The sequence below is a fragment of the Rhizobium redzepovicii genome (genome assembly GCF_019793435.1).
Classification (GTDB): domain Bacteria; phylum Pseudomonadota; class Alphaproteobacteria; order Rhizobiales; family Rhizobiaceae; genus Rhizobium; species Rhizobium redzepovicii.
Genome location: NZ_JAILYH010000026.1, coordinates 1 through 55,012, shown reverse-complemented (window position 1 = coordinate 55,012; position 55,012 = coordinate 1). Strand labels below are relative to the sequence as shown.

The window sequence follows — 55,012 nt, the reverse complement described above, 5'->3', positions numbered from 1 at the left end:
CGATCTCGTCGTCGACATTCTGATATCTGATGTCGGTGGAAAGGCGCAGCCGCCGGCTGCTGTTCTGGTTGGTGGTTGAGGCGTGGATCATGTAGGGCGAGTGCAGCACAACGTCGCCGGCCTCATAATCGGCGGCGAGCCAGCGGGTGTCGAAGCGCTTCGCCATATCGGGAAGATCTTTCGAGACCCAGCCGCCTTCCGTCATGTGGCTGTTATAGGCGCTGATCCGCTCTTCCGGAGAAAGATCGCCGCTTGCGGCCTGGAACTTCGCCTCCATCTTGACTCCAAGCGCGTGCGAACCTTCGAGGTAGACGAGGCCGCCCATCTCGGCAGGGATGTCGCCGATCGGGATCCATACCGTCACCAGGCGACTGGTGCCGCCGCGGAGATAAACGAGATCGTAGTGAGCGGGTGTGGCCGTCGGCGTTCCCGGCTGGGTGAAACGCATGATCTTGCGCTTGTGCAGATAGGAGATGCCCTGCAGAAATTCGTCCATGAAGCGGGTAAGCGGCGGCTGCGCGCAAAAACCTTCATAGGCGGCGGAGCGGACAAGCGACATCAGGCGCCGGTCCGCCAGGCTCCAGTCGACGCTGGCGGCCGACGCAATCCCTTGCGAAAAATCGCTGCCGGGCTCGACCAATCCTGTCACCGCGAGGCGCTCGAACGCCCAGCCACGGAAATCGATGACATCGGCCCGCGGCAGGAGGCCCTTCAGCCAAACATAGCCGTCGTTCTGGTAGCGGCGGCGGATGGCGTCGACGCCGATGGCGGGATCGGTCGGCGTGAGCCAGCCGATCCGCTCCGCAGTCAAGGTTTTGCCGTGGGCGGTCAGGGGAAATTCCGGTGTTCGGGCCTGCACGGCTTCGGCGGCAATCGACATTTCAGCCTTCCCCAGCTTGAATTGAGTTGCGCTTAATTATCTGATCTGCAGGAATAACCGACATAGAGGAAACTGGTAGCTGGACTTTTCGCTCATCATGAAACAGGCCGAGGCCATTTACAGAACGCCGCTTGGCGCGGCCGGCGGACTGGCGGTCACCGGAAGCGGCAGGCAGCATGCCCGCCATGCGGTGACCGACCGGAAACTTCCGAGTTTCGCCGTCGTGCTGGTGGAGCGCGGGCAGGGCTGGCTGGAGACCGCCGCCAGCGGCCGCTTCAGCCTGACCGGGCCTGCCCTGTTCTGGCTGTTTCCCAACCGCGCGCATTCCTACGCTCCCGACGAAGGCGGCTGGGACGAGCGCTGGGCGCTTTTCGAAGGATCCTTCACGCGGGACTTCGTCAGGCTGAGGATCATTGGCGAACGGCATCCCGTCGTGACCTTGCATCGCCTCGATGAAGTGGCGCGGCTCTTCGGGATGCTCCATGCCGATCTGCTCGACGATACCCATCTGGGACAGGCGTCGGCGGCACTGATGCTGCATCGCATCGTCATATCAGCCGCCAGACAGGCAATTGGAGCGGCGGATCGGCGCCAGGAGAGGCCCGCCATGGCCGTGATCGTGGAAACGCTACGGCGGCGGGCGATGCAACCGCTCGACCTTGCCGCCTTTGCCGCCGAGCACGGTATGTCTCCGGCAACATTGCGCCGGCGGTTCACGCTGGAAACAGGACTGCCGCCCAAGGCATTTCAGCTTCGGGCGCGCATGGACCATGCCAAACAGCTGTTGGCCACCACCGACGAAAAAATCGAAGCGGTTGCCGCCATGATCGGTCTGGATGACCCCTTTTATTTTTCACGGGTCTTCCACGAGCGCGAGGGCTGCAGTCCCCGCGAATTCCGCGCCAGATACAGGCGAATGTGAGCGCCCGGTGCTTTGGCGAGCGTCAGCGCCAGCCAAGCGCCGGAGCGACGTGGGTCAGAATTGCCTCGATGACATGGGCGTTGTAAGCGACGCCGAGCTGGTTGGGGACGGTGAGCAGCAGCGTGTCGGCCTCAGCGATCGCCTGGTCTTCGGCAAGCTGTTTGATCAGAATGTCGGGCTCGGCGGCATAGCTGCGGCCGAAGATCGCCCGGGTCTTCTCGTCAATGAAACCGATCTTGTCGTCCTCGTCGCTGCCATAGCCGAAATAGGCGCGGTCGCGGTCGTCGACGAGCGCGAAGATGCTGCGGCTGACCGAGACGCGCGGCTGGCGGGTGTGGCCGGCGGCCTTCCAGGCCTCACGGTAAGCACGAATCTGGTCGGCCTGCTGGACATGGAACGGCTCTCCCGTCTCGTCGTCCTTCAGCGTCGAGCTCTGCAGGTTCATGCCGAGCTTGGCCGCCCAGACGGCGGTGGCATTGGAGCTTGCGCCCCACCAAATCCGCTCGCGCAGGCCCTCGGAATGCGGCTCGAGACGCAGAAGGCCGGGCGGGTTCGGAAACATCGGCCGCGGGTTGGGTTTGGCAAAGCCTTCGCCGCGCAGCACCTCAAGAAACACTTCGGCGTGGCGGCGGGCCATCTCGGCCTCGTCCTGACCTTCCGATGGGGCATAGCCGAAATGGCGCCAGCCATCGATCACCTGCTCGGGCGAACCGCGGCTGATGCCGAGCTGCAGCCGGCCGCCGGCGATGAGGTCGGCGGCACCCGCATCCTCGGCCATGTAGAGCGGGTTCTCGTAACGCATGTCGATGACGGCGGTGCCGATCTCGATCCGGCTGGTTCTCGCGCCGACGGCCGATAGTAGCGGGAAGGGCGCGGCGAGCTGGCGGGCGAAATGATGCACGCGAAAATACGCCCCGTCAGCACCGAGTTCTTCGGCCGCGACGGCAAGGTCGATCGACTGCAGAAGGGCATCGCCCGCCGAGCGCGTCTGCGATTGCGGCGAGGGCGTCCAGTGCCCGAACGAAAGGAACCCGATCTTCTTCATGTTAATGCCGCACCTTGCGCTGTTGCGTTGTCAGGTCATGACACAATTCCGGCCTGGAAGACAATCGGAGATGGCGCCGGGGTTTGCGTTTGTTATGATGCGACGGACGGCGGAGGGGGCGTGAGCCTCCGCGCCATGCCCTCGCGCGCCTTTTCGTCCTTGATCGCCGGCCGTCACATCGCAGCCGAGAGGCTTGGAACATGCGCTACACGTTTGCCATAGGCGATATTCACGGCTGCATCGATCCGCTCGACAGCATGATCGATCGCATCGAGACATACGCGTCCAAGGGCACAGTCGTTTTCCTTGGCGACTATATCGATCGCGGGCCAGACAGCAAAAGCGTCCTCGACTGGCTCATTGCCGGTCCGGCCGGCCCGTGGCGCTGGATCTGCCTGAAAGGTAATCATGAAGACATGATGGTCGCTGCATATGCCGATAGCGACGACAGACCCGTATGGATCAGCAATGGCGGACTTGAAACCGAAATGTCCTATGATGGCAGGGTTCCGCCTCAGCATTTGCAATGGGCTGGTGATCGTCCGCTTATGCATGTTGATCGATATCGCATCTTTGTCCATGCCGGCGTTGTTCCGGAATTTCCGCTGGAACGGCAGACCAAGCTCGATCTTCTCTGGCTACGGTTCCCGCCCGGTGAGTCCAGCGACTATTGGGGCAAACATCTGGTCCACGGCCATACTCCCTCACTGTCTAACCCGGTGACGACAGGAAACCGCACCAATATCGATAGCGGCTGCGTCTTCGGCGGCAAGCTTTCCTGTGCTGTGTTCGACGACGAGGTTGCCGGCGGGCCGATCGACTTTATCGAGGTGAGGGCATGAAGCTGGTCGCGTCGGTTAGGGTGTAAAGTCAGAGACGGCGGAGTGGAGCAGCGGGAACGCACCCCCATCTCCGTCATTCCTGTGACATCCCTCGGTTAAAGCCCGAGGGCAGGATGACGGAAGAGAGGTGTCGCGACGTTGGCACCATCACCTTCGGCCCATGCCTCGCCAGCCGGCGGCCAGGCGTAGCCAGGGCGCCACGTGGAAGCCGCTCATCAGCAGGTACATCGGGACCATTCCGCCGATCGGGAAAGCATTCGGCGTCGCGGTGCAGATCGTGTCGGCGCTGCCGGTGGTGGCCGTCAGCAGCGCCATGAGCGCGAATGTCGGGGCGGCGGCGAGGGATAGCCGGTCGGCGGCATGGGCGGCGATGCTGCCGGCCGGGTTGGTCATCCTCCCGCTCGGCTTACCGGTTGATACTTCGTCGGCGGCTGCCAGCGACAGCCATTCGGCGTCGTTGAGAGGCGCGTTGCCATCGCCTCTCTTTGCGGTGTGGGCGGAACGCAGCATCGCCGTTACTCCTTGCTGTAGCGGTCGTGATGGCGCCACCAGATGCCGGTTTCGTTACGGCCCTTGGGCGCGCGGTCGAGCCATTGATACATGCCCCACAGTCCGTCCAACCCGCGGGCATAGCTGGAATAGCTATGATAGACCCTACCGTCGACGAGTTCGAAGGCGCTGACTCCAGGCCGGTCGCGGGTGTAGGTCATGACATCGGTGCCGGTCATGGCGGCGATTTGGGCGACCGGGCCTTCTCCCTCCGGCTGCTGCCATTGCTGCACGGTTTGGCCGGCGAGCGGTTCGGGGGCGGGCGGCTCGAGCCGGTAATTGTATTCTATATCGCCCCGGCGCTGATCTTCGGCACTGAACCAGACGCTAAAATCGCCGTTGAAATCGCTGCCGAAGGACGAGGCCCAGGGGAAGCTCCAACCCATGCGCTGCTTGAATGCCTGAAGCTTTGTGAGCGGCGCGCGCGACACCGCCCAGAAGGCGACATCGTGGTTCTCGAGATGGACGAAGACGCCGTTGAAACCGTCAGCGATCGAGGAGCAGGACGGGCATCCGGCGGTATAATCGGGGCCGAACATGAAGTGATAGACGAGAAGCTGTGAACGGCCGCCGAAGAGCTCTTTCAGCGAGATGTTGCCGCTTTCGGTGTCGAAGCGGTATTCCTTATCGATCCCAACACGCGGCAATTGCTGGCGCTTGACCGCCAGCGCGTCGCTCCGCCGGGTCAATTCCTTCTCCTCCTCGAGTAGATCGAGCCTTGCTGCCAGCCATTGCTGGCGCGTTGCGTTGAGTTGTGCCGTCATGGGGTCTTCTCCTTTGCCTGTCTATCGTCGTAGCATCCGGCGCGGGTTGCCTGCCGGTCCCAAGCAGATTACGGCCGGGCAGCGAAATGGCGGGAGTGACAAGTGTGACGGGATTTGAATGGACTCGTTGATCACAGCGGCCGCAAGGGCGCTGGCATCGGGCGATGCGCTTGGCGCGCTGAAGCGGGTGGCGCTGCGCGACGACGCGCCGGCGCTGGCGCTGCGCGGCATTGCAATGGCCCAGCTTGGTGATCTCGTCCGCGCCAAGGCGCTGTTGAAGAGTGCGGCGCGCGCCTTCGGACCGCGGGAGGCGGTGGCGCGGGCGCGATGCGTGGTCGCCGAAGCCGAGATCGCGCTGGTCTCACGCGATCTCATCTGGCCGCCGAAGGTGTTGGAATCGGCGCGCAGGGTGCTGGAAGCGCATGACGACAGGGTCAATGCCGCCCATGCGGGCAATGTGGCCATTCGCAGGCTGGTGCTGATCGGCCGCCTCGATGAGGCCGAGCGCGCGCTCGCAGCACTCGATCCGGCGCCGCTGCCGCCGGCGCTACGGACTGCCCACGAACTGGTGGCGGCGGGCATCGCCGTTCGGCGCCTGCAGACGCAGGCAGCGCGCGCCGCCCTCGACCGGGCAAGGCTTTCGGCGCGGGCTGCCGCGATCCCCGCTTTGACGGCGGAGGTCGAAACCGCCGCGCTGGTGCTCGACACCCCGGCGGCGCGGCTGATCTCGCACGGTCAAGAACGTCCGCTGTTGCTCGCCGAGGTAGAAGCGCTGCTTTCCTCCGGCACGCTCGTCGTCGATGCCTGCCGCCATGTGGTGTGGACCGCGGGCGCCGCCGTCCCGCTCGCGACGCGGCCGGTGCTGTTTGCACTTGCCCGCACGCTCGCCGAAGCCTGGCCGGGGGATGTGGCAAGGGGTACGCTGATTGCCCGCGCCTTCCGTGGCAAACATGCCGATGAATCGCATCGCGCCCGGCTGCGGGTCGAGATCGGCCGGCTGCGCGCTGAACTGCGGGGACTGGCGGAGGTTGCGGCGACAAAGCGCGGCTTTGCGCTTTCGCCGCGCGGCGCCCCGGAGATTGCCGTGCTGGCGCCAATCGTCGAAGGGGCGCATGGAGCGGTGCTCGCTTTTCTGGCCGACGGGGAGGCGTGGTCGAGTTCGGCGCTGGCGATTGCGCTTGCGGCGAGCCCCCGCACGGTGCAGCGGGCGCTGGATTCTCTCGCCGGCGAAGGCAAGGTGCAATCGCTGGGGCGCGGGCGGGCACGGCGCTGGATGAGCCCGCCGCTGCCTGGTTTCCCGACGATCTTGTTACTCCCCGGGCCGCTGCCGAGCGATTAGGATGATCGGAGTAACAGGGAAGGAAGAGATGAAAAAATCAGCTGCGAATATCCTGCGTGAATATGGGCCTTTTCCCGGCGCTGAGCGCGTCAACGGCGTCACGTTCGACGGCCAGCACGTTTGGTTTGCCTCGGGCGACAGACTGAACGCGCTCGATCCCGCAAGCGGCGAGGTGGTGCGCTCCATCGAGGTCGCGTCGCATGCGGGGACGGCTTTCGACGGAGAGTTTCTCTACCAGATCGCCGAGGACGTCATTCACAAGATCGACCCGAAGACCGGCCATATCCTTTCCACCATCCCGGCACCCGGCAATGGCGGCGATTCCGGCCTCGCCTGGGCCGAGGGCACGCTCTGGGTCGGCCAGCATCGCGGCCGCAGGATCCATCAGATCGATCCGGAAACCGGCAAAATCCTCCGCACCATCGAATCCAACCGCGTCGTCACCGGCGTGACCTGGGTCGACGGCCAGCTCTGGCACGGCACCTGGGAGGGCGACGACAGCGACGTCAGGCGCATCAATCCGGAAACCGGAGAGGTGCTCGAGCGGCTGGACATGCCCGAAGGCGCCGGCGTCTCCGGCCTCGAATCCGACGGCGGCGACTGCTTCTTCTGTGGAGGCGGCGGCAGCGGCAAGATCCGCGCCATCAGCCGGCCGAAAGGGAAATAGATGCGGCCGATGCGGCATAACTCTCCCCAAGCGATAGTTAGCGCGCCTAGAAATCGGCTCCAAAATCGTCGGCATCCAGGTCTAGTTGTCAGAATTTCGATCGGGTGAGCGATTGATTTCCTGACCTGACGATCTAGTTTGGCGGCAGTGTCGAGGCTTCGGTATCGGCCTGGACGCAAAGCTGGCGTGACCGGGGGAAGACTTTGAAATTTCTGCGCACGACGCTCGGGCCCAAGAGCAAATCCGAACTTGGGATGATCCTGCCGCACGAGCACGTCTTCGTCGACCTCAGGACACCCGACCAGCCCGGTTATGCCGACGCAGAAACCGAAGACGTTGTTCGGCTGATGGCGCCTGAAATCGAGCGCATCAAGAAGCTCGGGGTGACGGCACTGGTCGAATGCTCAACGGGCGGCGTTGGACGCCGTGCGGATATCGATCTTGCCGTGTCAATTGCGACGGATTTTCCGATCGTCGTTCCCACCGGCAATTACCGTGAACCCTGGATTCCCGAATGGGTCCGCCATGCGTCCGAGCAGGAGCTGGAGGCGTGGATGCTGCGCGAGCTGACGGAGCAGATCGACGAGATCGGGTTCCAGGCCGGCTGGATCAAGCTCAGCGCCGGTGATGACGGCATGACGGCGCTCGAGACGAAAATCCTGCGGGCAGCGGCGCGCGCCGCTGCCCAGACGGACGCCGTCATCGGCAGTCATACGATCAGGGGACGGGTCGTCATGGATCAGCTCGATGTCATCGAGGCGGAAGGCTATCGGGCCGATAGGTTCATCTCGATTCACACGCAGGAAGAAAAAGACTTCGCCTATAATCTTGCCGTTGCCGAGCGAGGTGCGTGGATCGAGTATGACCATGTCGGCCGGGCCGGGGACGACGAAGTGGCCGAGCTGGTGATCAGGGCGCTGGAGGCTGGTTGCGGCGACCGCCTGTTGTTGAGCCATGACCGGGGCTGGTACGATCCGGCGCTGCCGATGGGCGGGACACCCAAGCCCTACACCCATCTTTCCACGGTCCTGCTGCCCGAGCTAACACGGCGAGGCGTGGACGACGGGACGCTGATGCGCCTGACCCACGATAATCCGTTCGAGGCTTTCGCCCGATAGGAGCAGGCCGGGCGAAAGAACCCTGACGGCGAGCTGGGCGTCCTAAACAGTGCCCACGGCTTGTTCGAAATCCCTTTAGCCGATTTGCGCACATCTATAAAAGCCCGATCGTTAGAACGACGAAAGTGTTCGTGCCTGCCGCCAGGTTCGCGATTCACTCGACCAGAAGCCTTTTCGCTGGCCCCTAAGGATGGGTTTCTGAGCGCTGCGCCGATCCAATCGATTGCCGCGCTATTGTCCAAAAACGCTGACGATACTCCGATTTATGCCGGCCCATCCTCATCGAACAAGAGCGCCATGCCGATCGCATCGATGAACCGGCCGTCGATACGCGCGGCGCGCCGGATTATCCCCTCGCGCACGAACCCCATTTTTTCATAGAGGGCGATCGCCCGCCGATTGTCCTGGTAAACATCGAGTTCGACCCGGAGAAAGCCGGCCTCCTGGGCGGCTCTCAACGTGGTCTCGATGAGCTTTCGTCCGAGACCCTGGCTGCGATAGGCGGGAAGAATCCCCATTCCGAGCTTGCCGCGATGGGCGTGCGACGGGAAGAAATGCCGGTCGATGTCGCACCAGCCGACGACCTCGTCTTGCGCGATAGCCACGAACTGCGGATTGCCTTTTGCAATCATGCCCATCACGAAGGCGCGCGTTTCCGAAAGCGGCGTCGCCTCAAGCATTGACAGGTATTTTTTCTCCCGCGCGACGACGTCGAGCGCGCGATGAAAGCTGTCGATGTGCGCGGCAGCAATCGGTTCGATCCTGATGTCTGACGTTTCCGACGCGGCGGCGTCCATGCGCTTCTCCTTCGAATGTCGCGAATGCCTTCGGAGACAGTCGGGGTGCAGGGGAGCGCATAATTCACGGTACGTCAACCTTTGCGTGTCAATTTCTCGGCAGCGGGCGCCGTCAAAAGGTTGCAGATATTGAAGGTCAGGCTAACATCCCACATTACATTCGTCTTGGTGACACTCACCAGTGCGGCGGCTGTGTTGCTGTGCGGATTTGCGTGGCTCGCCGCCATAAAGGTCGATGATCTCTCGCTGCGCCGGCAGGCCGACTTTGTCCGGCAGGGACTGGAGGAGCAGATCGCGGCGCTTCCCCGGGAACAGGAAAGCGTTGCCAAATGGGATGACGCCTTCCTTTATGCCAAGCAGCGGAACCATGAATGGCTGCTCGACAATATCGGCCGGTGGACCAGCCAGTATTTCGGGCATGACCGGACCTATATCTTCGACGATACCAATCGCCTGATGTTTGCATTCCGCGACGGCGCGGATGCCATGCCGCCGCGGTTTGGCAGCGACGACGGCCGAGAAATGACCGCGCTTGCCGGAGAGATGCGCGCGGTTCTCGTCGAGCAGGCGGCAAAGCCCGGCGCCAAACCGCTTGGTCAGCTGGCGACGGTTCGCACGATCATGATCGGCAATCGGCCGGCGATCGCAAGCGCGCGGCCCATTCTGCCGAGCTCGGCCAGAATGCAGATCGAGGCGGGCCAGGAGTTCATCGCCGTCTCGGTCAAGTTCATCGATGGAAAAGCCGCTGAAAGCATCGCCCATTATGCGCGCCTCGAAGGCTTGCATTTCGCGCCGAAAAGCAATGACGAACGGGCCCAGGTGCCGGTCTTGTCCCATGACGGCGGCACGATCGGTTATCTCGTCTGGCCACCGATCCTGCCCGGATTCATGCTCTTTCAACAGATCGCGCCGGCTGGGCTTGGCTGCTTGGCGCTGCTGATCGCTGTCGTCTTCTGGCTCGGACGCGGTCTGCATCGGACCTCGCTGACCCTGCTGGACAGCCAGGCTGAGCTCACCCACCACCGCAACCATCTGGAAGAAATGGTGGCCGATCGAACGGCCGAGATCGAACGGCAGAGGGAGGAGCTGGACCGGCTGCTGGTGCACGAACGCCAGGTGAATGCGCTCCAGCGCCAGTTCGTCGCCATGGCGTCGCACGAGTTTCGCACGCCGCTCGCAATCATCGACGCCGCGGCTCAGCGGCTCTGCCGCTCGACCACCAATGTCAGCGGCGATTACGTCCACGAAAAAGCCGGCGTGATCCGCAGCGCGGTGGTGCGCATGGTCGATCTGATGGAGAGTATCCTCGCCAGTGGCCGGCTCGAAACCGGACAGATTACATTGAAGCGGAGCGAGGGCGATCTGAAAGCCTTGCTCGTCACCTGCTGCGACAGACAGCACCACCTCAGCCGCTCGCATCTGTTCCATCTCGATCTCGAGCCGATACCCGAGGGTTTGACATTCGACCGCAGCGCGATGGAGCAGGTCTTTACCAACCTGATTTCGAACGCCGTCAAATATTCGCCCAATGCACCTGATATCTATGTTCGCGCCCGGGTTGATGAAAAGACGCTGGAGATCGCCGTTGCCGACAGCGGCATCGGCATGGATGCGGATGATCTGCCGAAGCTGTTTCAGCCCTATTACCGCGCCCGCAGCGCGACGGGCATTGCCGGAACCGGCATCGGGCTCAACGTTGTCAAGCAGGTCGTCGAACTGCATGGCGGCACCGTCGAGGTGACGAGCAAGCTCGGCAAGGGCACAACATTTATCATTCGTCTGCCAATAGGGTCTCTATTGTCGGATCAACACGTCGCAGCTTAGGGAAAAGCTTATGGTTACAGTCCTGTGCATAGAAGATGAAGTCGAGATCCGGAACCTCCTTGTCGAGGAGTTGACCGAAGCCGGCTACAGGACGCTCGAGGCCTCAAACGGCGCCGAAGGGCTCGAAATGATCCTGTCGAAATGGCCCGACATCGTCATCAGCGATATTTCCATGCCGGTCATGGACGGGCACCAGCTTCTCGCCGAAATTCAGATCAACCACCCCGAGCTCTCCAACATCCCCTTCATCCTGCTGACAGCGCTGACCGACCGCGAAAACACGCTTGCGGGCCTTCGCGCCGGGGCGGCGGACTACCTGACGAAGCCGCTCGACTTCGACTTGCTGCTCGCCAAGCTCGAAGGCTGCGTGACGCGGCTGGAGAACGACAAGGCGGTCAATCGGTCGTTTTGAGGTATGGTTTGGGCGACGATGAAGGGCGTGCCGCGCGGCCCTGGACCGGCATCGACTAGCGCCTAACCTCTCCTCCGTTACTCCTGTGCTTGTCACAGGAATCCAAGCCACGGCGCGTCTGCGCCGTGTGACAAGCGCAGGAATGACGGAGGAGAGGTTGGTGCAAGGTGACCGCGGATGCCGCAAGCCGTTGCCCGCAGCGTCTCGGCTCAATCCCGGCCTGACGTCCCCTGGCTCCCCAACACCTCCCCCAGCACCTCGAACACGCGCGCATTGAGCATCTGCGACACATTGAACCGCATGAAATTCGTCGCCGATTGCGACAGGCTGAAGGCGTTGCCGGGGGCCAGCACGATCTTCTTTTCCAAGGCGGCGCGTGCCACATCAGCCGCATCGATGCCGTCGGGCAGGCGGCACCAAAGGAACATGCCGGCCTGGGGCTCCAGCCACGGTGTTATCCCCAAAGCCTTCAGCTTGGCAGAGACCTCGCTCATCGCCCGGGAGAGCCGTTGTCTCAGCATTTCCGTATGTTTGCGATAGCTGCCGTCGCTCAAGACGTTCAGCACCAGTTCGGCCGTCAGCCGGCCGCCGCCGAAGGAGGTGGCGATCTTGAGATCGGTCAGGCCGTCGATCCATTCCGGTTTGGCGGCGACGAAGCCGCAGCGGGCCGAGGCCGACAAAGTCTTCGAAAAGCTGCCGATGTGAATGACCCGATCGAGCCCGTCGAAGGCGGCAAGGCGAGGCGCCGGCGTATATTCGAAATCGGTGAAGATATCGTCCTCGATGATGGTGAGGTCGAACTGGTCGGCGAGTTTCAGAAGCCGGTGGGCCGTCACCGGGGAAAGCGTTGCGCCCGTCGGATTATGGATGGCGGAGTTGGTGATGTAGAGCCGCGGCCGGTGTTCGGCGACGACGTGGGCAAACAGATCGATATCGGGACCGGACGGCGTGTAGCGCACACCAACGATCTTTGCCCGATGGGCGCGCAGCAGCGCATGAAAATTGAAATAGCAGGGGTCGTCGACCAGCACCGTGTCGCCGGGTTCCAGCAGGAAGCGGCAGAGCAGATCGATTGCCTGCGTGCCGGAATCGGCGAGCATGATCTGGTCGGGGGAGGCTTCGATGCCGCGTTCGCCCATACGCCGCGAAATCAGCTGGCGCAGCGGCGGCAGGCCGAGTGGCGAGCCGTACTCGGCAAGCGCCGGCCCGTCGGCGCGGGCAAGGGTCCTCAGCCCGCGGCGCATGCCTTCCGCCGGCAGCCAAGAAGGCGGCAGCCAGCCGCAGCCGGGCTTCAGGTCGGTTTCATCTGCCTCCAGCGATTGCCGGGATATCCAGAACGGATCGACGGCGCGGTCGAGCTTCGGCCCGGTCTCGGCGAGCGCAAAGGGGGCTGCCTGGTTGGCGACGTAGAATCCCGAGCCCGGCCGCGCCAGGATCGCCCCTTCGGCGACGAGACGCTCATAGGCATCCACCACAGTCGAAGTTGACAGCTTCAATGTCGCGGCCAGACCTCGGACGGAAGGCAATCTTGCGCCGGGCGTCAGGCTGCGGCCGGCAATGCGCTGCCTGATCGTTGAGACGACCATCTCCACCCGTGTGCGTCCTTCGTTCATCCGTACTGCTTTCTGAACCATAACAGTTTCGCGAAATCGTATCAGACCGTCACTGTCCTGACCATCCATCTTGGCCGATAAGGGGACCAGCAAAGAAGGAGTGCGACGCATCATGGACCGCATGGCATCGGGATGGATCAATGGTTTCATCGGAGTGGTGATCTTCAGCGGATCGCTGCCGGCGACCCGCGTGGCGGTGATGCAGTTCGATCCGGTCTTCCTCACCGTTGCGCGCGCGGCGATCGCCGGCATTCTCGCCCTCGGCCTGTTGATCGCTTTCCGGGAGAAGCGGCCAAGCGGGCGCGACATCCTCTCTCTTGCCGTCGTCGCGCTCGGTGTCGTGGTCGGTTTCCCCCTGCTGACGGCGCTGGCGCTGCAGCACGTCACATCAGCCCATTCCATCGTCTTCATCGGCCTGCTGCCGCTCTCGACGGCAATCTTTGGCGTGATCCGCGGCGGCGAGCGGCCCAAGCCGGCCTTCTGGCTGTTCTCCGTTCTCGGCAGCGCGCTGGTGGCGGGCTTCGCATTGATGCAGGGCCTGACGGCATCACCGATCGGTGACCTTTTGATGCTGGCGGCAATCCTCGTCTGCGGCCTCGGTTATGCCGAAGGCGGCCGGCTTTCGCGCACGCTCGGCGGCTGGCAGGTGATTTCCTGGGCGCTGGTTCTGTCGCTGCCGGTGATGGCCGCCGTGGCGTTCCTCTACCGGCCGGTGAGTTTCGCGGCGATAGAAACGCCGGCGCTGATCGGCCTTGCCTATGTCTCGCTGTTCTCCATGCTGATCGGCTTCATCTTCTGGTATCGCGGCCTGTCGCAGGGCGGCATCGCCGCCGTCGGCCAGTTGCAGCTGCTGCAGCCGTTCTTCGGCCTGACGCTCGCCGCCACGCTGCTGCACGAGTCTGTGACGTGGAGCATGCTGGCTGTGACGGTTGCCGTTATTCTATGCGTCGCCGGCGCAAAGAGGTTTGCTCGGTAGGAAAGGATCCATTGACGGACGGGTCCGTCGCCGCGCTTTTTCACCAAGCCTCCTCACGCCTCTTCAATGTTGAAGCCATAGGCTCGCTCGACGAGCCCAACGCGAATCTCATAGCGGCTGTACCAATCTGAGCGTCCACGATTTTGCGCCTCGATATGGTCGACGACTGATTTCCAGGCTCGAATGCTGTCCTCGTCCTTCCAATAGGAGATGAGTATACCAAAACCGTCTGCGCCGCGGACGCTTTCGAAGCCGAGATATCCGGGTTGCAGTTTTGCAAGTTCCGTCATCGCATACCCCATCTCGCCATAACCATCGTCGACTTTGGTTCGCTGAGAGGAAAAACTGACCATGTAATAGGGCGGCTCAGGTAAAGCGGCGATGGGCATTTGGGCTCCTCCGTTTGGCGTAGTGCAGGACCATACGATTGCCGCAGAGCCTGCACAACTCCGCCTCTTACTGCGGCGAGAATGCCACCCTCAGGCGATACGTACGCCATCGGCATCGGCGCGGTGGGGCCGGTCGGCGTCACAAAGCCGCCGTTCAATCGTCAGCAAATGGCCCCGTTACCGCCGCACCGTGCCCTCTTAGGGGCTCCATGTTCGCGACCTCGCCGGCCATTCAGCGGCTGGCGATCGACCGAGGCGGCTTGCTGCCAATCAAATCATGCACGTGAAAAGGAACGAATATGATCACTCGTTACACATCCCTGGCAATGATGACCGCGGCTGTCTTCAGCCTGCTTGCTTTCAGCCCGGCATCCGCTGCGGAGATGGCCCAGGCGCAAGCCCAGCCGCCGGCACAGGGCCAGGCGCCGATGCAGGGCCAGAGCGGCGGTACGGCGGCGCCCGCGGCCGTCAGCGATCAGAAGCTCGAGGCCTTTGCCGTTGCCTATCTGCAGGTCGACAAAGTCAGGCAGGAATATTCGGCCAAGATCGGCGCGACGAAGGACGAGGCCGGCAAGCAAAAGCTGCAGGCAGAAGCCAAGAAACAGATGGTCGATACCGTCGAAGCCTCCAAAGATATCTCCGTCGAGGAATATTCCTCGATCCTGACGGCCGCCCAGAGCGATCCGGCGCTGGCCAAGAAGGTTCTGGAAAAGATCGGCACCCCGCCGCCGGCGCAGCCGCAGCAATAGCCTCACTCAAACGCAGGGGCGGGCCAAGAGTCCGGGCGGCGAGCGCTTCCGGCGCCCGCCGCATTCCTGACGCAGGCTCACTTGGCAGGCACGACCAGCGGCTCTCCCTTGTGCACGATATAGGTCGCCAGCTCCGATGCCTTGCCGCTGCCGACGTTCTTGGCCGAGTGCACCACGCCGGAGGGAATGAACAGGGACTGGCCGGCCTTGAGCGTCACTGGCTCCCGGCCTTCGAGCCGGTATTCCAGCGTGCCATCGACAACGAAGGCGATCTCTTCGCCGGGATGAGAATGATTGGGGGCGAGAACGCCGGGGGCGAAATCGACGCGTACCTGAACGGCCTCATGGCCGGGCACGTCGATGTCGCTCCGGACGAGATCGGTGCGCTGCAGCGGCTGGTCCGCATGCGCTGTCGTGGCAGCGCCGAGAACAAGGCCGAGGGCCATAGCCTGGATCGTTTTCATCGTGTCATCCTTCCTGAATTGACCTTTCCGGCTCATCGGCCGCAATCGCATTTCAGCCAATGATTGAACCTGGGATGTGTCGGGAATCCTGCCTTTTTGTAAGCGAGTGTATCTAGGCCGCGGTGGCTGCTCGGGTTGGGTGTATCCTCTGTCGTGCCGTGCAAGCCCGCCTTGCACGGAATGAGTTATCCGGCAAATCCGGCCTATCTCGCGCGTCTCAAGCCGCCGACGTCGAGCCTCTGACATTCCCCAGAGTCGCAATATCCGTCACCCCGCCCGACGATTCGAAGTCGAAGATCTTCTGGGTGACCAGGGCGGCAGCACCCCGGGCCCAGGAATTGTCTTCCCAGTCGGGCAAAAGCGGCGGGGCGGTGCGGAAGGTTCGGGCGGCGAGGGCTTCGCGCAGTGGTGTCAGGAAGGGATCGCCGAGGGAGACGGCTTCGCCGCCGGCGACGATGACTTCGGGGTCGGTGATGTTGACGAGATTGGCAAGGGCGGTGCCGATGCCGCGGCCGGAATCGGCGACGAGGGCGAGGGCGGTGGCGTCGCCTGATAACAGTGCCTCGCAGAGTTGAGGCAAGCCCAGTTCCTCGCCGCGGCCGGTTGCTTCCCGCCAGCGGCGCAGCATCGACAGTTCCGAGTGATAGGCCATCAGACAGCCGCGTTTGCCGCATTCGCAGAGCCGGCCGCCTTCCTCGAAGAGCGTGTGGCCGAACTTGCCGGCGGCACCATTGGCGCCGCGATAGAGCTTGCCGTCAATGACGAGTGCGCAGCTGATGCCGACGCCGACGGCGAGCACCGCCATGTTGCGGTGCTGGCGGCCAAGCCCGAAGAGCTGCTGGGCGATGGCATAGGCGTTGGTGTCGTCCTCCAGCCAGACCGGCACGTGGACGCGGGCCGCGACCAGCGCGGCCAGCGGAACGTTGTTCCAGCCGAAGCGGTAGCTGCGCACGCAGGCCGTCTGCTCGTGGTTGATGACGCCGGGCATGGAAATGCCGATGCCGGCAAGCCTGGCGTCGGGCCGGCCGGCGAGCTTGACCAGTTCCGGGACGGTCGCCGCCAGCAGGTCGGCGACTTTATCGGGGTCGTGGCCGGCAAGGCTGACCCGCATGGCGGCGACCGGGTTGGTAGCGAGGTCCGTCGCCACGCACTCGACCGAATCCACCATCAGCTTGAAGCCGACGGCAAGCGCGTGTTCGTAGTTGATATCGACCGGGATCGGCCGGCGGCCGGTAAGGCCGGGCACGGTCTTGCCTTCGAGGACGATGCCTTCCTCCAGCAGGTCGGTGACGACGAAGGTGACGGCGGCCGGGCTCAAGCCGATGACGGCGGCGATGTCGGCGCGGCTCCTCGGCCCTTCGCGCCGGAGAAGGTTGAGAATGAGGCGTCGGTTCATGGCTCTCGCCGTGGTCTGGTCGCCTTTTAACTTCACGATGCATTCCTTAATTTTGTAAATTAATTATTGCGGGCCGAAAAGATCTATGCATAAGTTCGCCCGCCGATCAACTCAGCCAAGCGGATTATCGCTGGAATTGCGGGTGGATCGCGGTGTTGAAGCCTGGTCGGACCGTTTCATGGAGGAGGCGGCGGTCGGGAGATGTCGATCGATCAACTGGGAGGAATTCAATGACATTTTTGAAGCAATTTCCGTCAACCACCCGCAGGCGCTTCCTGAAGGGCGCGGGCCTGGTGTCCGCCGCGGCTGTCACCGGCGGCTTCCCGATCCCGGCGATCGCCCAGGCGCAGGAGGTCACGATGATCTCCGCCGAAAACAATGGCGAAGCGCTCGGCGCGCTGAAGGCGATCGCCGCGGGCTTCAGCAAGGAAGCCGGCGTCAATGTCGTCATCAACAATATGGATCACGAGGCCCACAAGACGGCGATCCGCAACTATCTCGTCGCCGGCGCGCCGGATGTCTGCTCCTGGTTTTCCGGCAACCGCATGCGCGCCTTCGTCAAGCGCGGCCTGTTCGACGATATTTCCGATCTCTTCGAGAAGGAAAAGTACAAGGATGTGTTGGGGGCGACGGCCGGCGCCGTCACCGAAGACGGCAAGCAGTACGGCCTTCCCACCGGCGGCACGCTCTGGGGTATGTTCTACCGCAAGGACGTGTTCGAAGAGCATGGATTGACCGTGCCGAAAACGGCCGAGGACTTCATGGCCTATGGCGACAAGTGCAAGGCGGCCGGCATCACCCCAGTTGCGATCGGCACCAAGGAATTGTGGCCGGCGGCCGGCTGGTTCGACCAGATGAACCTGCGCATCAACGGTCTCGACAAGCACATGGCGCTGATGAATGGCGAAATGAGCTATCTTGATCCGTCGCTAACCGCTGTCTTCGACCAGTGGGAAGCGATGATTGCGAAGGGTTTCTTCACCCCGAACCATACCTCGTTCGGCTGGCAGGAGGCGGCAGCCCTTCTGGCGCAGAAGAAGGCGGGCATGATGAACCTCGGCGCCTTCCTGCGCTCGGCCTTCACCGCCGAGGATCTGCCGCAGCTCGGCTACGCGACCTTCCCGGTGCTCGACGCCAAGGTCGGCCATTTCGAGGAGTTCTCGGTCAATTCGATCCATATTCCCGCCAAGGCTAAGAATAAGCAGGGCGCCCGCGACTTCCTCGCCTATTTCTACAGACCGGAGAACCTGGCGGCCTATCTGGAGCCCGGCGGCAACGTGCCACCGCGCAACGACCTGCCTCAGAGCAAGGATCCGCTCGTCAATATCGCTGTGGAGACGATGAAGACGGTGCAGGGCACCTCGCAATATTACGACCGAGACAGCGACCCCGACATGGCCCAGGCCGGCCTCGTCGGCTTCCAGGAGTTCATGGCCAAGCCCGACCGGCGCAAGGCGATCCTCACGCGCCTCGAGGGCACGCGCAAGCGGATCTATAAGATCTGAGCTTGCAACCGGTTTGGTGACGGACTGCGCTCTTACTCAACGTCATTCCTCGGCCTCGTGCCGAGGATCTGCTGCCCTATCGATCGGTTGCAGGTGCTCGGGACAACCCGAGCCTGACGAAGGGGGAGTTGGCAGGCTTTGCCAGCAAACCGAGGGCGTCGCTCTACTCCCGGCGACGCCCGCCTCAACTCGACGTCATCCTCGGCCTTGTGCCGAGGATCTGCTGCGCACCGACCTGTGCAGATGCGCGGGACAAGCCCGAGCATGACGAAAGAGGGGTTGGCGGGCTTTGCCGGCGGCTCGAGCGGAAAGACCTCGCACCTTTAACATGAGGCTCCTGACATGCAGACATTATGGCGCCGCCAGCGTTGGTGGCTTACCCCGACTTTGCTCATCGCACCAGCGATCGTGCTGTTTTCGACCGTCATCCTGCTGTCGGCCGTCCGCAGCGTCTGGATCAGTTTGCACGACTGGGACGGCTTCGGCCCGATGGTGTGGATCGGCTTCGGCAATTACGTCGAGCTCTACAACGATCCGCAATTCTACGTGTCGCTGAAGAACAATCTGATCTGGCTCGTCATGTTCATGGCCGCCCCGCCGATCGGGCTTGCCATCGCGCTGCTGGTCAACCAGAAAATCCGCGGCATGCGCTTCCTGAAGTCGCTGTTCTTCATTCCGCTGGTGCTCGCCTCGGTGACCGTCGGCGTCGTCTTCACCTGGGTCTATACGCCGGAGTTCGGCCTTCTCGCGCTGATCTTCCGGGCCTTCGGGGCGGTCGCGCCGGCGGTTCTGTCCGACGAGCATTTCGTCACCTTCGCCATTGTCATCGCCGCTCTCTGGCCGCAGGTCACCTTCTGCATGGTGCTCTATCTCGCCGGTCTCAACAATTTGAGCGAAGAGCTGATCGGCGCCGGCCGCGTGGACGGGGCGAGGGGCTGGAACATGCTGCGCCACATCGTGCTGCCGCAGCTGACCCAGGTCACTTTCATCGCCATTGCCGTCACCGTCGTCGGCGCCCTGCGCTCCTTCGACATGGTGTCGGTGATGACCTCAGGCGGGCCGTTCGGCTCGTCCTCGGTGCTTGCCTACCAGATGTACGAGCAGTCGATCTTTTCCTACCGCTTCGGCTACGGCGCGGCGATCGCCTCCGTGCTCTTCGTGATCATGGCCGTCTTCATCGCCTGGTATCTCAGTCACATCATCCGCAGCGAAGAGAGGGGAGGCTGATGTATCCTCGTCCCATTCCGGAAGCCGCCGTCTGGCAGCGCCGCCTCTATGTGCTTGCCGTCGTCATCGTGCTGCTGCTCTGGCTCTGCCCGCTGTTTGCAATCATCCTCACCTCGTTCCGCTCGACCGAGGATGTCATGGGCGGCAATCTGTGGGGATGGCCGACCGGCATCGGTGTCATCGATAATTACACCGCCGTCTTCACCCAGACGCCGATGGCGCGCTACTTCCTCAACAGCCTGATCATCACCATTCCCTCGGTGATCGGCGTGCTGGCGCTCTCGACGCTCGCCGGCTACGTGCTATCGCGCTACCGCTTTCCCGGCAATATGTTGATCTTCGCGCTGTTCGTCGGCGGCAATTTCCTGCCGCATCAGATCATGATGATCCCGGTGCGCGACCTGATGGTCCGCCTCGACCTGATCGACACCACGGCGGCGCTGATCATCTTCCATGTCGCCTTCCAGACCGGGTTCGCGACGCTGTTCATGCGCAATTTCATCGCCGCCCTGCCGGACGAACTCTTTCAGGCGGCCCGCGCCGAAGGGGCGTCGCCCTTCCAGACGCTCATCCATGTGGCGATCCCGCTGGTGCGGCCGGCACTGGCGGCGCTTGCCATCCTGATCTTCACCTTCATCTGGAACGACTATTTCTGGGCGGTGGTGCTGACCGTCAGCGACAGCGTCAAGCCGGTCACCGCAGGCCTTGCCAATCTGCGCGGCGAATGGGTCTCGGCCTGGAACCTGATTTCCGCGGGCACCATCGTCGTCGCCGTGCCGCCGGTGGTGATGTTCTTCCTAATGCAGCGCCACTTCATCGCCGGCCTGACCATGGGGGCGGTGAAGGGATGAGCGTGCGTTTTCCATTTCAACAAGAGAGGGCCAGGACATGACCAGTCTCGAACTCCGTGAGATCAACAAGAATTACGGCAGCTATCATGCGCTGCGCGGCATCGATCTTTCCGTGGCGCAAGGCGAGTTCATCGTCATGGTCGGGCCGTCGGGCTGCGGCAAGTCCACGCTTTTGAAATCGATCGCCGGCCTGGAGGAGATTTCCTCCGGCCAGATCCTGATCAATGGCCGCGACGTCAGCAAGCAGGAACCGGGTGATCGCGGCATCGCCATGGTCTTCCAGTCCTATGCGCTCTATCCGCATATGACGGTGGCGGAGAATATGGGCTTCGGCCTGCGCATGGCCAAGCGCCCGAAGGCCGAGATCGACGTGGCCGTTGCACGCGCCGCCAAGATCTTGAGGATTACCGATCAGCTCGACAAGCGCCCGAAGCAGCTTTCCGGTGGCCAGCGGCAGCGTGTGGCGATCGGCCGGGCGATCACCCGCTCGCCCGAGGTCTTCCTGTTCGACGAGCCGCTGTCGAACCTCGATGCGGCGCTCCGCACCCAGATGCGCGTCGAATTGAGCAGCCTGCATGCCGAACTCGGCGCCACCATGGTCTACGTCACCCACGACCAGGTGGAGGCGATGACCATGGCAAGCCGCATCGTCGTGCTGAACCAGGGGATCATCGAGCAGGTCGGCTCGCCGTTGGAGCTTTACCGCAACCCCGACAATCTTTTTGTCGCCGGCTTCCTCGGCGCGCCGCGCATGAATTTCCTCGGCGTCACCGTCGACGACGTGTCGGGCCGCAATATCACCGTTTCGGCACCCGGCCTCGTGCCGGTGACAGTGGAGCTGGCGCAGCCGTCGGCGCTTGGAAAAGGCGCCAGCCTGACGCTCGGCGTTCGTCCGGAGACGATATCGATCGTCACCGATGCCAGCCAGGGCGGGGCGATCGAAGGCGATGTCCGGCTGGTCGAGCATCTCGGCCGCGAAACCATTCTCTATGTCGACGCCGGCAATATGCGAACCATCGCCTCGGAGAGCGGCACCGGCCACATCACCGTGCAGCTCAGCTACGTCGCGCCCTTCGCCGCTGAGCAGAAGGTGGCGCTGAAGCTCGATGCCAGCGAGCTCTATCTCTTTTCATCCGAAGGCGGCCGCGCGATCAGCGCCCGCAAGACCATTCTCGACAGATAAGGAAAGACCCACCGTGTCCGACAAGACCCTCTCCGTATGGAACCCCGTCAAGACCGACCGCTTCCTCGTCGGTGCGCCGCATTATCCCGAGCATGTCGATGAAAGCTATTGGGAGCGCGACGCCGAGCGCATGGCCAAAGCCGGCTTCAACGTGGTGCGCATGGCCGAATTCGCCTGGCATATTCTCGAGCCGAAGCTCGGTACTTTCGATTTCGATCTGTTCGACCGTGCCATATCACTGCTCGGGCGTTACGGCATCGATACGATCATGTGCACGCCGACGGCGACGCCGCCGCGCTGGCTGACCGCAGCCCACCCTGAAATTTTAAGGGTTGACGGCAAGGGCCGGCCGATGAGCCACGGCTCGCGCCAGCATTGCGACACGGCAAGCCCTGTGTTTCGCGAGCACAGCAAGCGCATCACCAAGGCAATGGCCGAGCACTATCGCGACAACCCGCATGTCGTGGGATGGCAGACCGATAACGAGCTCAACACCAGCATGCCGGAGAGCTTTTCCAAGGCGACGCTCAGCGAATTCCAGGCCTTCCTCGCCGACAAATACGGCGAGATCGCCAAGCTCAACCGGGCCTGGGGCGGCGATTTCTGGGCGACGGCCTATGACGGTTTCGACCAGGTGGTGCTGCCGATCGAGTTCGGTCCGACCTTCCCGAGCCCCGGCCATCTGCAGGATTACCACCGCTTCCTCGCCTTCTCCACAGCGCGCTTCCAGCACGATCAGGTGGAAATCCTCAGAGCCGTCAAACCCTCCTGGTTCGTCTTCCACAATCTCGGGGGCTTGAGGGATATCGATTTCCGCGGGCAGTTCAGCAAGGATCTCGATTTCGTCGGCTACGACATCTATCCGATGCTCTATGACGAGTTCCAGCGGCTCGGCAACCACGCCAAGGTGCAGGCGCTGCACCTCGATATCTGCCGCGGCTTCTCCGGCAATTACATCGTTCCCGAGCAGCAATCGGGTTTCGGCAGCCAGCCGGGCTTCTGCACGCTGACGCCGGAGCCGGGCGAGTTGCGCCGCATGGCGCTCTCCTCGGTCGCCCACGGGGCTGACGGCTTGATGTTCTTCCGCTGGCGCCCGGCCCATTTCGGCGCCGAGATCTACTGGATGGGCATCATCGATCATGACGATATCGGCCGCCACCGCTATGAGGAGGCCAAGCGCTTCGCGACCGAGATGATCGCGCTGCAGCCGAAGATCCTCGGCACCTATGTGCGCATGGATGTCGGCATCGCCGGCTCCGATTTCGACAATCAGGAAGCCCACAAGACCTATCCGATCGGCCTGCCGAGCCCGCAGGACGACGCGATCCTGATGCATCAATATTGCTACGATCGCGGCATCGCCTGCGGTTTCATTCATCCCGAAGACGATCTTTCCAGGCTGAAACTTTTCTATGTCCCGCATTGGGTGATGTGGAAGGATGAATGGACGGCCAAGCTCGAAGCCTTCGCAGCCTCAGGCGGCACCGTCGTCATCGGCGCCCGCACCGGCACCCGCGACGAAGACAACCACGTCATCCGGCAAACCGCGCCGGGCACCGCGCTGTCTAAACTCACCGGCGTACGCGTCGAAGATTTCGGCCGTCTTACCGCCCCCGGCGCCAACGGCCTGTTCGACGTGATGGAGCGCTCCGGCGGTCTCGTCATCCCGCCGAACAAACCGGCCGAATCCCAGCGCCGCCAACGCCGCTTCAAGATCGGCAACCGCGAAATCACCGCCGGCCACTTCTATGAAAACCTCACCGTCGATAGCGACGTCGAAGTGATCGCCGCCTGGTCGAACCGCTATGCCGAGGGCTGGGCAATGGCGACCGCCCGCAAGGTCGGCAAGGGGCAGGTGGTCTATCTCGGCACCTATCTCACGCCTGAGTTGACCGAAGCGCTGACCGAACGCCTCTTCCCCCAGGCAGGCATCGAACCGCTGGTCGGCGGCCTGCCCGAAGGCGTGGAGGTGACGATGCGGATGAATGACGAGCGGCGGCTGCTGTTTGTGCAGAACTATACGGACCAGCCGGCGACGATCGGCGGCGTGCCGGCCGGGCGAGATCTGCTGGATGGGGGGAAGGCGGTGAAGGGGAGGCTGGAGCTTGAGGGGTATGGCTGTGCGATTGTGGAGTTGGAGGGGTGAGGCGAGGGCGCATAGAACGGTGATAATGGAGGGTGTGCCGTGTGGCCCCCTGATCCGACCCTGCGGGCCACCTTCTCCCCGCTGGGGAGAAGAGGGGAGAATCCCGCTTCGCCTGGACTCCATTTAATGGAGTGCCTCAGAAGAATCGGGTTCGTTGGACAATGTCGGCGCGCCTTGCTCCCTCTTCTCCCCAGCGGGGAGAAGGTGGCCCGCAGGGTCGGATGAGGTGGGCACACGGCACGCCGGCGCTTACATAAGTCCAACCAATATACGGCGACGCCGTGTTTTAGGCGGCCACCGCCTAACGTCTCAACCCCCGCGTCACCCCAACCGCAGTCACCGCCGAACCCAGCATGGTCACCGCACTCAACACAAACGGGCTCCACCAGCCGACATGATCGAACAACAGACCGCCGGCGAATGCCCCTGAAGTGATCGCAAACTGAATGAGGGCGACAAACCAGGCGCCGGCTTCCTCCAGATGGTGCGGGACTGTCCGGGTCATCCAGGTCGTCCATGCCGCCGGCACCGGCGTCGTCAGCAAGCCCCAGAAAAGCAGCAAGCCGGCCGTCGCGAAGGCGAAGGGGCCAAGGCCGACGAGCGCCAGGGCCACGGTCACCAGCACCGCCGGAAACCCGATGAGCACGTGGGCCATGTGAGAGCGCAGCATGGAGGGGATCAGCGAGGTTCCGGCGAGGCCGGCAAGGCCGATTCCGAGGAGCACCAGCGAGAGCGTGTTCACGCCGAGATGGGTGATGTCTTCGAGAAACGGCCTGAGATAGGTCGAGAGCGCGAATTGCCCCATGAAGAACAGGATCATCGCCGTCATGCCGAGGGCGAAAGTGCGGTTGCCCATCAGGCTGAAGGTCCTGCCGAGCGATCCGCTTTGGCCACCCGGCATCCGGGGCAGGGCGATGGCTTGCCAGATGAAGGCGATAATGCCGATCGGCACGACGATGAAGAAGGCGCCGCGCCATCCGACAAGGCTGCCGAGGAAGCTTCCAAGCGGTGCGGCGATCACTGCGGCGAGCGCGCTTCCGCCTTGCAGCATGGCCAGCGCCTTCGGCACGTCGGGACCGGAGGCGATGCGGGCGATGATCGCCGTCGCCAAGGACCAGTAGCCGCCGATCGACACGCCGATGAGCGCGCGGCCGACCATGAATATGAGGTAATTGGGGGCAAAGGTGACCGCCAGGCCCGACGCCAGGAGCACGACGGTGTAGCAGAGGATCACCAGTCGTCGGTCGAAACGCGCAAACAACACGTTGCTGAACAAGGCGGTGATGACGGCGAAGAAACCGGAGATCGAGATCGCCTGACCTGCCTGGCCGGCGGTGCTCGCCAGTTCGTCGGCGATCGGGGTCAGCAGGCTTACCGGCATGAATTCCGACGCGACGAGCACGAAGGAGGTCAGCATCATGCAGATGACCGCACTCCACGGCGTCGTCTTGGCTTCGATTTTCATGTCGTAATTGATGTCCATCGGGCTGTCCCTTCTAAGCGGGGTTGTTCATGGCGCCGGGCGACGGCTGCGCGTCGCCGTTCCGGCGACCAGGGTCGCGCCGACAAGCCATGCCAGCGTCGTCGATTTCGAAATCTCGGACGGCTAAGTTTCGGGGGGTGATCCGGAAACCGGACGTCACATTCGCAGAAGCGTCTTGATCGCCGAGCGCTCGTCCATTGCCTTGTAGCCTTGGGCGACATCGGCGAGCGGCACTTCGAGGTCGAAGACCCTTCCGGGGTTGATCTTGCGCGACAGGATGAGATCGATCAGGTGCGGCAGGAAGCGGCGAACCGGGGCAGGGCCGCCCAACAGGTTCTTCTGTGCGAAGAAAAGCATCTGTCCGTCGAGACTGACGCCATGGGGAACGCCGACATAGCCGATCGAACCGCCGGGGCGGCAGGCATTGATCGCCTGCATCATCGACTCCTCAGTGCCGACGCATTCCAGCACCGAGTCCGCGCCGACTCCGTCAGTCAATTCCTTGACCCTGGCGACACCCGCGTCGCCGCGCTCGGTGATGATGTCGGTCGCCCCATATTCGAGCGCCAGTTCCTGGCGCTGCTTGTGGCGGCTCATCGCAATGATGCGGCCGGCGCCAAGCTGTTTGGCCGCGAGCACGCCCATCAGGCCGACCGCGCCGTCGCCGACCACGACCGCCGTGCATCCCGGCGTGACCCGCGCGGCATCGGCCGCATACCAGCCAGTGCCAAGGACATCCGAAGCCGCGAGCAAGCTCGGGATCAGGTCGTCGGACGGCATGGTGTCGGTTGCGACCAGTGTGCCGTCGGCCATAGCGATCCGGGCATAGGGAGCCTGCGCGCCCGACATGAATTCGCGATGTTCGCATGACGACTGGAAGCCATAGCGGCAATGCGGGCAGGTGTTGTCGGACAGGCAGAACGAGCCGACCACGAACTGGCCGGGCCGGACGGTCCTGACCTCGCTGCCGACCTCGACGACCACGCCGCAATATTCGTGACCCATGTGCTGCGGGGCATTCACCGGTTGAAGGCCTCGATAGGGCCAGAGGTCGGAGCCGCAGACACAGGACGCCGACAGCTTGATGATCGCGTCGGTGGGTTTCTCGATTTTCGGTTCCGCGACTTCCTCGCAGCGGATATCGCCGGGGGCGCGAAGGACGGTGCCGAGCATGGTCATCTCCTGTCCGGGCGGAATGCCCGTCTCATTCTTTGGGAGATGGATAGCACCATTCGATAACTCCGATTAGCCGTTGCAATTTGCATGGACTTATCGAAATCGGCTATTAATGGCGTCGGATCGGAATGACTGGAGATATCGCCGTGGCCCGCGAGAATTTCAATGAACTGCTGCTCTTCCTGGGGGTGGCGGAGGAACGCAGCTTCACCAGGGCCGCGGCGAAACTGGGGGTCGCGCAATCGACGCTGAGCTACGCCGTGAAGGAACTCGAAGCGCGCATGGGGTTGCGGCTTCTCACCCGCACGACGCGGAGCGTGGCGACGACAGAGGCCGGCGAGCGTCTCCGGCAATCGCTTGCACCGCGCATTTCCGAAATCGAGGCGGATATCGCGGCATTGATGGCCTATCGCGACAAACCGGCCGGCACCGTCAAGATCACCCTTTCGAACCACGCGATGGAAAGCGTGGTCTGGCCGAAGCTCGCCCCCGTCCTTGGGGAATATCCGGATATCAAACTGGAACTCAGCGTCGACAACAGCTTCCGCAACATCGTCGAGGATGGCTTCGATGCGGGCGTGCGTCTTGGCGAGAGCCTGGAGAAGGACATGGTCGCGGTGCGGATCGGGCCGGACTGGCGGCTGGTGGCCATCGCTTCCCCTGACTATTTCAAGACAAGAGCGGTGCCGACGACACCGCAGGAGCTCATGCATCACAACTGCATCAACAGGCGTCTCGACCGGGTGGGCGGACTGTACGCCTGGGAATTCGAAAAGAACGACGAGGAGGTCCGGGTGAGGGTGGAGGGCCAGTTCACCTTCAACACCGATCGCGAAATGGTCGCCGCAGCCCTTCAAGGCTACGGCATCGCCTTCGTTCCGGAAAGCTATATCGAAACGCATATCGCGGAAGGGCGTCTCCAACTCTTCCTCGAAGACTGGACCCCCAAATTCGCCGGCTATTACCTCTACTACCCAAGCCGTCGGCAGAACCTCCCGGCCTTCTCCGTCATCGTCGATGCGCTTCGAGAGAGAAATCTCTAGCTCCGTCACACCCGCCCCGTCCTTCGAGGGCCCTGCGGGCACCTCAGGATGAGGTCGGAGAGAGGTTGCGGTACTCTCCAAGGCTCCTCGTGCTGAGGCGTGTAGCCCGAAAGGGCGGAGCCTCGAAGCACCCTCCAACGCTGCTTCTTGCATTCGCCGAACTGCAATCTCCGGCCAGGCTGGACGATCAAAAAACGACAACCTAAAAGAGATGAAGCCCAACCCACCTCTTGAAGGAGGAGAAAAAATGAAACGCATCGAGATGCAGCTCAGCGGCGGCTGCCAGTGCGGTGCCGTGCGCTACCACGCAACCGCGATGTTCGACAATTCGCATCTCTGCCATTGCCGCATGTGCCAGAAAGCCTCGGGAAACATCTTTGCCGCGCTCGTTGCTGCGCCCGATGATGTGCTCACCTGGACACGCGGCAAGCCGGGCATTTGGAAGAGCTCGGAGCTTGTCGAGCGCGGCTTCTGCGCCAATTGCGGCACGCCCTTGTTTTTCCACCACCTCGAAAACGGCCGCACCAACCTGATGATCGGTTCGCTCGACGACCCAAACCTCTTCCCGCCGCATGCCAATACCTGCACCGAGAACATGGTGGTATGGTTCGATACGATCACCGGCATCGAAAATACCGGCGCGACCGAAACCAACGGCGCCGACTGGGCTGCGGCGATCAAAGAGAGCAACAACCAGCACCCCGATCACGATACCAACTCATGGGCGATGAGGGGGCGTGAAGGCTGAGGCTATTGCGGCAGCCCTCGTGCTTCGAAGCTCTTGGGAAGTCCACGTTTTAAGCGATTATTCCGCTATCGTATTGCAGTATCATGTTGTCGAGCTAGGCATAAGCGGTGCCAAATTGGTGCCAAAGTGCATTGTTTCCGCTGCGTGTTCTCGTCTTCCAGCGTCTTCAGCCGCTTGGCTTAGGATACGTCCATGCCGCCGAATTTTGCCATCCATTTATAGATGCTGGCATCACTGACGCCCTGCTTGCGGCAAAGCTCCGAGACCGGCGTGCCGTTCGCAGGCTCACTGTGCTCCTTCAGAACGGCGATGATCTGTTCGTCTGTGAACGATTGCGCTTCATTCCCTGGTCCTCTCAATGGGCCAGAGCTGACCTCAAAATGGATTATTCCAATGGGGCAAGGTCACGCCCAGCGGGCTTTCTGGGATGACAGAGTGGACATTCCCCTAGTTGCCCCAGCCGATTTGGAATCGATCAAATCGAACCTCGCTCAATGGCTGGTTGGAGGCGTTCAGCCTCACCGAACGAAGAACGAGATGAAGCTCGGGGGAATAGTATTGTTCGAAAATAATCGGAGGCAATTCCGTCAGTTCCAGACGGCTGTTGATGGCCCAGACTTTGTAGGAACAAGATGCAATAGTTTCCTCTCCCAAGCCGTCGAACCTCATGAAGGTCGTGCCCGAAACGGATTTTTTGCCATTGATGAAAAGCGTGGTGTCTGATTGCCAGTTCTTCTTCTGGGGTAGATCGTCTAACGCAATCGCATTCGCGTATTTCAGCTCATGCGTCCCGCTGGCACTCACTCTCTTTTCGACGAGCAAGGGGTGCAGATATACAGCCGAGACTGGCTGCAGCGAACCGTCGCGCTCCACCAGCCGTTGTTCGGTTAGACCCGGGCCGTTCGGCTTGTAGAATACGGAATAGAAAGGCGCCTCTCTGGTCATCAGCACGCCCTGTTTGGTCTCATTGGCGGTTAAGCAATTGCCAAAGGCTGGTACCGCCAATGTTATTCCAACCAGTAGCGACAAATTTCTTAGCAAGATGGACATCCTAGATTCCCCTCATCCAAGTCCGCTACCACCGTGCTTGGGTGAAATTGGGGAGATCTAGTCTAGTCGTCGGCCCGGGGCTCGCCCACAGCCTGACCGAACTTGGCCTGATCGACGCGTATCGGATCTGCCTGCATCCGGTCGTGGTGGGGCAGGGGAAGTCCTATTTCGCGGGGCCTCGCCCTCCGCGTCAGTCGAAAATCCATTCACCATACCAAGACACCCGCGATAAACCCTAATCTCACAACCCCACGCCCAACCCTCCCAAACACCGGCATTTCCGCACTCGTCGCCCGCCCATTTCAACCTTCCTTAAGCGACCGCTGATTAGCGTGCCCTCTGAAATCGAGGGCCTCTTCCATGTTTACCGTTCTGACGTGCGTTACCGACCAGCATGATCTCACGCTGGTCGGGCTTGCGGGTCTGATCTGCTTTCTCGCCAGCCATTGCGCGCTCGTTCTGCTGCATCGGGCGACCTTATCCGATGGCGCGGTTCGGTGGGTGTGGCTAGCGACAGCGGGGGCGGCGGGTGGTTTCGGCATCTGGGCCACGCATTTCATCGCCATGCTGGCCTACGACCCCGGCGTCGTCGTCGGTTATCATGCCGGATTGACGCTGATCTCGCTCTTGGTCGCGATCGTGGCGACCACGGCGGCAGTTGCCGCCAAGATCGCCTATGACAGATGGGTGGCGAACGTCCTGGCGGGCGTGCTCTTCGGCGTCGGTATCTGGTCTATGCATTTCGCCGGCATGTTGGCGATCGAATTCCCCGGTGAAATCTCGTGGGATACGGGCTTCGTGACGGCCTCAGTCGTTCTCGGCGTGGCGTTTTCGGTCGCGGCCTTTCGATTTGCCGGCCGGAGCGGCCGGTCGACTTTGGGTAAGCTGGCGCCGACAGTTCTCCTGACATTTGGTGTCGTTGCCCTGCATTTCACCGCAATGGCGGGGATCACGGTCATTCCCGGGATCACTGCGCTCAATCCCGCCATGCTTCTTTCGCCGGCGCTGATGGCGGTGACGATCGCAGCCGTCACCCTTTCGCTGCTGGCGGCGGGTTTTGCGGCCGCGATCTTCGCCGTGCGCTCGCAGGCCAAGACGGCCGGGGCGGAGCGCAACTTCAAGCTCCTGGTGCAGGGAGTGACCGACTACGCGATCTACATGCTCGATCCGGATGGCAAGGTCAGCAACTGGAATGCCGGCGCCCAGCGTGCCAAGGGCTATAGCGCCGACGAGATCGTCGGCAAGGATTTCTCGCTGTTCTATTCTGAGGAAGATCGCCGCAAAGGCCTGCCGCAGCGGGCGCTTCGAACCGCCCGCAGTGAAGGCAAGTTCGAAGCCCAGGGATGGCGTTACCGCAAGGACGGCTCCTCCTTCTGGGCTCATGTCGTCATCGACCCGATCTATGACGAGGCCGGCGAACTGATCGGCTATGCCAAGATCACCAAGGATAACAGCAAGCAGAAGGACGATGCCGACCGGATCGAGGAGGTCACCCGCAATCTCGACGTCGCGCTCGAAAATATCGGGCAGGGCATCTGCATGTTCGACAGGGACGAGCGCCTGCTGCTTTGCAACAAACGCTATCTGGAAATCTTCCGGTTCCCCGAGGGATCGGTGCGTCCCGGCATGATCTACCGTGAGATCGTCGACATCGGCTATGCCGCCAATACGGAGGATCCCGGCGAGGCGGCCGCGCGGGCCGAGGCGCATTATACCAGGAACATGGCGCTGATCAGATCAGGCGCCGGCAGCGCGGTTCACAGATATCCGAGCGGCATATCCATCCAGCAGAATGTCAACATGCTGCCCAATGGCGGCTGGGTCGTCACCTTCGAAGACATCACCGATCGCCTGAAATCCGAGGAGCAGGTTGCCTTCCTTGCCAAGCATGACGGCCTGACGGGCCTGCCGAACCGGCTACAGTTCGGCGAGAGCGTCTCCGAGGAAATGATGATCGCCGACCGGGTGAGGGGCAATGTCGCCGTCATCGGCATCGATCTCGACAAGTTCAAGGAGATCAACGACCAGCACGGGCACGGCACCGGCGACAAGGTGCTTGTCGAGCTGGCGCGGCGTCTCGATGAAGCGCGGCAGGAGGGCGAGTTCATCGCCCGGTTCGGCGGAGACGAGTTCGCCGCGACCAAGCGCTTCGATGAGCTGAGCGCGCTCCACGATTTCATCGCACGGCTGGAAGGCGCGCTCACCGGGACGGTCACGATCGACGGCTTCGAGATCAAGACGGGCGCCAGCCTCGGCGTGGCGGTTTATCCGAGCGATGCAGCCGGAGTCGACGGCCTTCTCGCCAATGCCGACCTTGCCATGTACCGCGCCAAACAATCCTTGCTGCAGAAGGTCTGCTTCTACGAGGCTGCCATGGACGAGCATGCGCGCCGCCGCCGTTCGCTCGCCAAGGACCTCTGGGCCTCGATCGACCGCAGCCAGCTGCATCTGCACTATCAGGTGCAAAAATCGGTGCGGACGGGCGAGATCACCGGCTACGAAGTTCTGCTGCGCTGGCGCCATCATGAACGCGGCAACATCCCGCCCATGGATTTCATCGGCCTTGCCGAGGAATGCGGCGCGATCCTCCCGATCGGCGAATGGGTTCTCAGGGAAGCCTGCCGCGAGGCGGCGAGCTGGAACAACAGCCACAAGATCGCCGTCAACCTCTCGCCGATTCAGCTCGGCCATGCCGATATGGCCGCCGTCATATCGGAGATCCTTGCGGAAACCGGCCTGAACCCGCGGCGTCTCGAAATCGAGATCACCGAAAGCTCGATCATCGTCGACAAGGATAAGGCCTTGCGGACGATGCGGCAGATCAAGGCGCTCGGCGTGTCGATCGCCATCGACGACTTCGGCACCGGCTATTCCTCACTGGAAACGCTGCGCTCCTTCCCGTTCGACAAGATCAAACTCGACAAGAGCTTCATGGCCGAGGTCGAAACCAGCCCGCAATCAAAGGCGATCGTCCGCGCCATCCTGGCCCTTGGCCGCAGCCTTGAGGTGCCGGTGCTGGCGGAGGGCGTGGAAACCCAGGCGCAGCTCGACACGCTCTTGGAAGAACAATGCGACGAGGCGCAGGGTTATCTGCTTGGCAAGCCGCAGGCGATGGGCGAGCCGGCGGTTGAGAAGGCCGCTTGACCGAAGGGTTCTATAAAAGGCGGAGGTGCCGATGGATAGGCAAGAAGGCTACAGGCTGTTGCAGCGCTTGAGTGAGCTGGAAAGGCATCGAAAGCCGTTCGAACCGGTGCTGCGATATCGGCCGGCCTCTGTCGAGCGCCCCGACTATAACGGTCTCTCGGAACCTGAGATAAAGGTCTTCGAAAGCGCAATGGAGATCTTGTTGTCCGCGCTAGGTACGGCCGCGAACCATCTTAAGTTCGATGGTTGGCAGCAGACGCGAAGCCCGGACCTTGCCGATAGGATCGAGTTCACCAGGGCGGTTCATCGTTTCAATGCTGGCTTCTACGAGCACGAAATTCCAGGCTACGACCGGGAATCCCGGATGCGACGTCTTAAACGGATACGCTCCGTTTACGGAGCATGGGCGGAACCTATGAACGCACTGCCCCCGCGTCTCGAATACAAGATATTTGTCCATCCAAGCAGCAACGAGGTGCTCATTCAGACCGTCGCCGGAAGCGAGGTCGCAATTTTCTTGGGACGAAAATTCGTGCCGGCAGCACTCATCGGACTTCAATGTGAGTTCATCAAGAACCGTTTCACGAGCCCAGACGATAAACAGTCAAGCAGTTACACTGCCAAAAGCGGTGGAAGGAAAATCTCGGGCTCGCTCACGCGACACACCAGGGATACGTCCGATGACTATCAGTTTGAGGCAAGGGTCGGTGACGATTTACCGTCCAGCTTTGACAGCATGAGAGAGCAATTCTTTCACGTGTTTGCCGAGATGCGAACTCTCGGCCGGTCTCTTTAAGCGATTTCAGATAATCTTGGCGACATGTGAGATCTTGGTCGGCGGCTGTCTTGGCGCCCAATGTGCATGCCATTTTAACCTGATGAAAGATAGATTGCTGTCGCGCATTGCACATCGGGCTGAGGTCGGGTTCGCGGCCTCGGCTATGGTCCTAGGCTACGCGGCCGCTCCTCGCCCGTGAACCCTTGCAATATCCGCTCGGCATGCTGCCCGCCACGGCCGGGAGCATAGGTAAAAGCGACACCGGGTGGGGGCACGCGACGCCTGGCGGACCGCTGCCGCCCCAAGGGCGATCATCCCGCGCCAGCGCCCAGAAGTATCCAGTCTTCGTCTTGCGAGAAACCGGGATCGAGAACCGGGGCACGGGTCCTCCAGGTCGATGGGTATGCCGGATATAGTCGGCTGATCGCACCCGACCGCGTCGGCCCTGACATCCGGCTAGCCTATTGTTGGGCGCAAGCTGGTCGAGATCACTCGTATTGGCAAAGCGCCGATTGCAGAGGAAGGCATGAAGCAAATCGGCGAACTCTATCGCATTGAGGCTGAGTTACGTTGATCTTTCCCCAGAAGCTCGCTTCGCCGGGCGGCAGGAACGATCAGCTTCGTTGATTGCGGACATGCGAACCTGGCTCACTCAGCATCGTGCCCGCGTCGCTGGATGTGCCAAAGGCTTTCGTCGGCCCTTTGCGGACTTCTCGGGACCGGCTAAACGTGCCGCTGGAACAGCGAGGGCGCGATGGTCAGAGGCAGAAAGCAGAAGCGAGGCGATATCGTTAGGATCGACATTGGAAACGGAAAGCAATTTCACGCCGTCGCCCTAACACATCCGCTGTTCGCTTTCCTCGACGGTGTTACCGAACGTGAAGAGCCGGTTCAAGACGTGCGAGATCGAGCGGTTCTCTTCAAGCTATGGGTGATGGACAGCGCTGCGAAGTCCGGGCGATGGCCCATCGTTGGAAAGGTTGATCCACCCACGGTGTCCGCGTTGGACGGCGCGGTGTTTTTCAAGCAGGACCGGATTTCGGGCAGAATTTCAGCGTATGATGCCATCGCGAATGCCGACTCTCCGCTCAGCTTTGAAGAGGCGGACTGCCTAGAATGCGCTGCTGTTTGGAGCCCTGAGCATGTCGAAGACAGGCTTCGTGATCATCTGAACGGCATCTCGAACAAGTGGTGGGCATCAATGCGGCCCCGAAAATAGCGCTGATCGACCTTGTCGGAACGCCCTATGTTGCGGCGAAGCGCCGTCGCACCTTCACGACGGCAGGCTTCGAAACGGCAGAAGCTTCAAGGTGGGAGCGAGACAGCGCTTACGGTTCAGGGAAGACTATCGCGAGGTTTTCAGGTGGCGATCGCCGCGCAGCAGGTTCAGCCAGGCCCGCCAGTTTTTCCGCGCCTATGGCCGCGATACGACAATCGTCGTAGCGGAAGTCTCCGTCGAGCAAGGCGGCTTGAGGCGCCACCCCGCCTGTGCACCGAACGGTGCGTCAGGTCGCTGCCCGTTACCCTAATCCGACCGGAATCGAGGCCGGTGGCTCGACTCCGATCGGTGTCGGCAGGTGGATGAGGGGCATCCCTGCCGATCTCTCAGAGCACGTTCGCGCCCCGAATTTGCTCAAAAAAAGAGAGCATTCCGTTACTCAAACAAAGACGGAAATGCTCTCATAGTCTGGTGCGCAACATAACCGATTAGCTGCGCACCTCACGCAACCCACTGGTGGCTATTCGTCTGACGTCGCCGGCGCGGCGTTTTCCAGCGAGGTGCGGATTTGATCGATCTTACCGTCCGCATCGCCCACGCCCAGAATGGTCTTCGCTTCAGCCAGGACCGCCGGGCTCACCTGACCGGATTTCGTTGCGGAAGCCAATGCATCCTCCAGCGCCGCGTCCCCAAGCAGAGGATCGGTGGCTGTGGGCTCGATTCCGTTGTCGATTTCATACTGGGCATAAGCCACGGCATAGGCCGAGATGGCCGTCATGCGTGGGTCCGAGGTATGCATCAACGCCCTGTAATTCCGCTTCAAGGAGTTCAGGCCCGCAAGCTGCGCCGAAAGGTTTTTCTCTTTTATGACCCTGTCTGTTTTTGCCGACTTGGACTTGCCTTCCGCTTCCGACGATTTGCCTTTCAAGCCTGTCGATTTGGAGCCGCTATTGGCTGAACCTCTGCCCTGGTTGTCGCTGCCGTGGCTGCCGCTGCTTCCATGACCGCCGCCATTGCCGCCGCCGTTACCGCCGCCGTTGCCACCACCATTGCCGCCGTCCTTCGCTAGCGCGGCCATATCAATACCGGCAATCGTGACCGGGCCTGCGGCAAGAGCCAGCGAGAGCACAGCCAGAGACGCTAAGGTTGCTATCCGCATCGTTTTCCTCCGGATCAGATCAATAGGCGCCGTGCAGTTTCACGACGTAAGCAGTTGTGAAAGATTAAACCGCGATCGCATTCTGCACATCGGACTGAGGTCTGGTCCCGGCCCACGGCTATGGTCTTAGAGGAAACGCCGGCTTAGCTGACTTGGTGAGGGTGGAAAGGTGTGCCGGCCCGATGAAACAGCCGAGACCCAGCGGCTTGTAAGCCCCCAAGTTTGGCTGGAAAACCAGCCCACTCTCCGTCTTCCTCGGCCTTGAGCCGAGGACCCACGCCACGATGCGGTGGATGCTCGGCTCAAGGCCAAGCACGACGGAGGGAGGGCGGGCACAAACATCTATTCACGGCGCAGAGTCGGTTCTGACCGCCGACGTGCCGGCGGCCATCATCGCGGCCAATCTGGTGGAGTCGATGCGGGAGGGGCGAGCAGGAACAGGGTGTGTGCTACACCATGTGAGCGGAGGATTGGGCGCGTGGACGCCAGCCGTGCTCCCTCATTCCTGTGCTTGTCACAGGAATCCCGTGCGCCCAAGTCCTTGGGCGTGAAAGACTTTTTCCGCGCGATTTGGTTCATTCACGGCGCGGACGCGCCGTGGCTGGATTTCTGTGACGAGCACAGGAATAGGGGTGGAGACATGAATGCCTTGAAGCACGGACGCCCCAAATCACGCCAACCGCAAATCAAGCAGCGGGTGCAGCTTCTTGAGGTTCGGGAGGGATTTGGCTTGCCAGGGATATTGATGCGTGCCTTTGACGATGAGCAGCAGGTCGCCCATCTTTCTGGCCTCGATGGTCAACTTGGCCAGGAGATTTATGCCGGAGGAATTGAGGAACTCGAGACCGGTCAGGTTGAACGTCACCTGTTTGTGTCCGTCGTGGAGCAGGCCGGAGATCAATGAATAGATCGGTGCATAGGCGTCCGGTCCGGCCAGCCGGAAGACGCCGTCGAAATAGACTTCGTTCTGTTCCGCCCATACACGGAAGTTTTCGTCGCTGATTTCCATTCTTCGCTCACGGATTGGAGGAGGGCGGCATTGCCACGGCTGCAGTCGTCGTCAGGATAATACGCTCATTATTATTCTCTTCGAATGCCCATGCCATTTTTGCGTCGTAATCGCTCAAAAGGGTCAGCAAGCCCAAGCCGGAACCGCTTGCAGACGATATGGCGTTGGTTTCGATTTGCTCAAGAAGAAGTTCCCCAGGATCCTTCGATTGCAGGCGGCGCAGCAGTTGCTGAAAGCGTGAGGCTGTCGCGCCGTCGATGGTGTTCTTTACCCGTATCAAAAAGCTCCCCTCGGATATGCCGGCTTCAATGAGGATCTCACCCGGCTGTCGAAACTTGACGGCGTTTTCGATCAGCTCGTTGCTGAGATAGCCGATGTCATGATGCGCCTGCATGTAGTCCTTTCTTGAACGTGAAAAGGGCAGGGCCATGACCTCAGCGATGAAGTCGGCCGTCATGCCCGAGTGCTTCCATCCAAGCTGAAGCGGTCCATCGGTCAAGGTGAGGCGCGTGCCCGAATCCAGGCTTATGTCAGTCAGAGATTCGATGCCGTATACCGTTGGCGCCATGACTCACCTATGCCGTACTGCGAGAAGCGTGATGTCGTCGTAGATTTTCTGCGATCCGATAAAGAGCATGAGTGTCGCCACAATTTCGGAAACGACTTTCTCAGCGCTCAAATTCCTGAGGCGTACGGCTTCGCAGCACAGCCGGTCCATGCCGAACAATTCTCCGGCGTCGTTTTCGGCTTCCGTGACGCCATCGGTATGCAAGAGTATGAGATCCCCCTTTTCGAACGCGATTTCACGGGTTTTGATGAAGGCGGAGATATCCGCCTCCAGCCCGATCGGTATGCCCAGATCCATGGTGTCTATGCGTTCGACCTCGCCGTTTGCCCTGACGACGATAACTTCCTCGTGTTGCCCCGACAGGATCATCTCTTTTCCGTCGTAGTCAAGAAACGCCAAAGTGAGGTGCTTATCGATTTTCGTCCTGACGATATTTTTGAACAGGGCGCTGTTCAGATTTGTCAAGAATTCGACGGCATCGGTGTTTCCGGCTTCCTGCAGGGCGCGGGCGACAGACTGAACCATCAGCATCAACACGCCGCTTTCCAGCCCGTGTCCGGTGACGTCGCCGATGCCGATCTTCAACCGGCTTCCGTTCTTCAAGACGTCGTAATAATCGCCGCCGACCTCTTCCGCAGGTCTCATATAGGCGGCGATCTCGAGTGCCTGAAAGTCCTCGAGCTCCTGATGCAGCGGAAGCACCATCAGCTGGATTCTCTCGGCGACGGCGAGCTCCGTTCCAAGACGTCTGTTTTCTCGCTGCAGTTGTGCGTTCAGCGTCGAAATCTCTTCCTTTGCATCTTCGATTTGAGCGGTTCGCTCTTCGACGAGCTGCTCGAGATTTTCGGTGTGATAGCTGATTTCTTCGGCCATGCGATTGAAGGCTTCACCGGCCTCACCGACTTCGTCCTTGCTCGAAATGGCGACCCTGACCGAATAATCCTTCGTCTGGATTCGTTTGGCAGCACCTGCCAGGGCGCTGATTCCGCTGGTTATTCGTTTCGATGCCGCAAAGACCGCGATCGTCACGATCAGCAGGGACATCAGGATCGCCAGAATTTGGTAGAGCACGATCCGGTTCGTCGCCTCGGAAATCTTGGCCTGGGCCGCATAGAGCGAGGCGTCGATTTCACGCTCGGGCACGACCACCCCAAGCAGCATTGCCTCTTGGCGAACCGGGCCGCTGACCCAGAGATTGGTCGCAGGCAGTTTCTTCACGATGGCGATATACGGGACCTCGCTGCCGTCCTGCTGTAACAGCAAGTGTTGGATGCCCTGTTCGCGGTCGAGGGCCAGTTTGGCGATTGCAGGCTGGGAGCTTCCCTTCAGCGAGCGTTCCAGGCCGGTCACGCCGGTTCCGCTCGCACCGCTTGCGGAGCGCAGGCCGAGGGTTTTTTCGCCCGTGCTGTTAATCGCGACGACATTGCCGTCGGACATGGCGAGAAACCCGAAGCCCGATTGGGCGACTTTGACATTTTCAACCGTTTGCGCCAGCTGATCGAGCGTGATGTCGGCGCCGGCCGTCCCGGCGACATCCTGCCTGTCGGCTGTCCATAGGGGATGAAAGAAACTGACGATCAGCTTGCCGGTAATGGCGTCGGTATAGGGCGCTGTCTGGGTGATGTCATCCGCGACAGGCCGCGTCTTCATATCCTTGGCCCAGCCCTGCCAGGATTCGTAAAGTCCGGGGAAAAAGAAGTCCCAGAAATTGGCCTCGTTATGGCCGGGATAAAGGCGGTCGAAAGTCTGGGCCTGGTCGGTATAGGGCGCCGTTCTGAAGATCGGCCGTTCTTTCGAGCCGATGTAATACATCTGCAGCTTCGAAGCACCGTGCTGCAGCAGGCTCGGCGCAACAAGATCCAGAACCGCGCTCGTGCGGATATCGCTCTCGACGTCCTGCCTTGGCTGCCGGTCCTGTCCGAGCAGGTAACCCCAGACGCTCACGACCGAGACCGAGCCCGGAGCGTTCTGAGACCACTTCCCCTGCGGATCATAGGAAAGGCTGACGCTGCCCGGAGATGTGCGGGAGATGGCCGCGCCGACGTCGGAATTGCGCGCGGGATCGTCGATCTGCGCCTGCAGCACGCCGGCGAGCGTACTGACGTCGCTATGAACCTGCCGCAGCAGCAAACTCACCTGTGACGCTGTCGAATCCGCGTAGGTGCGGATGTACTCCTGGCTTGCCGCTTCGAGACCCTGGCCGACCTCGAGCGTTGCGTCGCGCGACAGCCTCTGAACGTTCCAGAGCGCCAGCCCGCCGCTGACCAGCAGGTCGAAGAGGACAGCTCCGCCTACGACCAGGATGAACTTTGCCCGAAAGCCTATTCCTGCCGGTCTTTTCAGTGATCTGCCTCCCATCACAGTGGCTTTCGTCCGGAAGCCGCCCAGATCGGCCAGCCGGCATAACCCTTGGGGTGAAGGGCGGCAAAAACGTGATCCTTGAACCCTTGCCGGAACCTGCGGATAAAGTCCACCGAGTCGCCGCGCCGGACCGCCATCTCACCAGCATAGACATTCTCCCAGGCTACGATGATGTCGGCGAAGTCCTGAGGATCCCCGTCGAGGTTCGTCACCATGAAGCAATCGACCTTGATGGCATCGAATCCCGCATCGGCGAGAAGATGCCGGCTTTTCGGCCCCATCTCGACATCCATGTCGAAGTGCCTGAACAGTTTGGCGACTTCCTCGTAAGTCCATTTGATCGTTTCCGCATGCGGCTCGCCCAGGCAATGCGAATTTTTTTCGTTGGTGATGTAGACACGGCCGCCGGGTTTGCAGATGCGGTAAAGCTCCCGCAACAGCATCTCGGGACGGTTGAAAATCTGCAGCGAATGCCGGCAGGTCACAAAGTCGAACTGGTTGTCCCGAAGCAGCATTTGAGAGGCGTCGCCATAGGTATACTCGATCCCCTGCAGATCGAAGTCGGCAGCGACCCTGCGGGCATAGTCGAGGCTGCGCATGGAATGATCGAGCGCCACAAGCCGTTCCGGTTTGAATTCCCGTTGAACCAAGGCGGCGAAATCACCAATTCCGCAACAGATGTCCGCCATGACAAGGCCGTTGCGCAGGCCGTGGCGCGGCAGCAGCTCGCGTTCGTGCCTCCATGTCATTTTCGTCTGGGTCCGCAGGATGGGGATGAAGCTCTCATCCTCGACAAAGGTCTGGCCCGGATAAAACGCCGAATCGTAGACTTCAATCGACAGGTTTGGCTGTGATGTCGCCAACGTCTGGAACAATGAGGTCGACCAGGCCACCACGCTCGACGTAATGATGACGATCTTCCGTTCCGGCCTTGTCCGGCAGTGTGCCGTCAAAATATCGGAGAGGGCTGTAAACGCCGTCATGTTGATGTGCGTCAAACGTTTGACGTTCAGGTAAACGACGCCGCTGTATTGTTCCAAAGTTTGCCGCACCAGCTTAAGAGCATCGGCAATCTCGTTTGCACTTTCGGGCCGCATCTTGCCGGACAGCAGCAGCTCCTGATTTGTCGGATCAAAATGGACGGTGAACGGGCGGGCAAGCAGGTTCATTGGAAATCCTCGGCCGAGGGGAAATCCGCGATGATCTGCATCCCGTGGGTGCCGTCCTGCTCAATTCGGATAGCGGCACGGAATATGGTGGCCAGATCTTTGAGCAAAATCGTCCCGTCGGACTTCAGGTCAGGCCCGGCGCCCGGGAGAGGCTGGCGTCCACTTGACCTCATGCCGGTGCTCTCGCGGTCCTCGCGGGCAAAGGCAATTCTCAGCCGGTTGGACGTCGCGCCGCGATAGAGACTGAAACTTATCCTTCCCGGCTCACGCGTCGAGCGGAAGGCAAGTTCAATGAGTTCGTTGGCCGCGACGGAAAGAAAATTCGAATATCGAGCCGGGTCGCTGTGACCTTGGCCGAGAATGTCGGAGAGATATTCGGTAATCCTGTCGCAAAACTGCCACTGAGATTTGAACGTCGCAACATTCAGTTCCAGCGATACCATCGGCGCCAATGCATGGTCATCGAAGCCAGATGCTTGCTCTTCCAATACAGCCTCCATCAGTTTGTCTGGCGCGTCAGATGCCCTCAAAAAAGCACGGCGAAAAATCTCTGGCTTGCTATACCAGCGCGTGGCTCACAGGTGTTTCAGCCCGGTTGATGAATTCGCCGATCGCCTCGACCGGAAGCGGCCTGCTCACCAGATAGCCCTGAAGCCTGTCGCAGCCCACACTGTGCAGCCATTCCGCCTGAGCCGGCGTCTCGACCCCTTCGGCCGTCACCTGCATGTCGAGGCCATGTGCGAGGTTGACGATGCAGCGGACGATCGTCTGGCTTTTCGGATCGCTTTCCAGATCGGTGATGAAGTATTTGTCGATTTTGATCGTGTCGAAAGGGAATGTCTTGAGATAGCTGAGTGAAGAATATTCGGTCCCGAAATCATCCAGCGAGATCCGTATCCCCAGTACGTTGAGCGTATTCAGCGTGTCGATGTTGTTGACGGTGCGCTCGAGCAGCACGCTTTCGGTGATCTCAAGCTCCAGACGCTCGGGCGGAAGTCCGACAAGGTCCAGCGTCTGCGATATGCGATCCGTGAGGCCGCTCGTCAGGAATTCTGCCGCCGAGACATTGACGGCCACGATGTAATTCTCAGGCCACTTCATCGCTTCGCGGCATGCCTGCTCCAAAACCCATGCGCCGATGTCAGGCATCATTCCATCGGCCTCGGCCATCGGAATGAATGCCGCCGGTGGAATTTTTCCAAGCAGCGGGTGGTGCCATCTCAGCAACGCTTCGAACCCGACAATGCAGCCGCCTTCGGCAAGGGGTTGATATTCGACGAAGAATTGCTGTTGGTCCAAAGCCATGCGCAGGCTGCGGCGCAGCAATTCGCGTTGCTCCAGCAATTCCAGCATTGCGGCATCGAAGGCTTTTGCCCGGCCGCGCCCCTCTTGCTTGGCGGCATAAAGCGCAAGATCGGATGCCTTCATCAACTGCTCCGGATTGGTTCCATCTGGAGGAGCTGTGGATATGCCGATGCTGGTGCCGACAAAGACCGCGATGCCATCGATCGTGAAAGGCTTTTTGAATGCGGCAACCAAAGCTTCCGCCAACCGGTGCGCTTTGGCCGGATGTCCCGAGCCCCTGGAAATGACCGTGAATTCGTCGCCGGCCAGTCGGTAGGCTCTGTCATCGCTGGTCAGGCAGTCTTGAATACGCCTTGCGGCAAATTGAAGAAGCTTGTCACCGGCTGGATGCCCAAGCGTGTCGTTGACGGGCTTGAAATCGTCGAGGTCGAGCTGCATCAGAGACAGGGTCTCGTCCGAGCCTGCGGTCTCCTGCAGCAGCGCAGCAAGGTCGTCGCTGAACTGGCGTCGGTTCGGCAGTCCCGTCAGCGGATCGTGGGTCGCCAGATGCAAAAGGGTCGCGCGCTCATCGTCGACAAGCTCCTCGGAGCGAACCACGGCAAACAGCTCTCCGATCCGATAGATCGTCAGCCCGTGCGCGCCCGGCCTGCCCAGATCGCCCGATATTCGCAACGGCTGGGCGCTGTCATCCAAGGAGCGGAAAGCGAGCGTAATCGCTGATTTGTCCAGCTGTGGAAAATGCTCCCAAAGTGACGCGGCCGGTTTGACGGAAGCAGGCAGTTCATTGCCCAGCAAATTCTCGACGGGATTGAAGTCGCGGTCAAAGAACAAAAGCCGGTCGATCGAAGTCGAAGCTTCTGGCTGTGTTTGTCCGAGGGCCGAGCTGGCCGCACGAATTTTCCGCATCTTCGGGCCTCTCTCAGTCGAATGTCCTAACCAGATATCGTAGCAAATCAACTGTCGCACAACTTGTGCACGTCAAGATTTACATTAGGCACCCCTGATTAACAATCCCAAACCTCTGCCGACACGCTTACGATTTGGGGCACACTGCACTGATCCAACAGGGGATTTGCACGATGAGGACGCGGAGTAACGGGATTTAGGCAGCGGCGGCCCAGAGTTCACGCACCAGCTGCCGCAGCGCCAGGGCCTCAGCCCATCGATCGGTCGAGTCGTTGCCGTCTCTGCCGGTGATCGCATAGGGTTTGGGACCCAGCTCGCATGTAAAGATCAGTTCAGCGTCCTCGGCGGAGCGGGATCGCCAGTGGCGAAAACCATACTCCCACCACTCGATGAAGAGATCGACCCAGGGCCGGTGGTGCGGAAAGGAGATCTCGATCTGCACCTGTTCAGGCGAGGCAACCCGACCGTGAAATGCCTGGGTGTTCCCTAGGATGCGTCGGATCAGAGCGTGGTTTTCCTCATCGACCGGAAAGGCGAATTCGCGGCCGACGAGGAAATGCGACAGGTCGGCCAGCAGCGGGAGGTCGGGACGCTGATCGAGCAGATCCAGCGTAAAGAACAGGTCCGCGGTCATCCTGTCGCGATGCGTTTCAATGAACACGGGGATGCCGGCATCTTCCGCGAGCCGCATCCAGCCGTCGAGAAGCGGCAGGCAGGCATCGATGCGGCGCGGGCGGATATCGGGTTGCAGGTTGAGGTGGCTGACCGGAAACTCCGCGGCCAGTTCCAGCGGCAGACGCAGATCGTCGACACAGCGAGGGAAGCAGCCCCCTTCGATCTTCAAGCCGCTGCCCCGGATGGCCTCGTTGAGGGCAACGACATCGCCCCGGTTGGTGTAATGCGCGCTGATGCCGTCGAAGCCCGCCTCTGAGATCATCGCGATGTTCTCGTCGAGTGTGCGCTCGAACCCATCCGTGTGCCGCCGCTCCATGGCCCAGAGCGATTGGAAGATCAGCAGCTTCTGTGTCATGCGGCCCGCGCGCTCTTCAGAAGCATTTTGAGGTTTACGCCCGGGTCTGCCAGTTCTGCGGGGCTGGGGCTGAGGCCCGCGGCAATCAGCATCTCGGCGAGCTTGATGTCTCTGGCCAGGCCATTGCCGGTGCCAAGGCCCGCGGATGCCGCGAGGCGTCCGTCGTCGAGATAAAACTCCAGTTCGCCCTCCGCGGCCGAACGCAGGACGATCTGATGGGCGGGCTGCGGCAGTCCCGCCACCTGGAGGCCGAGATCATACTGGTCTGACCAGAACCAGGGGAGGGCGCCGAAGGTCTCGGCGGCACCGGCCATATTTCGCGCCGCGGTCTCCGCCTGCGTCCTGGCGTTGCGCCAGCTTTCATAGCGGATATATCCGCCGCCCGGCTGGGCCACCGCCGCGCAATCGCCTGAAGCGAAGACGTTCGGTGCGCTGGTGCGAAGATCGGCGTCCGTCAGAATGCCGTTGCCGGTGGCCAGTCCCGCTGCTTCCGCCAAAGCGATGTCAGGCACCACTCCGATGGCGCTAACGACGAGATCAGCATGCACCAGACTGCCATCGGTCAGGGTGACGCCGTCGTCGCTGATCGCCGCCACGCCTCGATCGAGGTGAAAGCGCACGCCTTCCGCAACATGTCTGGCGTGCAGCGTTTCGGCAAAGCGGGCGGGGACGGCACGGCCCAAAGGTCTCAGCGCGGCTTCGATCACGCTGACCGAAACGTCCTTTCCGCGCAGGACCGCTGCGAGTTCCATCCCGATCAGGCCGGCGCCGATGATCGCCACGCTCCGGCCCGGCGCAACACGGGAGAAGATCGCTTCGGCATCGGCGTGGGTGCGGAAATCGAGTGCGCCCGCTGCACCGGGACATGTGAGCCGTCTCGGCCGCGCGCCGGTGGCCAGAAGCAGCTTTTCATAGTGGAGCACCCGGCCGTCGCTCAAGCGCACCGCTCCTGCGCCAGCATCCAGCTCGGCGGCCGACAAGCCCTTGAGATAGGTGATGCCGGCCGCATCCAGCGCTTCTGCAGCGCAGATCAGCTTCATCTGCACCGCATCGCCGACGGTCTTCGACAAAGGCGGCCGTTCATAGGGCAGGTGGGGCTCGGCGCCGACCAGCGTGACGGGCCCCGAATAGCCTGCTTCACGCAGGGCAAAGGCTGCCCGGGTGCCGGATTCGCCGGCGCCGATGATGACCATACCGTCCATGTTTTCTCCGTGAAAAAAGCGGCCGGCGCTCGTGACGACATAAAAACCAAGGCCTAAAGCGCTGCGCATGTCCGGGCGACATGCATCAAGCCAGAGCGACGCGAACCTCTCCGTCGATGACCTCTGCCGGATAGGTTTTCAGATTTTCGCAGGCCGGAAGCCTGATGGCCTCGCCAGTGCGATAGTCGAACGCGCCGGAATGTTTTGGACATTCCACCTCGAAATCCATCACCAATCCGTCGGCGAGATGGATCGCCTCGTGGGTGCAGAGCCCGGCGGTGCAGTAGACGCTATCATCCGGGCCACGGTAGATCGCGTAGGTGCGCCCGCCATGGTCGAAGCGGATGGCGCCTTCCTGTTCGATGTCGTCGAGTTTGCCAGCTGAAACCCAGGTCATTCGGCCGCTCCCCCGACTTCCAGGCGGGCCTTGCGGGCCGCGAGTTTTTCCTTGCGCCTGCGGTAGCGCTCCTGCATCTGCGCTTCGCCTTCGGGCGAGCCGTCGTGCCAGGTGCCGAACCATTTATCGAGCGGGATCAGTGCGTCGCCGTAGTTCACCTCGAAATATTTGTGGTGGAGGTAATGCGCATAGGCGTGGCTATCGACCAGTTTCTCCTTACCGATCTCGACCTTGTCGAAGCCGACATGGCCGGGAATGGCCCCGAAACCCGCATAGTGCAGCTGGTAGAGCATGAGGATCGGGTTGGAGGGCAGGAACAGATGGTAGAAGGCGGTCCCAAAATAAAGCAGGTGCTCGATCGGATGCATCGACAGCGACGACCAGGGTGAGGGGTTCACCGAATTGTGGTGGACCGAGTGCACCCATTTGTAGAGCAAGGGCGTGTGAATCAGCCGGTGTATACAGAAAAAATGGAACTCATGAATAATCGGCACCACGAGCGCGACAAGCGCCAGCGTCCATGGATTTTCCGCAAAGCTCAGCCACGGCGCGTAGCCATTGGCATAGGCCCAGAGCATGCCGACCTCGACGGCGGTCCAGATCGTCACACCCCACAGGAAGGTGCGCAGCATATTGTCGAGGTTCTGGCGTTCGAACCAGAAGGCGTTGCTCTTGTGGTCGGCCGGGAACTTGCCATTGTACTTGAAGCGGTTTTCCTGCCGTTTCAGCACGTAGAGATGCAGTTCGAAGGCGCCGTAGAACAGGAAGACCGCGACGGCGTTCACCGCATAGAGCCAGGCGATCCAGCCAAAGCTGAGCGTGCGCATTGTTTCCACCGGCGGAATGACCCAGGCCCAATAAGCGACGGCGGAGGCGGCAAAAATCGCATTCCAGGGAAAGAAGTAATGCGGAAGCCATTTCAGGACCGCCATCAGCCGCGGCGGAAACGCAAACAGCGGGGCGGTTTCGGCAGGCTGGTTCGGCGCCCAGTCGCCACGCTTGTTGCGCTTGCCGAATTTCAGATCATCCATTGGCATCTCCTTACGGCGGGCCGGATGTTTCCGCGTCCGCCCGCATCTCTCTGCTGACTGGAAATTAGCAGGGACGCCGGTAAATGCCGAAGCCTTCCTTGATCTGATTAGATCAAAGCCCTTCCTTGGTGATGGTAATAAAACGGATTGGTGCCTGGTCCGGTTTGATATCGGTCAGGCCAACCCGGCGCAGGATCAGATCGAGCGATCGTCTGGCCTGCGCCTCGGGCGCCTGGTCGAGTACCACATCCATGATGCCGTCCTGCAAGGCGCTGCGCGTATAATCGGTGAGTTCGTGGCCGACGAAGAAGATGCCGCGTTCGCGCGCCTGCCGCCGCAGCACACTGATCAGCGCCGAATTGCCACCGCCGGCATTGTAGAGGCCGGCAAGGTCCGGATACATCCGCAAGGCCGAAGACAGGAGTTCGGCGCCGAGATGCTCGTCGTCGAGACCGAACCCCAACTGCTGGAAGCTGGTGAAGCCGGGATGCTCGAGAAAATAATCCGAAAAACCGCGGATGCGATCGCGGTGCACCTGATAGATCGGATGGCAGATCGCAAAGACCGGACCAGTCCGGCGTGCCATTCGGCTGATGAAGAGCGCTGCCGTCCGGCCGGCGGCATAATTGTCGATGCCGACGAATTCGCCTGTCCGTTCCGAGGCGCGAGTGACGACGTGGACCACCGGCAAGCCTTGGGCGCTGACCGTCTCGACGGCCGCGCCGATCACCGGATTGCTGGGCACCGCCAGGATCAGGCCGGCGCGCCGCAGGCCGGCCGACAAGATGCGGCGCGCGATTTCTTCCGGCTTCATCTCTTCGGTAAAGCTGCGATGCACGATCACCAGTGGGTCGAGGGTGGCCGCGATCCTCTCGAATGCTGCGGAGAGCCGCTGATAGAAGGTCGTTTCAGGACGGACCATCAACACCTCTATGCGCAGCAGGCCGCGATGCGTGTCCGGGAGCTTGCGGGGATAATCCAGTGCGCGCGCGGCAATGATCACCTTCTCGACCAGTTCCGGGCGAACGCCGCCGCGTCTGTTCAGGACCCGCTCGACCGTGGCCGTCCCGACGCCGGCATGGCGGGCGATATCCCGATAATTCGGCTTGTTCACTTTTCAGGTCCCTGGAATGGCCAACGCGATCGGATCGATCCTATGGGCAATCCGTCCCTCTTCATACACCGGAGCCTCGGAACGTACAGAGGCTGGTCGGTGCAGGGTTTGAGCGACACTTGTATCGCGGGTGCAGTCGATCTATGATTTCTTCCACTTCAACATGAGATTGCAGGCAGTATTTCACCGTTAAACCGGACGCGGGGGACTTTGTCCTCCGGCCGGCCGAAGGAGCTGGGCAATGAAAATTCTCATGGTTCTCACATCGCATGACCAGCTGGGAAATACCGGCAAGAAGACCGGATTCTGGCTCGAGGAACTCGCCGCCCCTTATTTCGTCTTCCGTGATGCCGGGGCCGAGGTCGTGCTCGCTTCGCCCAAAGGAGGTCAGCCTCCGCTTGATCCGAAGAGCAACGAGCCGGCGTTTCAGACCGACGACACGCGCCGGTTCGAACGCGACCCGTCGGCAACGGCTGCGCTTGCCAACACGCTAAAACTGTCTGACATCGACCAGGCCGATTATGACAGCGTGTTCTTTCCCGGCGGCCATGGCCCGCTCTGGGATCTGACAAACGACCGCAACGCCCACACGTTGATAGAGGAGACGCTTGCTGCGGGAAAACCGCTGGCGCTCGTCTGTCACGCGCCGGGGATACTGACCAAGGTCAAGGCTCCGGACGGCGGGCCGATCGCAAAGGGTCGGACGGTGACCGGATTTACCAATTCCGAGGAGGCCGCAGTGCAGCTCGTCGAGGTCGTGCCTTACCTGCTCGAGGACGTGCTGAAAGAGCAGGGGGCGAAGTTTTCGACGACGGCAGACTGGGCGGTGCATGTCGTCCAGGACGATCAACTGATTACCGGGCAGAATCCGGCCTCGTCGAAGCAGGCCGCACGCCTGCTGCTGCATGCGCTGAGCTGATACAGTCGGGTGTCGAGATGTTCACCAAACGGCGGCTGGCTTGGGCAACGCCCCTTCACCTTCCGCAGTTCGAAGGCATGCCCAGCTGACGGCTGCGCAGCCTCACGCGATTTTTCTTGAAGAAAAGATCGATCCCGTGTCGGATCGGCGAAGGCTTGTCCGTCCTTAGCTTGTTCATTTCGTCCACCACAAGGATCACCACCATGCCGAACACCATACGCCTGCACCGCGTTTTCGCGACCAGCCCGGAAAAGGTCTATCGCGCCTTTATCGAGGCGGACGCGCTTGCCAAGTGGCTGCCGCCGAATGGCTTTCTGTGCACCGTTCATCATATGGAGCCGGTCGTCGGCGGCACGTTCAGAATGTCGTTCCGCAACTACACCACCGGCAACAGCCATGCCTTCGGCGGCGAATTCCGCGAACTCGTCCCGGGCGAACGCGTCCGCTACACCGACAAGTTCGACGATCCGAACCTGCCGGGCGAAATGGAAGTTACCGTGACGCTGAAAAAGGTCTTGGTCGGTACCGAGGTTGATATCACCCAGGCAGGCGTGCCCGACCTCATCCCGCCGGAGGCGTGTTATCTCGGCTGGCAGGAGTCGCTGAAAAACCTCGCCAGGGTGATCGAGCCCGATATCCAGGAATAGCGCGATTGCGCCAGGGCTACCGGGGCTGAATTACGAAACGGGAGCAAGCTCCCGGCATCGTCGATAGAATAGGATGCCACGTCGCCCCTCCGCTTTCGCCCCGGCTCCTATCCCCTCGGCCGGCCGCGAGTAGAAGGTAGGGCAGAGGCGTTGTCGGTCAATGAACAGGCGGGGGTTGCGGCGTGTGCATGCCTGTACAACATTTGACAGGAAGCGCTCACTGGGTTCCTCATCTCTGTCCTTGGGTCAAAGCCCGAGAACAGAAATGAGGGAAAGGTGGCGCTTCCACACAACTGTTGGCGGTGATATCGCCACCAGGTAAGCTGGCGGCACGCGCCGCTCAATTGCTCCCGTCGTTCGGCCGCGCCTTGGCACTGTCGTTGCTGCTGTCCGAGGCAGTTTTGCCGTCGGGCTGCTGACCGAAATATGTGCCGCCGAGGTGGCCGCCGGCGCTGGTGTTTTTGACCTGCTGTTCGGCGCGTTTCTGTAGTTCACGGACGTTGGTCTTGCTCATTTTCGGCTCCCTGTTCGAGGTTGCGACCTCGGGACAACCGTTGGGGGACGACACTGTTCCATATTTTCTGCGGGAACACTTGGCGCCTTTCCCGGTTTTTCCTCTTCAACCAAGGAGGAACGACGATGGGCATGACGACCCCCAAAGATGGCGCTCCCGGCACCACAGATCAGTCGCCCCGATGGGAAGGCCCGAAGGGAAACACCCCGCACGGCTATCTCAAAGCCAAAGACGATCCGGATCGTGATCGCGACGCGAAGGGCGAAAACAACCGCGATCCCGAGACCAAGGATCTCGGCGATGCGCTGAAGCAGAAGGGCGAATGAGATGGCCAACCCCGAGAAAGACGCGGCCGGCCAGTTCGCCAAATCCCGCGCCGACAGGAAGAGCACCGGCGTTGCCAGCGCCAAGCCGACCGTCATCACCGGCTCCGAAGATGCAACAGTGCACAAGAACCCGCCCGACAAGAAGAACCCGCAGAAGGATTGGGACATCAACTACGATCCCTCCGATATGAATGAGGGGCGGATGCGGTAGGCGAAGAATTCCCCTTTAAGTCTGCAGGCAAGCCGACCCCGGCTTTCGGCTTGTTGGGGGCGGCGATGCTCCTGCGGGTGGGCGTGAGGATGAGCTCTTAAAAATAAGCCGCGTGGTCAATATCGGCGAGCAGGTCCGGCTGGGTGGGCTGCCAGTTGAGGAGCGCGCGGGTGTGCTCGCTCGACGTTGGCACGTCGAAGCCCGCGAACATCGCGAACCAGCCGAAATGCGCAGCCGCTTCCTCGCGCGACTTCGAGACCACCGGAACATTGAGCCGCCGCCCGATCACCTCGGCGATCTTCCGGAACGGCACGCCCTCCTCGGCGACCGCGAGGAAGGGGCCGCCCACGGCGCCGCGCTCCAGCGCCAGCCGATAGAGGCGGGCGGCGTCGAGCCTGTGCACCGCCGGCCATCGGTTCTGGCCTTCGCCGATATAGGCCGAAACGCCCGTCCGCCGGGCGAAATCGATCAGGATCGGCACGAAACCGTGATCGCCGTGGCCATGCACCGAAGGCGGAAGCCGGACAGTCGAGGCGCGCACGCCGCGTGCCGCAAGTGATACCGCGGTGATTTCCGAGGCGCGGGGATAGGTCTCTGTGGTGGGCATGGGCGGATCTTTTTCGGTGCCGACGCGGCCGGGCGCATGGCCGAGGCCTGCGGTGACCAGCAGGGGACGGCTGGAGCCTTGGAGAGCTTCGCCGAGCGCCTCGATGGCGCGCCGGTCGAGGGCGCAGTTTTCGGCGAATTTCGAGAAATCATGGTTGAAGCCCGTATGGATGACGCCATCGGCCTCGGCGGCGCCGCGCTTCAGGCTCTCTACATCCTCGAGCATGCCGCGATGGACCGCAGCGCCGGCGGCCGCCAATTCCTCAGCTCCTTTTTCCGAGCGGGTGAGGCCAAGCGCCTGGTGTCCGCCGGCGATCAATTCACTAACGACGGCCGAGCCAACCCAGCCGGTGGCTCCGGTTACGAATACGCGCATGTCAGCGTCTCCTGTTTTGCTGGAGACAGATATCGACCACGCTGCTATCATGGTAAAGTAGTGATATTATCATGGTATAATGCATAACAGGATGAGCGAATTCGTCACCTCCGAAAACCGGCTGGGCGCCTATCTGAAGGACCGCCGCGCCAAGCTCGATCCGGCCGCGCTCGGCTTTGCCGGCGAGCGTCGCCGCACGCCGGGGCTACGCCGCGAGGAGGTAGCAGGCCGCGCCAATATCAGCCCCACCTGGTACACCTGGCTGGAGCAGGGGCGCGGCGGCGCGCCGTCGGCCGACGTGCTCGACCGGATTTCGCGGGCGCTGATGCTCACCGATATCGAGCGCGAGCATCTTTTCCTTATCGGCCTCGGCCGCCCGCCCGAGGTGCGCTATTGCAGGCAAGACGGGGTGACGCCCAGGCTGCAGGGCGTGCTCGATGCACTGGACCCGAGCCCGGCGCTGATCCGCAACGCCATCTGGGACGTGATTGCCTGGAACCGGGCGGCAACCATGCTGCTGACCGACTACGGCGCACTGCCGCCGGAAGAACGCAACGTGCTGCGCTTCATCTTCCTCGAGCCGCGCGTGCGCGCAGCCCAGCACGACTGGGAAAGCGTCGCCCGCTTCGTCGTTGCAGCCTTCCGTGTGGACGCGGCCCGCGCGGGTGCTGCGGCCGAGGTCGAGCCCTTGGTCGACGAACTCTGCCGCAAGAGCCCGGAATTCCTGGAAATGTGGCGTGACAACGATGTCCGCACCCACGGCGAGGGCGCCAAACACATCAAGCACCCGGTGCTGGGGTTGCTCGCCTTCGAATACTCAGCATTTCAGGTGGATGGCCGCCCGGATCTCAGCATGGTGGTGTATAATCCTGCCACGGCGGAGGATGCGGAGAAAATCAGAGGGCTGGTGGGGTGAGGTATTAGTCGGGTTCTCAGTGCGGGACTTATGCGAGGCGCACCCGGCTCGTCCTTCGAGGCGCCAGCCTTCGGCTTCTGCGCCTCAGAATGACGCTCTCCTTAGCGGAGACGATTCATCTCCAACGTCGTCTATGATTTTCCGCAGGGGATACTCTCTACATCCCAAATTCGGAGATCGTCGAAATCTCCGTGTCTGGATATCTTGGACATGCTCTTCGCTGACCGGGTTTCAGCTGGCCAAGCGGCGACGTCGCCCCGTCCGTTCTTGCACCGGGCGACGCTTAGCCACGATATGGCGCTATTGCAGCGTGCGCGTCTGGATCTGCTCTACGGCTGGCTGAGAAGCGGAGGTGGGCACGGCGCCGCCTTCCAGGCCGGTCGCCACGACCGAGACGCGGAACCTGCCGTCAAGGCTGCGGTCGAAAATCGCGCCGACGACGATATCGGCGTCGTCCTGCACTTCGTCGCGAATGCGGCTTGCGGCTTCGTCGACTTCGAACAGGGTCATATCCGAACCGCCGGAGATCGAGATCAGCACGCCCCTGGCGCCCCGCATCGAGATATCGTCGAGAAGCGGGTTGGCAATTGCCGCTTCCGCCGCCTTCATCGCGCGGCTTTCACCGGAGGCTTCGCCAGTGCCCATCATGGCGCGGCCCATGCCGCGCATGACCGATTTCACGTCGGCAAAATCGAGGTTGATCAGGCCTTCCTTGACAATCAGGTCGGTGATGCAGCCAACGCCGGCATAGAGCACGCGGTCGGCCGTCATGAAGGCATCGGCGAAAGTGGTTTTCGCATCGGCAATGCGGAAAAGGTTCTGGTTGGGGATGACGATGACCGTATCGGCCGCCTGGCGAAGCGCCTCGATGCCGATTTCCGCCATCCGCATGCGGCGGTTGCCTTCGAAGGTAAAGGGCTTGGTGACGACGCCAACCGTCAGGATGCCGGCCGCACGTGCGGCGCGGGCGATGACGGGTGCTGCGCCCGTGCCCGTTCCGCCGCCCATGCCGGCGGTGACGAAGCACATGTGCGAGCCGGCCAGGTGATCCATGATCTCATCGATCGATTCCTCGGCCGCCGCGTGGCCGACCTCCGGCAGGGAACCGGCGCCCAGACCCTCGGTCACATTGGCGCCGAGCTGGATACGGCGCGTCGCCTTGGAGGTGGCGAGCACCTGAGCATCCGTGTTTGCGGCGACGAATTCGACGCCTGCCAGGTTTTCCGCGATCATATTGTTGATCGCATTGCCACCACCACCGCCGACGCCGATCACAGTAATGTGCGGCCGCAGTCCCGAAATGCCGCCCTTGGCGTCCGTCATCGCGCTCTCCTTTGATGCTTCGTTCACGCCACGCCCTCGTCGCGGATAGCGAATCGGCGCTTAGGATAGCCGCCCAACAAGGCGGAGGCGAGGCGAAAGACGTCTCAGCGGGAGAGATCAAGATCGGGACGGGGCTTGGTGCTTTTCAGGGAGGGCGCCGTGGCGGCCACTCCTTGAACTGGATGCGTGGACCGGTTTCGGCCCATGAATTGGAACCAGGATCGCACCCGTGCTGTTTAACTGGAAGGACGATCGGTCTTTTAGTTCACCTATGGAGGAGCGCGACATGCATACGACCCGATCGAAAGAACTGGCGGATGAATATCTGCGACTGGGCGGTAAACGGCTGGCCAAGATCGATGATAATATCGTCAAGATCCGCCACTGGGAGGATGACACGCCGGAGGCCGAGGCTTTCTGGCAGAAGAACATTGAGCCGCTGGATGAGCGGCGCCGCGTAGAGGTCGAAACGCACCTTCCCACGATCAACGACAGGTGATCGCAGCGATTTCCCGCAAGCCACTATCGATCGCGCCGGCTGTCCAGTCGGCACTGGGGCGACAGGCGGATCGTGCATCCGTCCCTACGAGATCGCTAGGGAAACGCGTCAATGAAGTTTTGATACACAATATAGAAGTGTTCGCCAACCTTGCTGACGCTGAAAGGCCAGTCCGAACCAGGATAGAGATTGACGCATTCTTTCTTTTCCGAGCACAATTTTTGGGTTCGCTGTTGCCAGGCGGTGGATTGCTCGCCTCTGGGCAGGGCAATCTCATCACTCTCATCGTACACAAGCGTCGTGGATGTTAGCCGACCTCAGATTGTTTGGGAAGAACGCCGATGGCGCGCCGTACCGCACGTTTTCGAGCATTGCGGAAGCTGTTCGCGCCGAAGGGAAAACGCCGACGCTCGCCGTCAACGCCGGCATGTACCGCTCCGATTTTTCACCGATGGGACTTTATGTCGAGAACGGTCGGGAATTGAAACCCGCCAATTCGGCCACCCCCAGACCTCCGCCCGTCGCCAGGAATTTTCGGTTTCTAGCCATACTGAGGACGATCATCTCATCATTCTAACCCGATCTGCGGTCATGCTATGAATCGATTCGCATAGGTGACGTCGATGAGGGATTTCCATGAATTCATATCGCGCAGCAGTTTTGGTTGTCGCCTCGGCTTTGCTGGCGCTGTCGGCCTCGGAAGCATCCGCCTGTAGTTGCAAAGAGGTGTCCACGAAAGAAAGCTTCGCTAGTTCCGATTTGGTCGTAAGAGGCCGCATGAAGCTGGTGACTTACGGTGTCTAGATGCCGGGTGGCGGGTCGGACGGCGAAACAATACGGATGACGCGTGGCGAATTTGAGATCCAGAAAGTGCTGAAGGGAACCTTCAAGGGCAAAAACCTGTCGATGTATACGGGTTCCGGTATGGGAGATTGCGGTCGTTTAGGAGAGTTCATCGCTTCGGCATATAACTACAGCGATAAGAAATTCGTCGTCGAATTCGGCTTGTCAAAAGCCGAACACGCCGGGGAAACTCTCTATTTCACGTCAATCTGTGATTACATAAAGGGTCCGAAGGACGGCCAACAATAACACCGTCCTCAAGCGTCGTCCGGTTCATAAAGG

53 protein-coding genes and 7 pseudogenes (1 of these 60 cut by a window edge) are annotated in these 55,012 nt (G+C 61.5%); 30 read left to right on the top strand and 30 right to left on the bottom strand.

Translation table 11 applies throughout. From position 1 onward, the window contains the following. A protein-coding gene (locus K6N12_RS30555) for a phytanoyl-CoA dioxygenase family protein (RefSeq protein WP_097626030.1) crosses the window boundary here: on the bottom strand, positions 1–880 show its 5' portion. The gene continues 44 nt to the left of window position 1, outside the view; the window shows 880 of its 924 coding nt (coding positions 1–880); its start codon is at positions 878–880; its stop codon lies off the left edge, out of view. 97 nt (positions 881–977) lie between these two features. On the opposite strand from K6N12_RS30555, the gene K6N12_RS30550 reads away from it, so the two are divergent. After that, entirely contained in the window at positions 978–1,802 is an 825-nt protein-coding gene (locus K6N12_RS30550; RefSeq protein WP_097626029.1) for a helix-turn-helix transcriptional regulator, read from the top strand. 22 nt (positions 1,803–1,824) lie between these two features. Here K6N12_RS30550 and K6N12_RS30545 read toward each other — a convergent pair whose 3' ends face one another. Then, on the bottom strand, positions 1,825–2,847 hold the full coding sequence (locus tag K6N12_RS30545; RefSeq protein ID WP_097626028.1) for an LLM class flavin-dependent oxidoreductase: 1,023 nt from the start codon (positions 2,845–2,847) through the stop codon (positions 1,825–1,827). Positions 2,848–3,047: 200 nt separating this feature from the next. On the opposite strand from K6N12_RS30545, the gene K6N12_RS30540 reads away from it, so the two are divergent. After that, a complete protein-coding gene (locus K6N12_RS30540; protein WP_222149081.1) occupies positions 3,048–3,689 on the top strand; it encodes a metallophosphoesterase family protein in 642 nt (213 codons plus the stop codon). A gap of 147 nt (positions 3,690–3,836) precedes the next feature. Here the strand turns inward: K6N12_RS30540 and K6N12_RS30535 are convergent, their stop codons facing one another. Together K6N12_RS30535 and K6N12_RS30530 are read right to left on the bottom strand one after the other, a co-directional pair. Next, entirely contained in the window at positions 3,837–4,199 is a 363-nt protein-coding gene (locus K6N12_RS30535) for a hypothetical protein (RefSeq protein WP_097626026.1), read from the bottom strand. A 5-nt stretch (positions 4,200–4,204) separates the two neighbouring features. Then, positions 4,205–5,002 (bottom strand): DUF899 domain-containing protein, encoded by a 798-nt coding sequence (locus K6N12_RS30530; RefSeq protein ID WP_097626025.1) that lies wholly within the window; start codon positions 5,000–5,002, stop codon positions 4,205–4,207. Between the two features lie 118 nt (positions 5,003–5,120). Between K6N12_RS30530 and K6N12_RS30525 the strand changes: the two genes are divergently transcribed. From K6N12_RS30525 to K6N12_RS30515, 3 genes are all read left to right on the top strand, one after another. Beyond that, the gene (locus tag K6N12_RS30525; RefSeq protein ID WP_097626024.1) at positions 5,121–6,341 is read left to right on the top strand and encodes a helix-turn-helix domain-containing protein; all 1,221 of its coding nucleotides are present in this window, start codon (positions 5,121–5,123) and stop codon (positions 6,339–6,341) included. Between the two features lie 28 nt (positions 6,342–6,369). Then, entirely contained in the window at positions 6,370–7,008 is a 639-nt protein-coding gene (locus tag K6N12_RS30520) for a Vgb family protein (RefSeq protein ID WP_097626023.1), read from the top strand. Between the two features lie 203 nt (positions 7,009–7,211). After that, the gene (locus tag K6N12_RS30515) at positions 7,212–8,126 is read left to right on the top strand and encodes a phosphotriesterase family protein (RefSeq protein WP_097626022.1); all 915 of its coding nucleotides are present in this window, start codon (positions 7,212–7,214) and stop codon (positions 8,124–8,126) included. A gap of 263 nt (positions 8,127–8,389) precedes the next feature. Here the strand turns inward: K6N12_RS30515 and K6N12_RS30510 are convergent, their stop codons facing one another. Next, on the bottom strand, positions 8,390–8,923 hold the full coding sequence (locus K6N12_RS30510; RefSeq protein WP_097626021.1) for a GNAT family N-acetyltransferase: 534 nt from the start codon (positions 8,921–8,923) through the stop codon (positions 8,390–8,392). An 81-nt stretch (positions 8,924–9,004) separates the two neighbouring features. On the opposite strand from K6N12_RS30510, the gene K6N12_RS30505 reads away from it, so the two are divergent. Both K6N12_RS30505 and K6N12_RS30500 read left to right on the top strand, forming a co-directional pair. Then, positions 9,005–10,747: a sensor histidine kinase gene (locus K6N12_RS30505; RefSeq protein WP_165503933.1), complete on the top strand. Its 1,743-nt coding sequence runs from the start codon at positions 9,005–9,007 to the stop codon at positions 10,745–10,747. A gap of 10 nt (positions 10,748–10,757) precedes the next feature. Then, positions 10,758–11,159 carry a response regulator gene (locus tag K6N12_RS30500; RefSeq protein ID WP_003593640.1) on the top strand — a complete coding sequence of 134 codons (402 nt, stop codon included), beginning with the start codon at positions 10,758–10,760 and terminating at the stop codon, positions 11,157–11,159. Between the two features lie 209 nt (positions 11,160–11,368). Here the strand turns inward: K6N12_RS30500 and K6N12_RS30495 are convergent, their stop codons facing one another. Next, a complete protein-coding gene (locus K6N12_RS30495) occupies positions 11,369–12,793 on the bottom strand; it encodes an aminotransferase-like domain-containing protein (RefSeq protein ID WP_097626020.1) in 1,425 nt (474 codons plus the stop codon). A 91-nt stretch (positions 12,794–12,884) separates the two neighbouring features. Between K6N12_RS30495 and K6N12_RS30490 the strand changes: the two genes are divergently transcribed. Continuing rightward, positions 12,885–13,748 carry a DMT family transporter gene (locus K6N12_RS30490; protein WP_097626019.1) on the top strand — a complete coding sequence of 288 codons (864 nt, stop codon included), beginning with the start codon at positions 12,885–12,887 and terminating at the stop codon, positions 13,746–13,748. Positions 13,749–13,801: 53 nt separating this feature from the next. On the opposite strand, the gene K6N12_RS30485 is transcribed toward K6N12_RS30490, so the two are convergent. After that, positions 13,802–14,137 (bottom strand): antibiotic biosynthesis monooxygenase family protein, encoded by a 336-nt coding sequence (locus tag K6N12_RS30485; protein WP_097626018.1) that lies wholly within the window; start codon positions 14,135–14,137, stop codon positions 13,802–13,804. A 299-nt stretch (positions 14,138–14,436) separates the two neighbouring features. Here K6N12_RS30485 and K6N12_RS30480 point away from each other — a divergent pair, with 299 nt between their 5' ends. Continuing rightward, the gene (locus tag K6N12_RS30480) at positions 14,437–14,886 is read left to right on the top strand and encodes a DUF4168 domain-containing protein (protein ID WP_003593648.1); all 450 of its coding nucleotides are present in this window, start codon (positions 14,437–14,439) and stop codon (positions 14,884–14,886) included. Positions 14,887–14,963: 77 nt separating this feature from the next. Here the strand turns inward: K6N12_RS30480 and K6N12_RS30475 are convergent, their stop codons facing one another. Both K6N12_RS30475 and K6N12_RS30470 read right to left on the bottom strand, forming a co-directional pair. Then, positions 14,964–15,350 (bottom strand): cupin domain-containing protein, encoded by a 387-nt coding sequence (locus tag K6N12_RS30475; protein WP_097626017.1) that lies wholly within the window; start codon positions 15,348–15,350, stop codon positions 14,964–14,966. Positions 15,351–15,567: 217 nt separating this feature from the next. Continuing rightward, positions 15,568–16,782 carry an ROK family protein gene (locus K6N12_RS30470; RefSeq protein ID WP_097626016.1) on the bottom strand — a complete coding sequence of 405 codons (1,215 nt, stop codon included), beginning with the start codon at positions 16,780–16,782 and terminating at the stop codon, positions 15,568–15,570. 194 nt (positions 16,783–16,976) lie between these two features. On the opposite strand from K6N12_RS30470, the gene K6N12_RS30465 reads away from it, so the two are divergent. The 5 genes from K6N12_RS30465 to K6N12_RS30445 all read left to right on the top strand — a co-directional run bounded on the left by K6N12_RS30465 (position 16,977) and on the right by K6N12_RS30445 (position 23,658). Further along, positions 16,977–18,251 carry an ABC transporter substrate-binding protein gene (locus K6N12_RS30465; protein WP_097626015.1) on the top strand — a complete coding sequence of 425 codons (1,275 nt, stop codon included), beginning with the start codon at positions 16,977–16,979 and terminating at the stop codon, positions 18,249–18,251. A 342-nt stretch (positions 18,252–18,593) separates the two neighbouring features. Continuing rightward, positions 18,594–19,478, top strand: a complete 885-nt coding sequence (locus K6N12_RS30460; RefSeq protein WP_097626014.1) for a carbohydrate ABC transporter permease — start codon at positions 18,594–18,596, stop codon at positions 19,476–19,478. Then, positions 19,478–20,329, top strand: a complete 852-nt coding sequence (locus K6N12_RS30455; RefSeq protein WP_097626013.1) for a carbohydrate ABC transporter permease — start codon at positions 19,478–19,480, stop codon at positions 20,327–20,329. Before K6N12_RS30460 ends, K6N12_RS30455 begins: the two co-directional genes overlap by 1 nt. A gap of 37 nt (positions 20,330–20,366) precedes the next feature. Further along, complete coding sequence (locus K6N12_RS30450; RefSeq protein WP_097626012.1) at positions 20,367–21,512, top strand: ABC transporter ATP-binding protein; 1,146 nt, start codon at positions 20,367–20,369, stop codon at positions 21,510–21,512. Positions 21,513–21,525: 13 nt separating this feature from the next. Next, complete coding sequence (locus tag K6N12_RS30445) at positions 21,526–23,658, top strand: beta-galactosidase (RefSeq protein WP_097626011.1); 2,133 nt, start codon at positions 21,526–21,528, stop codon at positions 23,656–23,658. 301 nt (positions 23,659–23,959) lie between these two features. Here the strand turns inward: K6N12_RS30445 and K6N12_RS30440 are convergent, their stop codons facing one another. Next, positions 23,960–25,141 (bottom strand): MFS transporter, encoded by a 1,182-nt coding sequence (locus tag K6N12_RS30440; protein WP_097626010.1) that lies wholly within the window; start codon positions 25,139–25,141, stop codon positions 23,960–23,962. A 156-nt stretch (positions 25,142–25,297) separates the two neighbouring features. Beyond that, positions 25,298–26,314, bottom strand: coding sequence for a zinc-dependent alcohol dehydrogenase family protein (locus K6N12_RS30435; protein ID WP_097626009.1), 1,017 nt, complete (start codon positions 26,312–26,314; stop codon positions 25,298–25,300). A gap of 149 nt (positions 26,315–26,463) precedes the next feature. On the opposite strand from K6N12_RS30435, the gene K6N12_RS30430 reads away from it, so the two are divergent. Both K6N12_RS30430 and K6N12_RS30425 read left to right on the top strand, forming a co-directional pair. Further along, on the top strand, positions 26,464–27,360 hold the full coding sequence (locus tag K6N12_RS30430) for a LysR family transcriptional regulator (protein WP_222149080.1): 897 nt from the start codon (positions 26,464–26,466) through the stop codon (positions 27,358–27,360). 247 nt (positions 27,361–27,607) lie between these two features. Further along, a complete protein-coding gene (locus K6N12_RS30425) occupies positions 27,608–28,108 on the top strand; it encodes a GFA family protein (RefSeq protein WP_097626007.1) in 501 nt (166 codons plus the stop codon). Positions 28,109–28,290: 182 nt separating this feature from the next. Here K6N12_RS30425 and K6N12_RS30420 read toward each other — a convergent pair. Both K6N12_RS30420 and K6N12_RS30415 read right to left on the bottom strand, forming a co-directional pair. Next, positions 28,291–28,451, bottom strand: a pseudogene (locus tag K6N12_RS30420) (transposase); the annotation flags it as partial. A gap of 104 nt (positions 28,452–28,555) precedes the next feature. Then, positions 28,556–29,158: a hypothetical protein gene (locus K6N12_RS30415; protein WP_097626006.1), complete on the bottom strand. Its 603-nt coding sequence runs from the start codon at positions 29,156–29,158 to the stop codon at positions 28,556–28,558. Between the two features lie 65 nt (positions 29,159–29,223). On the opposite strand from K6N12_RS30415, the pseudogene K6N12_RS30410 reads away from it, so the two are divergent. The 3 genes and pseudogenes from K6N12_RS30410 to K6N12_RS30400 all read left to right on the top strand — a co-directional run. After that, positions 29,224–29,397 (top strand): annotated as a pseudogene (locus tag K6N12_RS30410) (dihydrofolate reductase family protein); the annotation flags it as partial. Between the two features lie 121 nt (positions 29,398–29,518). Further along, the gene (locus K6N12_RS30405; RefSeq protein ID WP_131711347.1) at positions 29,519–32,302 is read left to right on the top strand and encodes a bifunctional diguanylate cyclase/phosphodiesterase; all 2,784 of its coding nucleotides are present in this window, start codon (positions 29,519–29,521) and stop codon (positions 32,300–32,302) included. Between the two features lie 31 nt (positions 32,303–32,333). After that, the gene (locus K6N12_RS30400; protein ID WP_097626004.1) at positions 32,334–33,098 is read left to right on the top strand and encodes a hypothetical protein; all 765 of its coding nucleotides are present in this window, start codon (positions 32,334–32,336) and stop codon (positions 33,096–33,098) included. Between the two features lie 173 nt (positions 33,099–33,271). On the opposite strand, the pseudogene K6N12_RS30395 reads toward K6N12_RS30400, so the two are convergent. Continuing rightward, a pseudogene (locus tag K6N12_RS30395) lies at positions 33,272–33,466 on the bottom strand (IS66 family transposase); the annotation flags it as partial. Between K6N12_RS30395 and K6N12_RS30390 the strand changes: the two are divergent. Both K6N12_RS30390 and K6N12_RS30385 read left to right on the top strand, forming a co-directional pair. After that, positions 33,465–33,757 (top strand): annotated as a pseudogene (locus K6N12_RS30390) (IS66 family transposase); the annotation flags it as partial. The pseudogenes K6N12_RS30395 and K6N12_RS30390 overlap by 2 nt on opposite strands. A gap of 77 nt (positions 33,758–33,834) precedes the next feature. Then, positions 33,835–34,299, top strand: a complete 465-nt coding sequence (locus K6N12_RS30385) for an Imm26 family immunity protein (protein WP_097626003.1) — start codon at positions 33,835–33,837, stop codon at positions 34,297–34,299. 126 nt (positions 34,300–34,425) lie between these two features. Here K6N12_RS30385 and K6N12_RS35095 read toward each other — a convergent pair. The 13 genes and pseudogenes from K6N12_RS35095 to K6N12_RS30325 form a co-directional block, all read right to left on the bottom strand. Continuing rightward, a pseudogene (locus K6N12_RS35095) lies at positions 34,426–34,546 on the bottom strand (sialate O-acetylesterase); the annotation flags it as partial. 273 nt (positions 34,547–34,819) lie between these two features. Then, positions 34,820–35,458, bottom strand: coding sequence for a hypothetical protein (locus K6N12_RS30380; protein WP_097626002.1), 639 nt, complete (start codon positions 35,456–35,458; stop codon positions 34,820–34,822). 670 nt (positions 35,459–36,128) lie between these two features. Then, entirely contained in the window at positions 36,129–36,467 is a 339-nt protein-coding gene (locus tag K6N12_RS30375) for a slr1659 superfamily regulator (RefSeq protein WP_003593689.1), read from the bottom strand. 7 nt (positions 36,468–36,474) lie between these two features. Next, positions 36,475–37,035: a slr1658 superfamily regulator gene (locus tag K6N12_RS30370; protein WP_097626001.1), complete on the bottom strand. Its 561-nt coding sequence runs from the start codon at positions 37,033–37,035 to the stop codon at positions 36,475–36,477. 3 nt (positions 37,036–37,038) lie between these two features. Then, on the bottom strand, positions 37,039–39,393 hold the full coding sequence (locus K6N12_RS30365; protein ID WP_097626000.1) for a SpoIIE family protein phosphatase: 2,355 nt from the start codon (positions 39,391–39,393) through the stop codon (positions 37,039–37,041). Continuing rightward, complete coding sequence (locus K6N12_RS30360) at positions 39,393–40,565, bottom strand: class I SAM-dependent methyltransferase (protein ID WP_097625999.1); 1,173 nt, start codon at positions 40,563–40,565, stop codon at positions 39,393–39,395. The genes K6N12_RS30365 and K6N12_RS30360 overlap by 1 nt, the downstream gene beginning before the upstream one ends. Further along, positions 40,562–41,065 (bottom strand): hypothetical protein, encoded by a 504-nt coding sequence (locus tag K6N12_RS30355; protein WP_425517738.1) that lies wholly within the window; start codon positions 41,063–41,065, stop codon positions 40,562–40,564. Before K6N12_RS30355 ends, K6N12_RS30360 begins: the two co-directional genes overlap by 4 nt. A 58-nt stretch (positions 41,066–41,123) precedes the next feature. Further along, a complete protein-coding gene (locus tag K6N12_RS30350) occupies positions 41,124–42,776 on the bottom strand; it encodes a putative bifunctional diguanylate cyclase/phosphodiesterase (protein WP_097625998.1) in 1,653 nt (550 codons plus the stop codon). A 196-nt stretch (positions 42,777–42,972) separates the two neighbouring features. After that, entirely contained in the window at positions 42,973–43,806 is an 834-nt protein-coding gene (locus K6N12_RS30345) for a sugar phosphate isomerase/epimerase family protein (RefSeq protein ID WP_097625997.1), read from the bottom strand. Further along, entirely contained in the window at positions 43,803–45,008 is a 1,206-nt protein-coding gene (locus tag K6N12_RS30340) for an NAD(P)/FAD-dependent oxidoreductase (RefSeq protein WP_097625996.1), read from the bottom strand. Before K6N12_RS30340 ends, K6N12_RS30345 begins: the two co-directional genes overlap by 4 nt. 85 nt (positions 45,009–45,093) lie before the next feature. Then, entirely contained in the window at positions 45,094–45,405 is a 312-nt protein-coding gene (locus K6N12_RS30335) for a MocE family 2Fe-2S type ferredoxin (protein WP_097625995.1), read from the bottom strand. After that, entirely contained in the window at positions 45,402–46,436 is a 1,035-nt protein-coding gene (locus K6N12_RS30330; protein WP_097625994.1) for a sterol desaturase family protein, read from the bottom strand. Before K6N12_RS30330 ends, K6N12_RS30335 begins: the two co-directional genes overlap by 4 nt. A 112-nt stretch (positions 46,437–46,548) precedes the next feature. Next, positions 46,549–47,550 (bottom strand): LacI family DNA-binding transcriptional regulator, encoded by a 1,002-nt coding sequence (locus K6N12_RS30325; protein ID WP_097625993.1) that lies wholly within the window; start codon positions 47,548–47,550, stop codon positions 46,549–46,551. Positions 47,551–47,791: 241 nt separating this feature from the next. Between K6N12_RS30325 and K6N12_RS30320 the strand changes: the two genes are divergently transcribed. The 3 genes and pseudogenes from K6N12_RS30320 to K6N12_RS30315 all read left to right on the top strand — a co-directional run bounded on the left by K6N12_RS30320 (position 47,792) and on the right by K6N12_RS30315 (position 49,116). After that, on the top strand, positions 47,792–48,469 hold the full coding sequence (locus K6N12_RS30320; protein WP_097625992.1) for a type 1 glutamine amidotransferase domain-containing protein: 678 nt from the start codon (positions 47,792–47,794) through the stop codon (positions 48,467–48,469). After that, positions 48,463–48,558 (top strand): annotated as a pseudogene (locus K6N12_RS34460) (GFA family protein); the annotation flags it as partial. The gene K6N12_RS30320 and the pseudogene K6N12_RS34460, both read left to right, overlap by 7 nt. A 114-nt stretch (positions 48,559–48,672) precedes the next feature. Next, entirely contained in the window at positions 48,673–49,116 is a 444-nt protein-coding gene (locus K6N12_RS30315; protein ID WP_097625991.1) for an SRPBCC family protein, read from the top strand. Between the two features lie 340 nt (positions 49,117–49,456). On the opposite strand, the gene K6N12_RS30310 is transcribed toward K6N12_RS30315, so the two are convergent. Continuing rightward, the gene (locus K6N12_RS30310; RefSeq protein ID WP_003593709.1) at positions 49,457–49,630 is read right to left on the bottom strand and encodes a hypothetical protein; all 174 of its coding nucleotides are present in this window, start codon (positions 49,628–49,630) and stop codon (positions 49,457–49,459) included. A gap of 125 nt (positions 49,631–49,755) precedes the next feature. Here K6N12_RS30310 and K6N12_RS30305 point away from each other — a divergent pair, with 125 nt between their 5' ends. After that, positions 49,756–49,956: a hypothetical protein gene (locus K6N12_RS30305; protein ID WP_097625990.1), complete on the top strand. Its 201-nt coding sequence runs from the start codon at positions 49,756–49,758 to the stop codon at positions 49,954–49,956. Position 49,957: 1 nt separating this feature from the next. After that, complete coding sequence (locus K6N12_RS30300; RefSeq protein WP_097625989.1) at positions 49,958–50,167, top strand: hypothetical protein; 210 nt, start codon at positions 49,958–49,960, stop codon at positions 50,165–50,167. 97 nt (positions 50,168–50,264) lie between these two features. Here the strand turns inward: K6N12_RS30300 and K6N12_RS30295 are convergent, their stop codons facing one another. Continuing rightward, positions 50,265–51,149 carry an SDR family oxidoreductase gene (locus tag K6N12_RS30295; RefSeq protein ID WP_097625988.1) on the bottom strand — a complete coding sequence of 295 codons (885 nt, stop codon included), beginning with the start codon at positions 51,147–51,149 and terminating at the stop codon, positions 50,265–50,267. Between the two features lie 91 nt (positions 51,150–51,240). Between K6N12_RS30295 and K6N12_RS30290 the strand changes: the two genes are divergently transcribed. Continuing rightward, positions 51,241–52,065: a helix-turn-helix transcriptional regulator gene (locus K6N12_RS30290; RefSeq protein WP_097625987.1), complete on the top strand. Its 825-nt coding sequence runs from the start codon at positions 51,241–51,243 to the stop codon at positions 52,063–52,065. A 300-nt stretch (positions 52,066–52,365) separates the two neighbouring features. Here the strand turns inward: K6N12_RS30290 and ftsZ are convergent, their stop codons facing one another. Then, positions 52,366–53,388, bottom strand: coding sequence for a cell division protein FtsZ (ftsZ, locus tag K6N12_RS30285; protein ID WP_097625986.1), 1,023 nt, complete (start codon positions 53,386–53,388; stop codon positions 52,366–52,368). A gap of 229 nt (positions 53,389–53,617) precedes the next feature. Between ftsZ and K6N12_RS30280 the strand changes: the two genes are divergently transcribed. From K6N12_RS30280 to K6N12_RS34455, 3 genes and pseudogenes are all read left to right on the top strand, one after another. Beyond that, entirely contained in the window at positions 53,618–53,887 is a 270-nt protein-coding gene (locus K6N12_RS30280) for a hypothetical protein (protein WP_239620251.1), read from the top strand. 196 nt (positions 53,888–54,083) lie between these two features. Continuing rightward, positions 54,084–54,383, top strand: a pseudogene (locus K6N12_RS35090) (hypothetical protein); the annotation flags it as partial. A gap of 344 nt (positions 54,384–54,727) precedes the next feature. Next, the gene (locus K6N12_RS34455) at positions 54,728–54,979 is read left to right on the top strand and encodes a hypothetical protein (RefSeq protein WP_097625984.1); all 252 of its coding nucleotides are present in this window, start codon (positions 54,728–54,730) and stop codon (positions 54,977–54,979) included. The last annotated feature ends 33 nt before the right edge of the window (positions 54,980–55,012 follow it).

Excerpts from the sequence above, each read along its gene's own strand:
- K6N12_RS30550 (WP_097626029.1), top strand. The coding sequence starts at position 978 with ATGAAACAGGCCGAGGCCATTTACAGAACGCCGCTTGGCGCGGCCGGC.
- K6N12_RS30545 (WP_097626028.1), bottom strand. The coding sequence starts at position 2,847 with ATGAAGAAGATCGGGTTCCTTTCGTTCGGGCACTGGACGCCCTCGCCG.
- K6N12_RS30540 (WP_222149081.1), top strand. The coding sequence starts at position 3,048 with ATGCGCTACACGTTTGCCATAGGCGATATTCACGGCTGCATCGATCCG.
- K6N12_RS30535 (WP_097626026.1), bottom strand. The coding sequence starts at position 4,199 with ATGCTGCGTTCCGCCCACACCGCAAAGAGAGGCGATGGCAACGCGCCT.
- K6N12_RS30530 (WP_097626025.1), bottom strand. The coding sequence starts at position 5,002 with ATGACGGCACAACTCAACGCAACGCGCCAGCAATGGCTGGCAGCAAGG.
- K6N12_RS30525 (WP_097626024.1), top strand. The coding sequence starts at position 5,121 with ATGGACTCGTTGATCACAGCGGCCGCAAGGGCGCTGGCATCGGGCGAT.
- K6N12_RS30520 (WP_097626023.1), top strand. The coding sequence starts at position 6,370 with ATGAAAAAATCAGCTGCGAATATCCTGCGTGAATATGGGCCTTTTCCC.
- K6N12_RS30510 (WP_097626021.1), bottom strand. The coding sequence starts at position 8,923 with ATGGACGCCGCCGCGTCGGAAACGTCAGACATCAGGATCGAACCGATT.
- K6N12_RS30500 (WP_003593640.1), top strand. The coding sequence starts at position 10,758 with ATGGTTACAGTCCTGTGCATAGAAGATGAAGTCGAGATCCGGAACCTC.
- K6N12_RS30495 (WP_097626020.1), bottom strand. The coding sequence starts at position 12,793 with ATGGTTCAGAAAGCAGTACGGATGAACGAAGGACGCACACGGGTGGAG.
- K6N12_RS30490 (WP_097626019.1), top strand. The coding sequence starts at position 12,885 with ATGGACCGCATGGCATCGGGATGGATCAATGGTTTCATCGGAGTGGTG.
- K6N12_RS30485 (WP_097626018.1), bottom strand. The coding sequence starts at position 14,137 with ATGCCCATCGCCGCTTTACCTGAGCCGCCCTATTACATGGTCAGTTTT.
- K6N12_RS30480 (WP_003593648.1), top strand. The coding sequence starts at position 14,437 with ATGATCACTCGTTACACATCCCTGGCAATGATGACCGCGGCTGTCTTC.
- K6N12_RS30475 (WP_097626017.1), bottom strand. The coding sequence starts at position 15,350 with ATGAAAACGATCCAGGCTATGGCCCTCGGCCTTGTTCTCGGCGCTGCC.
- K6N12_RS30465 (WP_097626015.1), top strand. The coding sequence starts at position 16,977 with ATGACATTTTTGAAGCAATTTCCGTCAACCACCCGCAGGCGCTTCCTG.
- K6N12_RS30460 (WP_097626014.1), top strand. The coding sequence starts at position 18,594 with ATGCAGACATTATGGCGCCGCCAGCGTTGGTGGCTTACCCCGACTTTG.
- K6N12_RS30455 (WP_097626013.1), top strand. The coding sequence starts at position 19,478 with ATGTATCCTCGTCCCATTCCGGAAGCCGCCGTCTGGCAGCGCCGCCTC.
- K6N12_RS30450 (WP_097626012.1), top strand. The coding sequence starts at position 20,367 with ATGACCAGTCTCGAACTCCGTGAGATCAACAAGAATTACGGCAGCTAT.
- K6N12_RS30440 (WP_097626010.1), bottom strand. The coding sequence starts at position 25,141 with ATGGACATCAATTACGACATGAAAATCGAAGCCAAGACGACGCCGTGG.
- K6N12_RS30435 (WP_097626009.1), bottom strand. The coding sequence starts at position 26,314 with ATGCTCGGCACCGTCCTTCGCGCCCCCGGCGATATCCGCTGCGAGGAA.
- K6N12_RS30425 (WP_097626007.1), top strand. The coding sequence starts at position 27,608 with ATGAAACGCATCGAGATGCAGCTCAGCGGCGGCTGCCAGTGCGGTGCC.
- K6N12_RS30415 (WP_097626006.1), bottom strand. The coding sequence starts at position 29,158 with ATGTCCATCTTGCTAAGAAATTTGTCGCTACTGGTTGGAATAACATTG.
- K6N12_RS30405 (WP_131711347.1), top strand. The coding sequence starts at position 29,519 with ATGTTTACCGTTCTGACGTGCGTTACCGACCAGCATGATCTCACGCTG.
- K6N12_RS30400 (WP_097626004.1), top strand. The coding sequence starts at position 32,334 with ATGGATAGGCAAGAAGGCTACAGGCTGTTGCAGCGCTTGAGTGAGCTG.
- K6N12_RS30385 (WP_097626003.1), top strand. The coding sequence starts at position 33,835 with ATGGTCAGAGGCAGAAAGCAGAAGCGAGGCGATATCGTTAGGATCGAC.
- K6N12_RS30380 (WP_097626002.1), bottom strand. The coding sequence starts at position 35,458 with ATGCGGATAGCAACCTTAGCGTCTCTGGCTGTGCTCTCGCTGGCTCTT.
- K6N12_RS30375 (WP_003593689.1), bottom strand. The coding sequence starts at position 36,467 with ATGGAAATCAGCGACGAAAACTTCCGTGTATGGGCGGAACAGAACGAA.
- K6N12_RS30370 (WP_097626001.1), bottom strand. The coding sequence starts at position 37,035 with ATGGCGCCAACGGTATACGGCATCGAATCTCTGACTGACATAAGCCTG.
- K6N12_RS30365 (WP_097626000.1), bottom strand. The coding sequence starts at position 39,393 with ATGGGAGGCAGATCACTGAAAAGACCGGCAGGAATAGGCTTTCGGGCA.
- K6N12_RS30360 (WP_097625999.1), bottom strand. The coding sequence starts at position 40,565 with ATGAACCTGCTTGCCCGCCCGTTCACCGTCCATTTTGATCCGACAAAT.
- K6N12_RS30355 (WP_425517738.1), bottom strand. The coding sequence starts at position 41,065 with ATGGAGGCTGTATTGGAAGAGCAAGCATCTGGCTTCGATGACCATGCA.
- K6N12_RS30350 (WP_097625998.1), bottom strand. The coding sequence starts at position 42,776 with ATGCGGAAAATTCGTGCGGCCAGCTCGGCCCTCGGACAAACACAGCCA.
- K6N12_RS30345 (WP_097625997.1), bottom strand. The coding sequence starts at position 43,806 with ATGACACAGAAGCTGCTGATCTTCCAATCGCTCTGGGCCATGGAGCGG.
- K6N12_RS30340 (WP_097625996.1), bottom strand. The coding sequence starts at position 45,008 with ATGGACGGTATGGTCATCATCGGCGCCGGCGAATCCGGCACCCGGGCA.
- K6N12_RS30335 (WP_097625995.1), bottom strand. The coding sequence starts at position 45,405 with ATGACCTGGGTTTCAGCTGGCAAACTCGACGACATCGAACAGGAAGGC.
- K6N12_RS30330 (WP_097625994.1), bottom strand. The coding sequence starts at position 46,436 with ATGGATGATCTGAAATTCGGCAAGCGCAACAAGCGTGGCGACTGGGCG.
- K6N12_RS30320 (WP_097625992.1), top strand. The coding sequence starts at position 47,792 with ATGAAAATTCTCATGGTTCTCACATCGCATGACCAGCTGGGAAATACC.
- K6N12_RS30315 (WP_097625991.1), top strand. The coding sequence starts at position 48,673 with ATGCCGAACACCATACGCCTGCACCGCGTTTTCGCGACCAGCCCGGAA.
- K6N12_RS30310 (WP_003593709.1), bottom strand. The coding sequence starts at position 49,630 with ATGAGCAAGACCAACGTCCGTGAACTACAGAAACGCGCCGAACAGCAG.
- K6N12_RS30305 (WP_097625990.1), top strand. The coding sequence starts at position 49,756 with ATGGGCATGACGACCCCCAAAGATGGCGCTCCCGGCACCACAGATCAG.
- K6N12_RS30300 (WP_097625989.1), top strand. The coding sequence starts at position 49,958 with ATGGCCAACCCCGAGAAAGACGCGGCCGGCCAGTTCGCCAAATCCCGC.
- K6N12_RS30295 (WP_097625988.1), bottom strand. The coding sequence starts at position 51,149 with ATGCGCGTATTCGTAACCGGAGCCACCGGCTGGGTTGGCTCGGCCGTC.
- K6N12_RS30290 (WP_097625987.1), top strand. The coding sequence starts at position 51,241 with ATGAGCGAATTCGTCACCTCCGAAAACCGGCTGGGCGCCTATCTGAAG.
- ftsZ (WP_097625986.1), bottom strand. The coding sequence starts at position 53,388 with ATGACGGACGCCAAGGGCGGCATTTCGGGACTGCGGCCGCACATTACT.
- K6N12_RS34455 (WP_097625984.1), top strand. The coding sequence starts at position 54,728 with ATGACGCGTGGCGAATTTGAGATCCAGAAAGTGCTGAAGGGAACCTTC.